Genomic DNA, 53,392 nt, shown 5'->3' with positions numbered 1-53,392 from the left:
TCGGACGCGTCAGGTGTGTAAAAGAGACAGAGCGGGAAGCGTTGCACCGGCAACTGGCGGCGGCGGTGGACGAGGGCGCCCGCCAGGAGGCGGGCGGCACCCTGCCGGAGGGCGACGGCTGGTACTATCCGGCCTCGTTGCTGGACGGGGTGAGCCCGGACATGGCGGTGTTCCGCCGCCCCTTGCCCGGTCCCCTGGCCGCCGTGGTGCGGGTACGGAACGAGGAAGACATCGTTTCCCTGTGCCGGGGGCTGGGCCCGGACGGCACGGCCCGGATCTGGACCCGGGAGCTGGCCCGGGGCGAACAACTGGCGCGCCGGCTGCCCTTCGATCGCTGCCTGGTGAACCCGGATCCGGGGCGAACCTATCCTCCGGGAATGGCGGCGGAGGAGCATTTCAACATCAAGGCGTTCTGCCGGATGAGGTCGCTCAGGATCTCGGTGTAGCCCCTGGTTCCAGCCGGCGGCCGGATCTGGCCCTGTCCGGTGGTGGCGGCCGCTGGCTATACTGCGCTCACGCATTGCCTGGTTTGCCCGGAGTGGTAGCTCGACGGTCAGGGAGCCGACGCCCAAGTGCAATCGCCGGTCCCCTGGGCCGGCCCCGGTTACCGCAGCATGAGAGTTTTGGGCGAACACAGATGACAGCACAGTACCCCACCCTGGAACAGATGGGCATTACCTCCTTCGACAACATCAGCAAGTACCGCCTGCGCCGTGAGGCCCGGGCCGACGTGCTCAAGGTCTACTACCACCGGCCGGCGGGTTCCCTGCTGTCGCGCAGCAAGAAATTCACCTTCGCCCGTCCCCAGTCCGGGGTACCGGTCGAGTTCCAGAAAACCGCCCAGTGGCACCAGCTGGAAGACACCAGCCCGGTGCTGCGCCAGGCGCTGGTGGAACTGCACCAGTTGCTCAAACCCGACGCGCCGGCCGAGGACGAGTCCACCCGGGACAGCAAGCAGCAACTGCTTGAGGATCTGGAGCATATGGAACGGGTGATGAAGGCCAAGCTGGAAGAGCTGCGCCGGCAGATAGCGGCGCTGAAATAGCGACAGGGGCGGTGATCACCGCCCCTGTCTGCAGGTGACCGAATGGGGCGCGGGCGGCTCACCCGCATCGGTGTCGTGCCCAGGGTTGAGGCGTGGCTTTCCAGGCCTGTGGTTCCCGCTACGCGGGAAAGCAGGCGGGCCGCCTGCGCTCCATCGGCGTGGTTTTTGGCCAGTTCAGGATCTGGCCGCCTGCTGCCGGAGCAGTGACTCCGCCATCTTCTTGCCGAACAGCTCCATCACCGCCTGCTCATCCTCCCCCGCCTCGCGCAGGGCGCCGACCATGGCTTCCAGGGTGGGCAGGGTCTTTTCCAGCAACTGCTGCAGATAGTGCTCGGGGCTGACCCGGGTATAGGCCTGGTATTCGGCAAAGAGCGCGCTGGTGGCCTCATCCAGCCTGATGGTCACTTCCTGTTGCTTCGGCATAGCCGCATCCCTCTGTAAATGGCGTCGTGGTGGTTCCCAATCTAGGAGCCCCGGCCGCCGCTGGCTAGCGCCAGCAGCGGGGCGGGGATGGGGCCAGCTGGACTCAGTCAGGGTGCCCGACTGGCTCTAATGCATCGACGGCGGTGGGATTAACCTTCATGTTAACGATATGTAAATCGCATTTTGCCGCCGGGGCGGCCCCACCACCCGGCCCTAAAGAGGTAACCGTCATGCCAGCCTTTACCACCCTGACCGCCATGGGCATCGAGGATCTCGACCAGATCAGCCGTTTCCAGGTGATGGAGCGGGACGATCACGATGAACTCAAGGTGTGTTTCCAGCGCCCCGCCGGCTCCTGCCTGCCCGCCAGCCTCAAGTTCCGCTTTCCCCACGGCAACAATCCCGAGGTACAGGCCACCCTGCACAGGGCCATGGATGAACTCGAACAGATCCTGGGGCAGAGAAACGCCGATCCCCGGGCGGCCATACTGCACAACCTGGAGCAGTTCGAGCGGGTGATGGAGGCCAAGATGGCGGAGATCAAGCACCGGCTGGCGACGCTGCCGGCCTGATCCGGGTTTCAACGATCATAAAAAAACCACCGGTGCGAGCCGGTGGTTTTTTGTTGTGCGGGTGGCAGAGCCTTACATAAACACGAACTTGGCGATAAAGATGGCGCTCAGGATATAGACGCTGATGGACACGTCGCGCGGGTGGCCGGTGGCCATCTTCAGCACCGTGTAGGTGACGAAGCCCATGGCGATGCCGTTGGCGATGGAGAAGGTCAGCGGCATCATCAGCGCGGTTACCGCGGCCGGGGCCATTTCGGTGAAGTCGTCCCACTCGATCTTGGCCAGGCTGCTCATCATGGCGAAGGCCACGAAGATCAGGGCGCCGGCGGTGGCGTAGGGCGGTATCATGCCGGCCAGGGGCGCCAGGAACATGGACAGCAGGAACAGCGCGGCGATGGTCACGGCGGTCAGGCCGGTACGGCCCCCGGCGGCCACGCCGGCGGCGCTTTCCACATAGCTGGTTACCGGCGGACAGCCGACGAAGGTGCCGATCACGGAAGAGGCGCTGTCGGCCTTCAGAGATTTCTTCAGCCCTTCGATGCTGCCGTCGGGGCGGCGCAGGTTGGCACGCTCGGCCACGCCCATCAGGGTGCCGGCGGTGTCGAACATGTTGACGAACAGGAAGGCCAGGATCACGGTGATCATGCCGATGTCCAGCGCGCCCATGATGTCCAGCTTCATAAAGGTGGGCTCGATGCTGGGCGGCATGGCGAAGATGCCGTTGTATTCGACGATGCCCATGAACAGGCCGATCAGGGTCACGCTCAGCACCCCGATCAGCACGGCGCCGAACACCTTGCGATGGACCAGGATGGAGATGATCAGGAAGCAGACGGCGGCCAGCAGGGCGCTGGGCTTGGTGAAGTCGCCCAGGGTCACCAGGGTGGCCGGACTTTCCACCACTATGCCGGCGGTTTTCAGGCCGATCAGGCCGAGGAACAGGCCCACGCCCGCGGTCATGGCGTAGCGCAGGGATTCGGGAATGGAGTCGAGCACCCACTCACGGATTTTCCAGAAACTCATGGCGGTGAAGATCACGCCGGACCAGAACACGGCGCCCAGCGCCACTTCCCAGCTGTAGCCCATTTCACCGACCACGGTGAAGGCGAAGAAGGCGTTCAGGCCCATGCCCGGTGCCAGGCCGACCGGCCAGTTGGCGTACAGCCCCATAAAGAGGGTGGCAACGGCGGCCCCGATGCAGGTGGCCACGAACACGGCGCCCGCATCCATACCCGAGGCGGACATGATGTTGGGGTTGACAAAAATAATGTATGCCATGGTGATGAAGGTGGTCAGGCCGGCGATCAGCTCGGTTTTGACCGTGGTGCCGTGGGCACTTAACTTGAACCACCTGTCCAGCAATCCCCCGGAAGCCGGGAGGGTTTGAGGGGTTGGCTCATTCTTGATGTGTTCCATGACCAGAAGTCCTCGAGTAGGTTGAGTTGCAGACTGCCAATGCCGCACGATTTTCCTTCGTCCACGGCATTGGCAGGAGCCGTCTGCGACCCGTTAGCTGCCTCTGTAGGTAGAGTAGCTGTAGGGTGCGATCAGCAGGGGTACGTGGTAATGCTCTTCGCCGGCGGCGATCCCGAAACGGATGACAACGTCGTCCAGGAAGGCCGGCTCGAGCAGCTCAATACCTTGTTTCTTAAAGTAACTGGAGGTGTGGAATACCAGCTGGTATTTGCCGGCTACATAGTCGTCACCTGCCAGGATGGGCGCATCGGTACGGCCGTCGTGGTTGGTGTAGACGGTGTTGATCAGCGTGGTCTTCTCGCCTTCAACCCGGTACAGTTCAACTTTGATTTCGGAGCCAGGCAGGCCCTTGGCGGTATCCAATACGTGTGTGGTCAGTTTTCCCATTTTAGTTACCTTGCGCGTCATACGCGTCTCTGTTGGTCCAAGGTACTATCGACACAGTGCGTCGATAGAATTAACTTTACATCAAGATATTTTCTCTCGTCTACATTTAATTAACACAAATGTGTACAATGAGGCCGAGTGCCTGTGTTATCAGGCGCCGATCTATCCCGATCGAGTAGGATTGTCTTTACTTTGGTGCTGTAAAGCAAGAATTCCTGGCAAGATCCGATACAAAAACTAAACCTGTTATTTACATATATTGATTTTATTGTATACAATAAGGTCGTCACAATGACCGGCAAGCCCTCTTCACGCTTGTCCCGACCGGTTTTCAAACCTGCGTTTTCAAGGAGTTTTCCGATGAGCCAGAACAAAGACTATCCCCGTGACCTCATCGGGTATGGAGCCAATCCTCCTCACCCACAATGGCCCGGTGATGCGCGTGTCGCCATTTCCTTCGTGCTGAACTACGAAGAGGGTGGTGAGCGCAACGTACTGCACGGGGACGGCGAGTCCGAGGCCTTCCTGTCCGAGCTGCCCGGTGCCATGCCCTGGGAGGGCGTGCGTCACATGAGCATGGAGTCGGTCTATGAGTATGGCAGCCGGGCCGGTGTCTGGCGCCTGCTGCGCCTGTTCAAGAAGTACGACATTCCGCTCACCGTCTTCGCCGTGGCCACCGCCCTGGAACGCTATCCGGAGCTGGCCAGGGTATTCGTGGAAGAGGGGCACGAGATCTGCTCCCACGCCTACAAGTGGATCACCTACCAGTGGATGGACGAGAACGAAGAGCGCGAGCAGCTGTACAAGGCCATCGAGATCATCGAGCGCATCTGTGGCCAGCGCCCGCTGGGCTGGTATACCGGTCGCGACAGCCCCAACACCCGCAAGCTGGTGATGGAAGAAGGCGGCTTCCTGTATGACTCCGACTCCTATGCCGACGATCTGCCCTACTGGGTGGACAACAACGGCAAGGGCCATCTGGTGATCCCCTATACCCTGGACACCAACGACATGCGCTTCGCCACCCAGCAAGGCTTCAACAGCGGCGAGCAGTTCTACCAGTACCTGAAGGACGCCTTCGACGTGCTGTACGAAGAAGGGGCCGAGGCGCCCAAGATGCTGTCCATCGGCATGCACTGCCGCCTGCTGGGCCGCCCCGCCCGCATGGCCGCGCTGGAGCGTTTCATCAAGTATGCCCGTAGCCACGATCGGGTGTGGTTCACCCGCCGTATCGACATCGCCAAGCACTGGCACGAGCACCACCCCTACAAAGGAAACAAATAATGAGCCGGTTCAAGACCTGTACCCCCAGCGCCATGAGCCGCGACGAGTTCGTCGCCGCCTTCGCCGACATCTACGAGCATTCCGCCTGGGTGGCGGAAACCGCCTTCGACCAGGGCCTGAGCGCCGAGGACGACGAGATCGAGCGCCTGCATGCGCGCATGGCCGGCGTGCTGCTGGCCGCCGACAAGGACGCCCAGCTGGCGCTGATCAACGCTCACCCGGATCTGGCCGGCAAGGCCGCCCAGCGGGGCGAACTGACCGAGGCCTCCACCAACGAGCAGGCCGGCGCCGGCATCAACCAGTGCACCGCGGAGGAATTCGCCCGCTTCACCGAGCTGAACAACGCCTATAAGGAAAAGTTCGCCTTTCCCTTTATCATGGCGGTGAAGGGCTCCAACCGGCATCAGATCCTGGCCGCCTTCGAAGAGCGCATCCATAACGACTACGACACCGAGTTCGATCGTGCCGTCAAGGAAATCAACAAGATAGCCCTGTTCCGCTTGAACGAGATGTAACGAGGCGAGGGGGCCCAGGCCCCCGTTTTTTTATCCGTTTTCGGAGGCAGAGATGATCAAGACCCTCAAGATAGAGCCGCTGACCAGGGAAGCCTTCGCGCCCTTCGGCGACGTGATCGAGTCCGAAGGCCGCGATTACTTCATGATCAACAACGGCTCCACCCGCCGTTACCACAAGCTGGGCGAGGTGCAGCTGGACGAGCAGGGCCAGGGCATCATCAGCATCTTCCGGGCCAAGACCCTGGAGTATCCGCTGGCGATCAAGATGCTGGAGCGCCACCCCTTCGGCTCCCAGTCTTTCATTCCCCTGTTCGGCCACGACTTTCTGCTGGTGGTCGCCCCGGTGGGCGACGGCTGCATGAACATAGACCCGTCCACCGTGCGCGCCTTCCGTGCCAGCGGCCGCCAGGGCGTGAACTACCACAGGGGCGTGTGGCACCACCCGATACTGGCGCTGCGCGACGACGACGAGTTCCTGGTGGTGGATCGCAGCGGCCCCGGCAACAACTGCGACGAATTCTTCTTCGACGAGTCCGTCCAGCTGAGCCTGGAACTGGGCTGAGTTTCCCTTTGCCTGTTATGTAAAGAAGAGGCGGCTCCGGGCCGCCTCTGGCGTCTTCAACGCAGCTCATCAAATTCCGCGATGCGCGGATGTCCCCGCCGCTCCAGAAAGCTCAGCAACTTGTCCGGATCCGTCGCCAGTATCCGCTCCCGGGGAAAGTCCAGCTCGGTCACCAGCCGGTGGCAGTGCTCGAACTGGCCCAGGGTAAAGGCCACGTGGGAGTCGGAGCCGAAGGCGAGCCAGGCGCCGCTGTCCCGCGCCGCCGCCACTATGGCCCGGCAGTTGGCCTCGCTGCCCTGGCGCGAGTGGTTGAAGGAGGAGTTGTTGATCTCCAGCGCCACCCGGTGTTCGGCCGCGGCCGCGGCCACCGCCGCTATATCGATGGGATAGGCCGGGTTGCCCGGATGGCTGATGATGTCCACCTTGCCGCTCTTGATGGCGTTGATCATGGCGGTGGTATGGCGGGCCCGGTCCGCCGGCGGGAACACCGGCTCGTGGAAGCCGGCCACCACCAGGTCCAGGCAGTCGAAGTAGCGCTCGGGAAAGTCGATTTCCCCCGCCTCGTTCCTGATGTTGGCCTCGATGCCGCGCAGTATGCCCACCCCGTCCACCACCCGGGGCAGCACCCGCATGTTGACGAAATGCCAGTAGTGGGGAGCGTCGGCCATGTCCGGGCCGTGATCGGTGAGGGCAAACAGCTTGATGCCGCGGGCGCGGGCGATGGGCAGGTAGTCGTGCACCGTGCTGTAGGCGTGGGTGCTGGCCACCGTATGATTGTGGGTATCGACGAGATAGGTCATGGGGCTTCTCCCTGAGCGGACTGTGGCCAGCATAACAAACATCGGCCGCCTGCCGCGACGATTCGGTCACCGGTTGAGCCTTGTTCCAGACTGCACTCCATGTTATTTCTATATGAAAATATTTAACATGAAGGTGACTGCATGGACGCACTCAAGATAGGCTGGCGCGATCGCCTGCTGATGAACATTTCCCTCCGCCAGAAACTGATGCTCACCTGCTACCTGGCCACCCTCGGCCTGCTGGGGTTGCTCTACGGCTACTGGCAGCTGTGGCGCGAGCTGGCGGCGCTGGGCGGGACGTCCGGCCCTGGCCCGAATGGGGTAGTGGCCCTGGTGGCGGGGCTGGTCGTCCTGCTCTGGCTGCTGGCCCGGGCGGTGAGCGACAACCTGCTGCCGCTGCTCGGTCATATCGAGGGGGTCATGGCCCGGGTGGCGGCGGGCCGGCTCGAGCAGCGGGTCGGTTTTTCCGGCGAGGACGAATTCGGCAAGATAGGCTCGGCCATCGACGCCACCCTGCAGCACCTGTCGGCCACCTTCGAGCTGGTGGAGCGTTCCGCCGGGGTGCTGCACGGCGCCGTGGGCAATATCGGCGAGGCGGTGAGCCAGGCCGGGCAGGAGGTGGGCACCCAGCACCGGCAGGTGGCCCAATGCCGGCAGACGGTGGCCGAGCTCAACCAGGCGGTGCAACAGGTGGCCGCCCATTCCCGCCTGGCGGACGAACTCACCGCCCGGACCCAGGATGCCGCCCAGGCGGCGGGCAGCCACATGGCCGACGCCATGCAGGGCATGGAGCGGCTGGTGGCCGACACCGAGGGGGCCAGATCCGACTCCCGCGTGCTGGGCGATACCCTGGAGCGGGTAGGCACGGTGGTGGAAACCATCAAGGCCATCTCCGAGCAGACCAACCTGCTGGCGCTCAACGCCGCCATCGAGGCGGCCCGGGCCGGCGAGCAGGGTCGCGGCTTCGCGGTGGTGGCGGACGAGGTGCGCACCCTGGCGGGGCGCACCCAGCACGCCACCCGGGACATCCAGCAGATGATAGAAACCCTCGACGAGCGGGTCAGCCGCAGCATAGAGATGATGTCGCGCAATGCCGAGGCCAGCGCCGATGCCGCCGGCGGGGTGCGGGCCGGCATGCAAAGCCTGGAGAACATACTGGCGCAGGTGGCCGAACTCAGCCGGATGAACCGGGACATCGCCGGCGCCGTGTCGGAGCAGGAGCAGGCCATGGCCGAGCTGGATCTGAGCCTGGAACAGCTGCTGGGCCAGGCGGAGTGCTCGCGCCGCCGGCTCGACACCCTGAGCCGGGACCGGGGCCATGTGCACGAGATTGCCGAGCAACTGGCGGCCAACATGGCCCGGGTGCGGGCCTGAGCCCCCCCCCTTGCGTCCGCCGGGGCGGGCGGCCATAATCGGCTTTCACAATGCATGTTTTGGAGGCGGGTCATGGTGACCGAGCAGCAAGTACGGGAGGCCCTTTGCCGGGTGCTGGATCCGGAAGTGGGCGAGAACATCATCGAGCTGGGGCTGGTATACGGCATCGAGATCGACCAACGACGGCTGGCGGTGACCATGACCATGACCTCGCCTTCCTGCCCCATGGGCGACTGGATCCGCCAGCAGGTGGCAACGGAACTCGAGGCCCTGTGCCGGGACGGCCAGCGGGCCGAGGTCGAGCTGGTCTGGCAGCCGGCCTGGGGGCCGGAGCGGATGAGCCCGGCCCTGCGGGCCCGGCTGGGGTGGGAATGAGGCGGCTCAGTGCGGGTGGTCGTTGAACTCCCGCATGAAGATGTCCCAGAACACCAGGAACAGGGCCGCCACCAGGGGGCCTATCACGAAACCGTTGATGCCCATCAGGCTGATGCCGCCCAGGGTGGAGAACAGCACCACATAGTCGGGCAGCTTGGTATCCCGGCCCACCAGCAGCGGGCGCAGCACGTTGTCCGCCAGGCCGATCACCAGGGCGCCGAAGGCCACCAGCACGGTGCCGGCCACCCAGGCGCCGGTGGCGTAGAGGTAGATGGCCACCGGCAGCCAGACCAGGCCGGCGCCCACCGCCGGGATCAGCGACAGGAAGGCCATCACCACCCCCCACAGCAGCGGGCCGGAAATATCCAGCGCCCAGAAGATAAAGCCGCCCAGGGCGCCCTGCACCATGGCCACCAGGATATTGCCCTTCACCGTGGCCCGGGTCACCTCCGAAAACTTGGCGAACAGCTTGCGCTCGCGCTCGTCCCCCAGGGGCAGGGCCTTGATCAGCAGTTCGGTCAACTGGTGGCCGTCGCGCAGCAGGAAGAAGGCGAGGTAGAGCATCAGCGCCACGTTGACGATAAAGACGAAGGTGTTCTGGCCCGCCACCAGGGCCTTCTCCGCCAGCAGCCGGCTGCCGGCCACCGCCGCCTCCGACAGCCGCTGGCGCAGGTTGTCCATGTCGATGCCGACTCGCTCCAGCAGCTCGGGCAGCAGCGGAAAGGCGTTGCGGATCTGCTCCAGCACCCGGGCCGGACTGATCTCGCCCCGGTCGATGCGCTGGTAGAGGCTCAGCCCTTCCTGTACGAAGGAGGTGGCGATCAGCAGCACCGGCAGCACCACGATGACGATGCAGATCAGCAGGGTGAGCAGGGCGGCCCGGTTGGGTTTGGGGCCGATCCGGGACAGGATGCGCTGCTGCAGCGGATAGAAGATGACGCCGATGGCGCAGGCCCAGAAGATGGCGCCCCAGAAGGGCTTGAGCACCAGCCCGAACAGCAGGCTGACCAGCAGCAGCATAAACAGAAAGGAGCGTTGTTCCAGTTTTTCGCGCATGGCGAGGTGGTTCCTGATGAGACAGTGCCATCATAGTAAAGAAGCCCGGGCGGCGGCGCCAGCGCTTCCCGGCGGCGGATTTATTGCGCCGGCGCAAGGCGGGCCCGGTCGCCGGCTGGCATCATGGCCGCTCACCGAGGAGGAGGACGCATGCCGATCTTGTTGCTGCCGATGATGGCGTTGTTGCTGCTGGGGGTGGCCGGCGGCGCCTGGCGCCTGGGGGCCGACTGGCTGCCGCTGACCCACACCGGCCTGGTCTACCACGGCACCCTTATGGTCAACGGTTTCTTCGCCACCCTGATAAGCTGTGAGCGCTGCGTGGCCCATGGCCGGGGCTGGGCCTGGCTGGTGCCCGCCAGCGGCCTTCTGGCCAGTGCCAGCCTGTGGTGGCGGCCGGAGCTGGCCCCGGCCCTGTACGGCCTGCTGGCGGCGGGGATGACGGCGCTGTCCTGGCAGCTGTGGCGGCGCCAGCCCCAGGATTTCACCCTGCTGCTGGTGCTGGCCTGCGGCGCCCTGCTGCTGGCCAACCTGGACTGGTGGCGGCAGGGCGCCGTCGGCGCGGCCACCGAACGGGGCTGGCTGGTGTTCCTGGTGCTCACCATCGCCGCCGAGCGGCTGGAGCTGTCCCGGCTGCTGCCCAAGCCGCGCTGGGCCAAACGGGTCTTTATGGGGCTGGCATTGGGCCTGCTGGCCGCGCCCTGGCTGCCGCTCGGCCATCTCTGGCTGGGGGCGGCCCTGGTGGGGCTGGCGCTCTGGCTGCTGCGCTTCGACATCGCCCGCAAGACCATCAAGGGCCGCGGCCTGCCGCGCTATGTGGCCGCCTGCCTGCTGGCCGGCTACGGCTGGCTGGGCCTGAGCGGCCTGCTGTGGCTGGGGGGAGGGGGCGACATGGCGCTGCACGGGGTCATGCTGGGCTTTGTGATGGCCATGGTGTTCGGCCATGCGCCGGTGATAGCGCCGGCGCTGCTGAAGATAGGGTGCCATTACCACTGGCTGCTGTACCTGCCCCTGGCGCTGCTGCAACTGGGGCTGCTGGCCCGCCACGACTGGCCCAGGATCAGCGCCCAGCTGACCAGCCTGGCCATACTGGGCTTCGTGCTGACCTTCGTCGGGGTGCAGCTGGCCGGTTACCTGCGGCGCCGTCAGGAAGTACGGTAGCGCCCCACCAGCTGTTGCAACCGGGCGGCCAGCTCGCCCACTTCCCGGCTGGTCTGGCTGGCCGCCTTTGAACCGGCGTTGGTCTGCTCGGCGATGGCCACTATCTGGTGCACGTTGCCGTTGATGCTCTCCGACACCTGGGTCTGCTCTTCGGCGGCGCTGGCGATCTGGGCGTTCATGGTGTTGATGGTGTTCACCGCCGTGCCGATGTCGAGCAGGGCGCTGTCGATGCGCCTGGCCTCGGTCACCGTATGGCTGCTGCGGTCGCGGATGCTCTCGATGGCCTGCACCGCCTCCCGGGCGCCCTGCTGCAGCCGGGTGATCATGGCGTGGATCTCTTCGGTGCTGCTCTGGGTGCGGCCGGCCAGGGTGCGGACCTCGTCCGCCACCACTGCGAAGCCGCGGCCCTGCTCGCCGGCCCGGGCCGCCTCTATGGCCGCGTTGAGCGCCAGCAGGTTGGTCTGCTCGGCGATGTCGCGGATCACCTCCAGCACCGAGCCTATCTGCTCCGATTCCTGCCCCAACCGCTGGATGATGTCCACCCCGCCGGCCACCTGGTGCTCCCGGCCGTCGATCACCGTGATGGCCCCCTGCAGCAGCCGCTGCGCGTCCGTGACCTGGGTTTCCGCCTGCTGGGCCGCGTCGGCGGCGCGGGCGGCGCTGGCCGCCACTTCCTGGGCGGTGGCCGACATCTGGTTCATGGCGGTGGCGAGCTGGTCGCTTTCGTGGTGCTGGCGGCCGATGCCGGTTTCGGTCTCGTCCATAAAGCGTTGCAGCTCGGCGCTGGCCTGCTGCAGGGTATCCGCCGACTGGCGGGTGCTGTGCACCAGTTCGCTGATCTGGCCGGCAAACTGGTTGAAGGAGCGGGCCAGGGTGCCCAGCTCGTGGCCATGGTCGGCATCGAGCCGGCGGGTCAGGTCGCCTTCCCCCTGGGCGATGTCCTGCATGGTGGATACCGCCTGGCGGATGGGGGCGTGAATGCTGCGGGCCAGCACCAGGCCGACGGCGGCGATCAGCGCCAGCAGCAGGGTGGCGGACAGGGCGGAGTTGATCAGGCCCTGGCGCACCGAGCGGGACAGCTCCTGCTCCAGCCCGGCGACGGTGGCCTGCAGATCGTCGATGTAAAAACCGGTGCCCAGCAGCCAGTCGGTGCCCGGCACCGGCGCGATATAGGCCAGCTTGGGCGCGCCCTGCTGGGTATCGGGCCTGGGCCAGCTGTATTCCACATAGCCGCCGCCCTGGCGGCCCAGGGCCACGTATTCCCGCACCAGGTGGCGGCCGTCGGGGCTGGTGGCGTCGAGGTAGTTGTTGCCTTCCCGGGCCGGGTTGTCGGCGCTGACCACCTGGACGCCCTGGTGGTCGTACACGAAGAAATAGCCGCTGCCGTCATCGAAGCGCAGCCGGCGCAGCTGATCCTTGGCAATCTCGACCTCGCCCCGCTGCAGCAGGGGGGTCATGCCGCTGATGGCCAGCTCCATGTAGTTGGCCAATTGATCCTTGCGTGCCTCGAACAGGGAGCGGTGCAGGCTGTCGCCACTCAGGTTTTTAAGACGTAGAGATTGCTCCACATTGACCCAGGTGCTGACGGCGGCCAGCAGGGCCAGGGGCAGCAGGGCCAGCAACAGTATTTTTTGCCTGATGGAAAGTCGGTTCATCCTTGGTCTCTCTGTATTATTATTTGTTTACATATTTTTATCATCTTGTGTTTTGGTTGTCATTTTAGTTGATACATAAATGCCCAATAAAAATACCCGAGCCGGTCCTCCCGGTGGCCGCCGGCCCATGCCGGCTTTTCAACGGCTTGCCGGTGCCGCTATGATGCGGCCATGACCTTATCAACAGAACATGACATGGCTTCGACCATCCTTGCCGGGCCGCTGTTGCGCCGGATCAGCGCCGAGCGGCTGGTATTCTGGCTGGCCAGCCGCGAACCGGTGCGGTTCCGGCTGTTGCTGGACGGGCGTGCCCCCCTGACCCTGGACGGCGAGCGGCAACAACAACTGCGGGTGGGAGAGCACTGCTTTATCCAGTTGCTGGACCTGGCCCTGGAACAGCCGCTGCCGGCGGATACCCTGATCCCCTATGATCTGCAGTGGCGGCGGGAAGGAGAAAACGACTGGCACGGCCTGGCCGACTGGGCGCCGGATCTCGGCTACGGCGAGGGCGAACTGCCCAGCCTGGTGGTGCGCGGCCGGCTGGACGGCATCCTGCACGGTTCCTGCCGCAAGCCGCACCATGCGGCGCCCGACGGCCTGGTGGCGGCCGACGCCTGGCTGCGCCAATGCCGGGAGCGGCCGCAGGAGCGGCCGGCGGTGCTGATGCTGAGCGGGGATCAGGTGTATGCGGACGACGTGGCCGGCCCCATGCTCACCGCCATCCACCAGCTGATAGAGGAACTCGGGCTCTACCCGGAAACCCTGGAAGGGGCCCTGGTGGCCGACAGCGCCGAACTGTTCGCCAGCCCGCAAAACTACTACCGGCGCCATGAACTGCTGCCCGACAGCAGGGCCAACCTGCCGCTGCGTGAGCGCTTCTTCGAGGGCGCGCGCAAGCCGATCTTCACCACCAGCAGCGCCGACAACCACCTGATCACCCTGGCCGAGGTGCTGGCCATGTACCTGCTGGTCTGGTCGCCCGAGCCCTGGCGCCTGTTGCCCGAGACCCGGCCCGAACTGGCAGGGGAGCTGGCGCAGCGCTACCAGGGGGAGCGGGAGCGGCTGGTGGCCTTTGTCGAGGGCCTGCCGGCGGTGCGCCGGTTGCTGGCGCACCTGCCGACCCTGATGATCTTCGACGATCACGACGTCACCGACGACTGGAACCTGACCGCCGCCTGGGAAGAGAGCGCCTATGGCCATCCCTTTTCCCGGCGCATCATCGGCAACGCCCTGGTGGGCTACTTTATCTGCCAGGGCTGGGGCAACGATCCGGACGCCTTTGCGGGCGAGCCCATGGCCCTGCTCAAAGCCTGGTGCGAGCAGCCGGAGGCCGGGCGGCAGAACGCCCTTATCGATCATCTGCTGCGCTTCGAGCGCTGGCACTACCGCCTGGACACCAGTCCCAGGCTGCTGGTGCTGGACACCCGCACCCGCCGCTGGCGGGCCGAGTCCAACTTCGGCAGCCCGTCGGGGCTGATGGACTGGGAGGCGCTGACCGAGCTGCAGGGGGAACTGCTGCACCAGGACGCCGTGGTGATCGTCTCGCCCACGCCGGTGTTCGGGGTCAAGCTGATCGAGGTGATCCAGAAGGTCTTCACCTGGTTCGGCAAGCCGCTGCTGGTGGACGCGGAAAACTGGATGGCGCACCGGGGCACCGCCAACGTCATCCTCAATATCTTCCGCCATGTCCGCACCCCGGCCAACTACGTGATCCTGTCCGGCGACGTGCACTACTCCTTTATGTACGACATCCGGCTGCGCCACCGGCGCGGCGATCCCCATATCTGGCAGATCACCAGCAGCGGCATCAAGAACGAGTTCCCGCCCCGGTTGCTGGACGTGCTGGACCGGCTCAACCGCTGGCTGTATTCGCCCCGTTCGCCGCTCAACTGGTTCACCCGCCGGCGGCGGCTGGAAATAAGCCCCCACCCGCCGGTCGGCGCCGCCCGTGGCGAACGGCTGCTGAACCGGGCCGGCATCGGCCATGTACGCTTCAACGAGCAGGGCGAGCCGGTGCTGGTACAGCAGATCACCGCCGAGGGGGTGGTGGATTTCCTGAGCGAGCCGCCGCCTGCCCCGGCGGACGAGTCCCTGCCCGGGCGGCCCGTGCAGCGCTGAGCCGAGCCAGTAAGCCTGCCCGGCGTAGGGGATGGTCAGCCCGGCCCCAGGGGCTGGCCGTGGCTGAACTCCACATAGTTGCCGTTGGGATCCCTGACGCCGCAGTAGTAGCCCACCGGATAGGGCTCGTCCCGGGGCGGCCAGACCAGGCAGCCCGCGGCCCTGGCTCGGGCGGCGAGGGCGTCCACCGCCTCGCGGCTGGGCAGGGCGAAGCCGAAGTGGCGATAGTCGTGGGGCGACAGCTGCAGATCTTCGCCGCCGTTCATCAGCACGAAGATGAAGTCCTGCTCCCGCTCCGGCTCGGCCAGCCAGACGATGGTCTGGTGGCCGCTCTCGCGCCTGTGGGTTTCCACCATGCCGCAGAAGCCGCAATAAAAGCGGATGCAGGCCTCGATATCCCGCACATGCAGGGCGATATGGGTCAGACGGGGGTAATGGGGGGCGACGTTCATCTCGGGTTCCTCCTGCCGGGTGCCTACCCTGCTGAGTATGGCCGCCGGTTCGCGCTCCCGCCAAAGGGCCGGGGGCGGGTGCGCTCGCCGGCGGCGGCTGTTAAAGTAGCCGGGTAACCCACAACCGATAACGAAAGAAGCATGAGCAAGATCACCGGAACCCTGGTCAAGATGCCGGCCAGCCTGGCCGAGCCCGTGGCCTACCAGCTGGCCCTGGGCGAGCACAGGGTGGAACTGAATGCCCTGCTCGGCCAGCCGCTCACCCTCGGCTACACCGGCAACATCTACTGCGACGCCTGCGGCCGCAAGACCAGCAAGAGCTTTGCCCAGGGGCACTGCTTTCCCTGCATGAAGAAGCTGGCCCGCTGCGACATGTGCGTGATGAAGCCGGAGACCTGCCACTATTTCGAAGGCACCTGCCGCGAGCCCGAGTGGGGCGAGCGCCACTGCATGGTGCCCCATATCGTCTACCTGGCGAATACCTCCGGCCTCAAGGTGGGCATCACCCGGGCCAGCCAGGTGCCCACCCGCTGGATCGATCAGGGCGCCACCCAGGCGCTGCCCATCCTGCGGGTGGCCACCCGCCAGATCTCCGGCCTGGTGGAAGTGGCCCTGGCCGAGCTGGTGGCCGACAAGACCAACTGGCGGGCCATGCTCAAGGGTGACGAAACCCCGCTCGACCTCAAGGCCGAGGCCGCCCGCCTGCTGCCGGAAATTAACGAAAAACTGGCCGAACTGGTGCTGCGCTATGGCGAAGAGGCCATCACCCCGCTCGACGAGCCGGTGGTCGGGCTCAGCTACCCGGTGCTGGAGTACCCGAAGAAGATAGCCAACCACAACTTCGACAAGAACCCGGTGGTGTCCGGCACCCTGCTCGGCATCAAGGGCCAGTACCTGATCTTCGACAGCGGGGTGATCAACCTGCGCAAGTTCACCGGCTATGAAGTGAGCCTGGGCTGAGACGCCGGCCGCGGCCGGCGGAGCGGTCAGGCGGTTGGGCAGGCCGGGTCGGGACGGGGGCCGGCCCGGTATAGCCAGAGTCCCAGCAAGGCCAGCACCACCGAAGCCGAGGCGAGCACCAGGTAGACGCTGTCCAGCGTGCCGGTGGCCTCGCGCAGATAGCCGGCCAGCAGGTTGCCCAGGGTGCCGCCCAGGCCGAAGGTGACCATGCAGATGCCGCTGATCTGCATGGTGGCGGTCGACGAATAGCGCTGGCCGACCCAGCCGGCCAGTATCCCCCACATGGGGAAATACATCAGGCCGTAGCCGAAGCCGGCCACCAGCGCGAAGCGCGCGGGATCCTGGACGAAGGCCAGCAAGCCCAGGGCAAAGCCGCCGAAGATCACCAGCAGTGCCAGCTCCGGCCCCTTGCGGTCGGCCAGCTTGCCGGTGAGCAGGCCGGCGACCATGCCGGTCAGCCCGACCGTGGTCCAGGTATAGCCACCGAGGGTGGAGGGCAGGCCCAGCTGATCCAGGTAGGTATTGAGCCAGTTGGAAAACGGCATGGTGGTAAAGCCGACCAGAAAGCAGATCAGGCAGGCGCACAGGGCGGTGCGTTCACCACAGATGGTCGCCAGCAGCCGGGTCACCGGTATGGCGGCAACCGGCCCCCCGCCTTGCGTCGCCGGCTGGCGCTTTAAGGTCCGCAGCATATGCCAGGTGAGCCCCATGACCAGCAGGCCCATCAATCCGGCCAGCTGCCAGCCCCGTTGCCAGCCCAGGGCCGGGACCACCAGCAGGATCAGCAGGCCGTTGAGGCCGTATCCCCAGGCGGTGCCGCTGGAGATGGTCGACAGGCAGCCCGAGCGCTGTTCGGCCCCGGCATGGCGGCTGACGATCTCCACTATGCTGCCCCAGCTGATGGCGGCACTGGCCGCCAGGCAGGTGAGGGCCAGGATGATCAGCAGCGGCTCCTGCAACTGCGACAGGGTAAACAGCAACAGGCTGGTGATGCCGCCGGAGGCCAGCGTCAGACGGGCGGTGCCCAGGCGGTGGCCAACCAGGCCCAGCAACAGGGCGCCCCCGAGGTAGGCCAGCTGGGTCAAGGCCCCGATGGTGGCGAGATGCCAGTGGCTCAGCGCAATGCTGTCCCGCATCATGGGCACGAGGGCGGCAAACAGAAACATGCCGAAACCGTGGCTGACAATCTGGTTCATTCCGAAAATAGCGGCCATGCGCATCTGGTGATCTCCCTGATCCGGTAACGGCGCTCATTGGCCGCGAGCCATCTTCTCTTCTTGCCAGTATTCGGTAAATCGATAAATATTGAGGTCTGTCTTCAATAAGGATGAAGTCTGCCAATGCGCGATTTACCCATTACCCTGCTGCGCACCTTTGCGGTGGTGGCGGAAACCCTCAACCTGACCGCGGCGGCAGGGCGGCTGCACCGGGCGCCGTCCACCATCAGCATGCAGTTGAGCCGGCTGGAGGGACTGGTGGCGGCCGAGTTGCTGGAGCGGGGGCAGTATGGGGTCAGGCTGACCCCGGCGGGGGAGCAGCTCAGGACGCACGCCCATCAGCTGCTGAACCTGCACGACCGGATCCTGGGGGCTTTCCAGAATGCGGAGGTGGTGGGCAAGGTCCGCTTCGGTACCCATGACCAATACGCCACCCGCAGCCTGACTCCCCTGCTGGAAGCCTTTGTGCTCAATTATCCGGAGGCCCGGCTGGAAGTGCTCTGCGATCACCGGCCCCATTACCTGGCGGCCCTGGTCCAGGAGGGCAAGCTGGACATCGCCCTGGTGGAGATGCCGGCCCTGTCCGACGGGGGACTGCGGCTATGCCGGGACGAACTGGTCTGGGTATGCTCTGAGGCCCATGCGACCCACCGGCGGGAACCCTTGCCACTGGCGGTGTTCGTCGAAGGCTGCTATCACCGGGAGTCGGCCTGCCAGGCGCTGGAGCACACCGACACCGCCTACCGTATCGCCTTTACCAGCCAGAGCCGGGCGGGCGTATTGGCGGCGGTGCGGGCCGGGATCGGCGTCGGGGTGATCCCGCGCCAGACCCTGGAGCCGGGCCTGGTGGTGGTGGAAGAAGGGCTGCCTCCGCTGCCCAGGGCGGACACCACCCTGTTCGTGGCCGAACGGGCAAACGAGGCCACGGCCCGCCTGGCCAAGACCATCGAGGAGAGCCCGCAGTTCCAGCGATATCGGGGCGAGCCATAACTGGCTGTAATGGATAAGAAAATAAGGTGAAACAGGGCGAGGCGAGAAATCTGTTCACCGGCCATAAAGTGAACCTGGAGCAAGGAGAAAGGGAGTGAAGCGGTTTCTGATTATCGGTGCCGGCGGTATCGGCGGCTATTACGGCGCCCGGCTGCAGCAGGCGGGGCATAAGGTGGTACTGGTGGCCCGGGGGGAACACCTGGCCGCCATGCAACGGCAGGGGCTTAGGGTGGAGCACCAGGAATTCCGTTTCGCGCAGCCGGTGCGGGCGCTGGATCTGACCACCCTGCGCGAGACCTGCGCCAGCGGCGACTTCGACCTGGTCGTGCTGGCGATGAAGTCCCAGGCCACCGGCCCCCTGATGGCGGAGCTGGCGGACTGGTTGGCCACCAGCGCGGTGCCGGTGCTGTCGCTGCAGAACGGGGTGGACAACGAACCTCTTATCAGCGAGGTGGTGGGGGAGGCGCGGACCCTGGGCGGACTGGCGGTGCGCATCGGCGGCCATATAGTGGCGCCGGGCCTGGTGCAGGCGGACGGCCCGGCCCAGGTGATCATGGGCGCCTGGCCCCGTCAACGGCCGGCCCAGGCCGGCTGGCTGGAGCAATTGAGGCAGTGTTTCGAGCTGGCCGGCATTCCGACCCAGGTGGCGGTGGATATCCGCCGTGAGCTGTGGCGCAAGCTGATTATCAACAACGGCGTCAACCCGCTCTCGGCCCTCTCCGGGCTGGACACCCGCCGTCTCAGCCACCATCCGCAACTGGGCCGCAGCGTCTACCAGATGATGGCGGAAACCGCCGCTGTGGCGGTGGCCGACGGCGTCAGCCTGGGCAAGACCGACGTGGACGAGATGTATGCCCTGATCCGCAACTTCGACGCCATCAAGACCTCCATGCTGGTGGACAAGGAGAAGGGGCGGGAGCTGGAGCTGGACGCCATCAGCGGCGCCGTGCTGCGCCGGGCGGAACAACTGGGGCTGGAGGTGCCGGCCACCCGCCTGGCCTACGGCTTGCTGCAACTGCGGGACTGAACAGGCAGGGCGGCGGCATGGCCGGCAAGCAGAACCGGTGGAACTGTCCGGGCTGATGCCCGGGGAATATTCCCCCGGGCTTCCCGGCCGGACATCTCCCCTAGGTATCCAAAGAAAAAGGGTTAGCGGCCGTCAAGCTGCTAACCCTTGGTGTTTGGTGGCCCCTGCTGGACTTGAACCAGCGACCGATCGATTATGAGTCGAGCGCTCTAACCAACTGAGCTAAGGGGCCAAAAGTGGTGCTGATTATAGGGAAAGCGGCTTAGGCTGTCCAGTCGCGGCGGGTTTATATCAGCTTGATTTTTAAGCGGTTGGCGTGCCGGTCGGCGGCCATGGAAAAGGGCGCCGAAGCGCCCTTTTCGTGGCTGTGGCTTACTCGTCGAGGAAGCTGCGCAGCACCTCGGAGCGGCTGGGATGGCGCAGTTTGCGCAAGGCCTTGGCTTCGATCTGGCGGATACGCTCGCGGGTCACGTCGAACTGCTTGCCCACCTCTTCCAGGGTGTGGTCGGTGTTCATGTCGATACCGAAGCGCATGCGCAGCACCTTGGCCTCCCGCGCGGTCAGCCCGGCCAGCACGTCGCGGGTGGCGGCGCGCAGGCTTTCGCTGGTGGCGGAGTCGGCCGGCAGGGACAGGGTGGTGTCCTCGATAAAGTCGCCCAGATGCGAATCTTCGTCATCGCCGATGGGGGTTTCCATCGAGATGGGCTCCTTGGCGATCTTCAGCACCTTGCGGATCTTGTCTTCCGGCATGGCCATGCGGTGGGCCAGCTCTTCCGGGGTGGGCTCGCGGCCCATTTCCTGCAGCATCTGGCGGGAAATCCGGTTGAGCTTGTTGATGGTCTCGATCATGTGCACCGGGATGCGGATGGTCCTGGCCTGATCCGCGATGGAGCGGGTGATGGCCTGGCGGATCCACCAGGTGGCGTAGGTCGAGAACTTGTAGCCGCGACGGTATTCGAACTTGTCCACCGCCTTCATCAGGCCGATGTTGCCCTCCTGGATCAGGTCCAGGAACTGCAGGCCGCGGTTGGTGTACTTCTTGGCGATGGAGATCACCAGACGCAGGTTGGCTTCCACCATCTCTTTCTTGGCACGGCGGGCCTTGGCCTCACCGATGCTCATGCGGCGGTTGATGTCCTTGATCTGGGAGATGGTCAGGCCGGTTTCTTCTTCCACCTGCTTGAGCTTGCCGATGGCGCGCAGCACGTCTTCCGCCACGTCTTCCAGCTTGGGCGACCAGGCCTTGCCGGCGGCCACTTGCTGGTTGAACCAGGCCTGTTCGCTTTCGTGGTGGGCAAAGGCCTGCACGAAGGTCTTCTTCGGCATCTTGCTCTGTTCCACGCACAGCTTCATGATGATGCGCTCCTGCACCCGCACCCGCTCCATCATGTCGCGCATGCTGTTGACCAGGCGGTCGAACTGCTTGGGCACCAGGCGGAACTGACGGAACACGTCGGCCAGGATGGTAATCTGTTCGGCGGCGGCGTCGGAGGTGCGGCCATGGGCCTGGATGGTGGTCCGGGTCTTTTCGTACTGGGTACGCAGCTCGCCGAACTTCTCGCGGGCTACTTCCGGATCGGGGCCGGTATCGCCGTCGGAGTCGTCCTCGTCTTCATCCTCGTCCTCATCGTCGTCCTCGTCATCCAGCTCTTCTTCGCTCAGCTCGGAGCCGATGTGGGTGGCGGTGGGGGCGAGTTCATCGGCCTCGTCCAGATCGACAAAGCCGGAGATGATGTCGCTCAGCTTGATGTCGCCCGCCTCGAAGCGGTCGAACTGGTCGAGCAGGGAGGTGATGGCCTCGGGGTATTCGGCCACCGAGCTCTGTACCTGGTTGATGCCGTCTTCGATACGTTTGGCGATGTCGATCTCGCCTTCGCGGGTCAGCAGCTCTACCGTGCCCATTTCACGCATGTACATGCGCACCGGATCCGTGGTGCGGCCGATTTCCGATTCGACGGAAGCCAGCGCCTGGGCGGCGGCCTCGGCGGCATCCTCGTCGGCGGTGGTTTCCGACATCATGAGATCATCGGCATCGGGGGCGCTTTCCACCACCTGGATGCCCATGTCGTTGATCATCTGGATGATGTCTTCGATCTGATCGGAGTCGACAATATCCTGGGGTAGATGATCGTTCACCTCGGCGTAAGTCAGGTAACCCTGTTCTTTACCTTTGGCAACGAGAAGCTTAAGCTGTGACTGCGGGGTTTGCTCCATAGAACTCGTCCGGTTAGATGTTGCAAGAGGGTGTAGGCATCAGGCACTCTTTTACGACGCGCAAGTAGCCGATTATAACAAAATTTGACCAGGGTCGCTATGCTGGTCTGTGCTTGCCAACACGCCTCGCCTTCTTAACGGTGAGAGTGCTGCAACGCGCAATGGTTTCATCATCTTTGCCCGTGTTCCGGGTCTGTCTGTCGATCTTGGGGCGGTGCGCCCGTTTTTCAATGCCGGCCTCAGCCGTGGTTGCCCTTGCTTTCGGTCAGCAGCAGCAGCAGTTCCTGCTTTTCCGCCGGGGTCAGCCCCTGGGGGCTGCGACTCTTGCGCTGCAGGGTTTCGATACGCCCGGCCAGAAACTCGTTGATCAGCACCACGAAGATGTCCTGCAGCTCCTGCTCGATATGCTCGCCGGCGAACAGCTCTTCCGCCATGGCCAGCCGCGCCAGGGCGGGCTCGGAGGAATGTCCGCGCCAGTGTTCCAGCAGTTGGGCCGTGGTCATGTCGGGATGGTGTTGCACCTGAGCCAGCAGCGCCAGCAACAGTTCCATGCCCGGCAGCGGCAGTTCCCGCAGTTCGGGCATGGCCGGCAGCCTGGCCGCGGCAGCCGGATATTGTAGCACAAGGGCGATGGCCCGGCGAAGGGGGGTCAGCTTTATCTTTTTCGACTCCCGTTTCGGCGCCGGCTCGGGCGGGGCGTCGGTCCGGTTCAGCCGGGTGAACAGCTCGCGCACCCGCCGTTCGTTCTCGCCCCAGTTGAGCTGGCGGGAGAGGCGGGTGATCAGGCCCTCGCGGGTAAAGCCTTCCGGCACCCGCATGATGGCCTCGGCGGCCTTGTGGGCCAGTTCGTGCTGGCCGGCATCCCCGGCCATGGTGTCCTGGCCCAGGCGCTCGAACAGGAAGTCGCCGAAGTCCTGGGCCTGGTCCAGCATCCGTTCGAAGGTGGCGGCACCAAGCTTGCGCACCAGGGTGTCCGGGTCTTCGCCATCGGGCAGGAACACGAACTTCAGGCTGCGGCCGTCCTGCATCAGCGGCAGGGCGTTTTCCAGCGCCCGCCAGGCAGCCTCGCGCCCGGCCCTGTCCCCGTCGTAGCAGCAGATCACCTCGCGGGTGGTGCGAAACAGCAGTTGCAACTGATCGGTGGTGGTGGAGGTGCCCAGGCTCGCCACCGCGTAGTCGATGCCGAACTGGGCCAGGGCCACCACGTCCATGTAGCCTTCCACCACCAGGATGCGATCCGGGTTGCGATGGGCCTGGCGGACCTCGAACAGGCCGTACAGCTCCCGTCCCTTGTGGAACACCGGGGTTTCCGGCGAGTTCAGGTACTTGGGGGTGCCTTCACCCAGCACCCGACCGCCGAAGCCGATGGTGCGGCCCCGGCGATCGCGGATCGGGAACATGATGCGATCGCGAAAGCGGTCGTAGACCCGGCCCTTGTCGTTCTGCAGCAGCATGCCGCCTTCGATCAGCTGCTGCTCCGCCTCCCGGCCGCGGGCGAACTGGCGTTTGACGCTGTCCCACTGATCCGGCACATAGCCGATGGCGAACTGCTTGACCACCTCGCCGCTCAGGCCGCGCCCTTTCAGGTAGGCGATGGCGGCCTGGGATTGCTTGAGCTGGGCCTGGTAGAAACGGCTGATCTCGTTCAGCTGGCCGTAGAGATCCTGGCGCACCACCTTGGCGGCCGCCTGCCGTTCGGGGGAGCCGCTCTGCTCCCGGGGTACCGTCACCCCGTGCATGGACGCCAGTTCGTCGATGGCGTCGAGAAACTCGAGGCCGTCGTACTCCATCAAAAAGCCCAGGGCGGTGCCATGGGCGCCGCAGCCGAAGCAGTGGTAGAACTGTTTGTCGGGGCTGACGGTGAAGGAGGGGCTTTTTTCGTTGTGAAAGGGGCAGCAGGCCTGGTAGTTCTTGCCGGCTTTCTTGAGTTTTACCCGCTGATCGATCAGGTCGACAATGTCGGTGCGGGCCAACAGGTCGTCGATGAAGGATTGGGGAATTCTGCCTGCCATGGTTCACCGGGTATGGGAAAAAACAAAGCCGTGCATCGGATGAGGCACGGCCCGTTGGCAGGTAAGCAACCGGATTAAGCCAGTCTGGCTTTGATGATGGCGCTGACCTTGCCCATATCTGCACGCCCCTGGATCTGCGGCTTGAGCACCGCCATCACCTTGCCCATGTCCTGCATGCCGGCAGCGCCGGTATCGGCGATGGCTTGCGTCAGCAAGGCGTCCAGTTCGGCTTCGGTCAGGGGTTGCGGCAGGAACTCCTGCAGCACCACTATTTCCTGGCGCTCGTTGTCGGCCAGATCCTGGCGACCAGCCTGCTCGAACTGGCCGGCGGCGTCTTTGCGCTGTTTCACCATCTTGGTGATCACCGCTATGATGCCGTCGTCGTCCAGGGTTTCGCGGCTGTCTATCTCTTTTTGCTTGATCTCGGCCATCAGCATGCGCAGGGTACCCAGGCGAGCCTTGTCTTTGGCGCGCATGGCATTCTTCTGCTGTTCCGACAGCTGGTCTTTCAAAGACATGAGATCAATAACGACTTAGTACAGACGAGTGCGACGTGCGTTTTCGCGAGCCAGCTTCTTGGCGTGACGCTTAACAGCGGCAGCCTTGGCGCGCTTGCGCTCGGTAGTCGGCTTCTCGTAGTGCTCGCGGCGACGCACTTCGGACAGGATACCGGCCTTTTCGCAGGAACGCTTGAAGCGACGCAGGGCTACGTCGAAGGGCTCGTTTTCACGTACTTTAATTACTGGCATGTGCCTCTCACCTCGGTTAACTGGCCTGTCACCGACCAGCATGACTATAAAAATGGTGCGAAATTCTACTCTGAAGCGCCCACGGCTGTAAAGTCCGGTGGCCCTTCACTGGTTAAAAAATCGCGGGCAGGGTAACATAGCCGCCATCTTTTCGACAGTGTTATTCATTCCATGCGCGTACTAGGTATCGAGACTTCCTGCGATGAAACCGGCATCGCCATCTATGACGACCAACTCGGCATCCTGGCCCATCAGCTCTACAGTCAGGTCAAGCTGCACGCCGATTACGGCGGCGTGGTGCCGGAGCTGGCCAGCCGGGATCATATCCGCAAGACCATCCCGTTGATCGAGGCGGCGCTGCGCGAGGCCGGCTGCGGCAAGGACGAGATCGACGGCGTGGCCTACACCGCCGGCCCGGGCCTGATGGGCGCCCTGCTGGTGGGCGCCACCATCGGCCGCAGCCTGGCCTTCGCCTGGGGCAAGCCGGCGGTGGCGGTGCACCATATGGAAGGCCACCTGCTGGCCCCCATGCTGGAGGAACGGATACCGGCCTTTCCCTTCGTGGCGCTGCTGGTGTCCGGCGGCCACACCCTGCTGGTGCGGGTGGACGGCATCGGCCGCTATGAGATCCTCGGCGAGTCCATCGACGACGCCGCCGGCGAGGCCTTCGACAAGACCGCCAAGCTGATGGGGCTGGAGTATCCCGGCGGCCCGCGCCTGGCCCGGCTGGCCGGGCAGGGGGTGGCCGGCCGCTTCCATTTTCCCCGGCCGATGACCGACAGGCCCGGCCTGGACTTCAGCTTTTCCGGGCTCAAGACCTTTGCCGCCAACACCATCGCCGCCGAGGGCAACGACGAGCAGACCCGGGCCGACATCGCCCACGCCTTCCAGCAGGCGGTGGTGGATACCCTGGCCATCAAATGCAAGCGGGCGCTGCAGCAGACCGGGCTCAACCGCCTGGTGGTGGCCGGCGGGGTCAGCGCCAACCTGTCGCTGCGCAGCCAGCTGGCGGAATTGATGGCGGATCTCGGGGGAGATGTGTTCTACCCGCGCAACGAATACTGCACCGACAACGGCGCCATGATCGCCTTCGCCGGGCTGCAGCGGCTGAAGGCGGGGGAATTCGAGCCGCTGTCGGTCCGGGCGCGGCCGCGCTGGCCGCTGGATGAGCTGGCACCGGTCGACGGTGAGGGGTGAGGAGACTGGAGTGAGGATAATGCCGGGGTTTACCCCTCTCCCCTCACCCCTCTCGAACTTCACCTGCGCTTGAAGCGGTTGAGGATGGGCGTTTCCTCATGGTGGTAGAGCCGGCTGATATTGCGGTGGTGGCGCAGTATGATGAGGCAGGACAACAGGGCCACCGCCAGGGTGTATTCCGGCTTGATGAAATACACGTAGAGCGGGGCCGCCAGGGCGGTGATAAGGGAGGCCAGCGAGGAATAGCCGAACAGCCCCAGGCTCACCAGCCAGGTCAGCAGTAGCAGCCCGGCCATGTCCATGCCGAGCGGCAGCAGGGTACCCAGGGCGGTGGCCACGCCCTTGCCGCCGCGAAAGTGGAAGAACAGGGGGAACATGTGCCCCAGGCAGGCGGCCATGCCGATCAGCGCCAGGTACAGCGGAGTGATGCCGAGGAACCAGCCCAGGTAGACGGGCAGGGTGCCCTTGAGGATATCGATCAGCAGCACCCACACCGCCGCGCTGCGGTGGCCGGTGCGCAGCACATTGGTGGCGCCGGGGTTGCCCGAGCCGTGGGCGCGGGGATCCGGCAACCGGTAGAGCCGGGAGATCAGCACGGCGCTGGACACCGAACCGCCCAGATAGGCCAGGATGATCATGAATAAGGTGAGCGCCGTCATAATCGCGGTTTATACCCCGGGTTCAATCCGTTATCATTGCGCGCCTGAAACCGGACCAACGCGGCCCGGTCGCCGAAGATAGCCACAGCTTAACAGAAGACAGAGACGATGGATAAAGTGTTTGTACAGGGCCTCGAAGTGCTGACCACCATAGGCGTTTATGAGTGGGAAAAGGGCATTCGGCAGAAGATCCGCTTCGATCTGGAAATGGGCTGCGATACCAGGGCCGCGGCGCTGGGCGACGACATCTCCAAGGCGATGGACTATGCCAGCCTGTCGAAAAAAGTCAGCGCCTATGCCGAACAAAACCATGTGGAGCTGGTCGAAACCATGGCCGAGCGTATCGCCCAACTGATCCTGGCCGAGTTCCCGGTCCAGTCGGTGCGGGTGCGGCTGACCAAGCCGGGCGCCGTGCCCAACGCCGCCGGCGTGGGCGTGGAAATCGAGCGTTTTGCCAGGGACCAGGCGGTAAGCTGAGCCGTCATCAAAGCGTCATCGACGCCTGATAGCCTGCCTACCCATCCACCAACAGGAAGTGCATCATGGAAGTGCAGGCCGTACTGCTCGCCCTGATCCAGGGGTTCACCGAGTTTCTTCCCATTTCCAGCTCCGCCCATCTGATCCTGCCGTCCGTGCTGCTGGGCTGGCGGGATCAGGGCATGGCCTTCGACGTGGCCGTGCACCTGGGCAGCCTGCTGGCGGTGCTCTGGTATTTCCGGCGCGAGGTCGGCACCATGGCCGCGGCCTGGTGGCACTCCCTCCGTGGCGGCGGCCACAGCGCCGAGTCGTGCCTGGCCTGGGGCATCATACTGGCCACCGTCCCCGCCTGCGTGGTGGGCCTGCTGTTCGGCGACTGGATCGGGGATCACCTGCGCTCCGGCTGGGTGATAGCGGTGGCCACCATCGTCTTCGGGCTGCTGCTGTGGTGGGCCGATCGCATGGCCCGGCTGCAGAAAACCGAATACCAGGCGGGCTGGCGCGGTGCCCTCTGGCTGGGCTGTGCCCAGGCCCTGGCGTTGATCCCGGGGACCTCCCGCAGCGGCATCACCCTCACCGCCGGCCTGATGCTGGGCCTCACCCGGGAGGCGGCGGCCCGCTTTTCCTTCCTGATGTCCATCCCCATCATCTTCCTGGCCGGCAGCCACCAGGCCACCGATCTGATCGGCAGCCAGGCGGTGATGTCCTGGCCGGCGGTGGGCGTGGGCGTGCTGGTGTCCTTCGCCAGCGCCCTGGCCTGCATCCACCTGTTTCTGACCCTGCTCAACCGCATCGGCGTGCTGCCCTTCGTGCTCTACCGGCTGGGGCTGGGCGCCGTGCTGCTGTGGCTGATGACGGCTCAGGCCTGAGCCAGCAGGGCTTCCAGCTTTTGTCGGCGGGCGGCGGCGATGGCCTCGCCGATGGCCGGCCCCTTCAACCCCTGGGCGACGAAGGGCCCGGCGGTGATCTGCCGGAGCTCATCCAGCCATTGCCACAGCCGTTCCCGCTGGGGGTAGGGCCGGTGCTCGAACCCCTCGCGGCCCTGCAGATCCGCCTGGGCGCAGATCAGTAGCTGGGCGAAACGCTCCGGCTTGCGCCAGGCGTCGGTATGCTGGTACAGCTCGAGGATACGCCCGGCCTGCTCCGGGGACGGCTCCGCCAGCCGATGGAACAGGATGTGCCAGCGGCTCATCAGTATGGCCAGCTCCCGGTGCTCGGTCGGCACCCTGAAGCGGGCGCACAGGGCTTCTATCGGCGCCACACCCAGCTCACCATGATGGTGGTGGCTGGGCCATTTCTCCTGGGGCGTCAGCGCCTTGCCGAAGTCGTGGCAGAGGGCGGCGAAGCGGCAGGGCAGGTCGCCGCCCAGCTCCGCCGCCCGTTTGAGCACCATCAGGGTGTGCACGCCGGTATCGATCTCCGGATGCCATTGCTCCGGGCCCGGTATCCCGAATAGGGCGTCCAGTTCGGGGAAGAGCACGGCCAGGGCGCCGGCCTGGCGCAGCACCGTGAAATAGACCTGGGGATTGACGGTGGCCAGGGCCTTCTCCGTTTCCTTCCAGACCCGTTCCGGGGTCAGGGCCTTGAGCTCGCCGCCGGCGGCCATCCGCCGCATCAGGGCCAGCGTCTCGTCGGCCAGGGCAAAGCCCAGGTGGTGGAAGCGGGCGGCGAAGCGGGCCACCCGCAGCACCCGCAGCGGGTCTTCGGCGAAAGCGTCGGATACATGGCGCAGCACCCGGTTGTCGAGATCCGCCCGACCGCCGTAGGGGTCATGCAGGCGGCCCTCCTGGTCCTGGGCGATGGCGTTGATGGTCAGATCCCGGCGGCGCAGATCCTCCTCCAGGGTCACCTCGGGGCCGAAGTCACAGATAAAGCCGGTGTAGCCACGGCCGGATTTGCGCTCGGTGCGGGCCAGGGCATATTCCTCCCTGGTGTCGGGGTGGAGGAACACCGGAAAGTCCTTGCCTACCTGGGTATAGCCGAGCGCGAGCAACTGCTCCGGGGTGGCCCCCACCACCATATAGTCCCGCTCGCCGACCTCCAGGCCCAGCAAGGCGTCCCTGACCGCGCCCCCCACCAGATATGTTTGCACTTTTCCCCCCTCGCCTTAATATGAGTCAGCCCGTCCCCAAAGGGATTCAAAAGAACTTTTCCAGGATATTCGAGGCTATTGTCCCCAGTGCTGAAAAGGATGTCACTTCCTATCTTGCCGCTGTTGCTGCTGAGCCTGCTGGCAGGCGCCTTGCTGCCGGCCTTCGGCGGCACCGCCTGGCGCGGGGCGGGCGCCGACGACCGGGTGCCCATCTGCAGCGGCGGCACCCTGAAGTGGGTGTCCCTGGCCGAGTGGCAGGGCGAGCCGGCCACGGACGAAGACCCACCGCACCCCATGGCGGAGCACTGCGATCAGTGCCCCTGCTGGACCCAGATCCTCGATGCGGGCGATCCCGAACCTGGCCTGCTCTTGCCCGCCAGGCAGGCCTTCTTTGGCGGGCTGCCCGGCGGCTACACTCCTCCTGCCCGGGCGCCGCCGCGCTGGCCCGGTCTCGCTGCCCGCGCCCCTCCCGCCTTCCTCGCCTCCGTCTGATGTGAGCGCGCTCACCGCGCGTGCCTGTCTACCATTCATATTGATATCGAGGAAAGCGCATGACCATTATCACCAGAAACACCGCCCTGGCGGCGGCCCTGTCCTGCCTGTGGCTGCCGGCCGCGTCAGCCCATGTGACCCTGGAGCAGCCGACGGCCCAGCCGGGAGCCAGCTACAAGGCGGTGCTGCGGATACCCCACGGTTGCGAGGGGGAAGCCACCCATACCCTGAGGGTCAGGATCCCGGAGGGGTTTTACGACGTCAAGCCCATGCCCAAGGCGGGCTGGATGCTGGAAACCCTCACAGGTGACTATGCCCGGGCCTATGACAATCACGGCACGGCCGTGACCCGGGGGGTGAATGAAATCATCTGGTCCGGTGGCAAGCTGCCCGATGACTTCTACGACGAGTTCGTGTTCCGCGGGCGCTTCGCCGACAGCCTGCCGGCCGACAGCCGCTTCTATTTCCCCACGGTGCAGGAATGCGCCAACGGGGTGGCCCGCTGGATCGATACCTCGGGCGGCGAGGAGAGCGACGAGCCGGCGCCCGGCCTGACCCTGAAAGCGGGCCACCATCATTAACCGGAGCGGGCTCCTGGCCTGAACTCCCGGGGGCGGCGTGGCCGCCCCCGCTGTTATCCGCTGGCGGAGATGCTCATGTTGATGAAATCGCGCGCCCTGCTGCCCTGGCTGGGGCTGCTGCTCCTGCTGGGCTGCGGTGGCGCCCGTGCCCACGCCGTGCTGTTGCACGGCATACCGGCGGAGGGCAGTGTAGTTGGCGAATCGCCAGCCTGGCTGGCACTGCACTTTAGTGAAAGGGTCAGCCCCCTGGTGCTGACGCTGATCGGGCCGGATGGCGAGCCGCAGCAACTGGAGGGCGTGGCGCCTGCGCAGCAACTGCGGGTCGCGTTGCCGGCCACCCTGGCCCCGGGCAACTGGCTGCTCAGTTGGCGGGTGGTGTCCGCCGACGGCCATCCCATAGCGGGGGCGCTGGCGTTTGCCGTCGGTGTGCAAACCGAAGCGGCGGTGATGCCGACGACGGATGGTAGCCATTATCTCGCCATCTGGAGCGCCCGGGTGGCGGTCTATCTGGGGATGATGCTGGGTGTCGGTGGTGCCTGCGCCTGCCTCTGGCTCGGCACCGGGCCATCGCGCCCGGTCGTTGCCGCGCTCTGGCTGGGCGCGGGGGCCTTGCTGCTGTCGCTCGGCCTGCAGGGGGTGGATGCCCTGGGCCTGCCCCTGAGCGGCCTGCTGGCCTCGCCCGGCTGGCAGGCCGCCATGGCCACCAGCTATGGTCACAGCGTCGGACTGGCCCTGCCGGCCCTGGCCGGTGCCGGCGGCACCCTGTGGCTGCGGCGTCATTCAACAGCCATTGCCTGGCTGCTGTCGGCCACGGTCGTGCTCCTGTTCGGGCTGGCGTTTACGGTCAGCGGCCATGCCGCCTCGGCCGAGCCCCGCTGGCTGAGCCGCCCGGCGCTGGGGCTGCATGTGCTGATGGCGATGCTGTGGCTGGGCGCCCTGCCGCCGCTTTTGGTGGCCCTGGCCAGGCCGGGCGCGGACGCCCGGCGGGTGTTGGGACTGTTCTCCCGCTGGGCTCCCGGGATGCTGGCGGCGTTGGTGTTGTCCGGCGGTGTCCTGGTGGTGATACAGCTGGGACACTGGCGCGCCCTGGCCTGGCCCGGCTACAGCCGCATCCTGCTGCTGAAGCTGGCGCTGGTGGCCCTGGTGCTGGTGCTGGCCGCCTGGAACCGCTGGCGCCTGACCGCCCGGGTGCAGCGGGGAGAGGCTGCCGCTCGGCTGGCCCTGCGACGGCTGATCCGGCTTGAACTGGTGCTGCTGGTGGTGGTGCTGGGGCTGGTGGCGGCCTGGCGTTTTACCCCGCCGCCCAGGGCGCTGTTGCCGACGGGGCAGGTGCAGGTGGTCGTGGCCGACGCCGGGCTGCGGGCGGTGCTGACCCTGTCCCCGGGCAGGGCCGGCCCGGTGCGGGCCGACATCCAGCTGCGGGATGACCAGGGGCGGATGGCGGAGGCCCGGGAGCTCGGCCTGCTGTTGTCCCATGACCAGGCGGGCATAGCGCCGTTCCGCCGTCGGGCGCTGCCACAGGCTCCGGGGCACTGGTTGTTGGAGGAACTGCCGTTGCCGGTGCCCGGCGACTGGTCGGTGACGGTGGAGGTGCTGGTCGGCGACTTCGACCGAATTCGACTGACCGGCACCCTGCGGCTGGCGCCCTGATACCCTAAACCAAAGGCGCCGAGGCGCCTTTCGGCCTGGAGTCAACGCCGTTGTCATGACCATATAAGTCGTTCCCTTTGCCCGCCGGTTTTGGCATGGGTGCTGCCCGTATAGGTAAATCCGAAGGTTTGCCAGCAGTCTGCTTTTGTTATTATCTCCGGCTTCCGGCCTGGCCTCAGCCTTCCCCCAGGGACAGCAGGGTGGCGTTGCCGCCGATGGCGGTGGTGTTGTTGGTAACGGTCTTCTCGGTGATAAAGCGGCTCAGGTAGTGGGGGCCGCCGGCCTTGGGGCCGGTGCCGGACAGGCCCTGGCCGCCGAAGGGCTGCACGCCCACCATGGCGCCGATCTGATCCCGGTTGATATAGACGTTGCCCGCATCCACGGATCTGGCCACCTGGTCGGCAAAGGACTCGTTGCGGCTGTGGATGCCCAGGGTCAGGCCGTAGCCGGTGCCGTTGATGTCATCGACCACCTGGCCGATGTCCTTCGCCTTGAATCGCACCACATGCAGTATGGGGCCAAACTGCTCCTTTTCCAGCTCCTTGATGCTGCCGATTTCCAACGCTGTGGGCCGCACATAGAAGCCCTTGTCGCAGCCCTTGGCCATGGGGGCCTCGGCGATGATCCGCTTGCCTTCGGCCTTCATCCGCGCCAGGTGCGCCTCCAGCCCGGCCCTGGCGCCCTGGTCGATCACCGGGCCCACGTCGGTGGACCAGAGCGCGGGATCGTCCACGCTCAGCTCCTTCATGGCGCCCTTGAGGATCTCCAGCACCCGCTCGGCGATGTCTTCCTGCAGGTAGAGCACCCGCAGGGCGGAGCAGCGCTGGCCGGCGCTTTGGAAGGCGGCGCGCAGCACGTCGCGCACCACCTGCTCGGGCAGGGCGGTGGAGTCCACTATCATGGCGTTCTGGCCGCCGGTTTCGGCGATGAGCGGCACTATGGCGCCCTGGCGTTTGGCCAGGGTCAGGTTGATCAACTGGGCGGTGTCGGTGGAGCCGGTGAAGCAGACCCCGGCGATGCGCGGATCCTGGGTGAGGGCCGCGCCCACGGTGGCGCCGTCGCCGGGCAGCAACTGCAGTACCTCGGCGGGAATGCCGGCCTGGTGCGCCAGCTTCACCGCCAGGTGGGCCACCAGCGAGGTCTGCTCCGCCGGCTTGGCCAGCACCGTATTGCCGGTGACCAGGGCGGCGGCCACCTGGCCGAGGAAGATGGCCAGTGGGAAGTTCCAGGGGCTGATGCACACGAAGGGTCCCCGGCCCTGGGCATGGAGCAGGTTCAGCTCGCCGGTGTAGCCGGGCAGGCGGGTGGGCTCGGCCATCAGGCGGCGGGCTTCAACGGCGTAGTAGCGGCAGAAGTCCACCGCCTCGCGCACCTCGTCGATGCCGTCCTGCAACAGCTTGCCCGCCTCCCGGGTACAGAGCGAGACGAACTCGGCGCTGTGTGCCTCCAGCAGTTCGGCCAGCTTTTCCAGGGCCCGGGCGCGTTGCTCCACCGGGGTGTCGCGCCAGCCCTTGAAGGCGGCCTGGGCCCGGCCCACCGCCTGCGCTACCGTCGCCTGGTCGGCAAACCACACCTGGCCTACCTGCCGGCCCTGATCCTGGGGGCTCAGCACGGCGCTGGCGGTGCCGCTGGTCAGGGTCTTGCCGCCGATCACCGGGCCAGCCTGCCACTGCTTGTCGGCCAGCCTGGCCAGTTCATTGAAGAAGGGGGTGCGGATGCCTTCGATATTCAGGTTCAGGCCCCGGGAGTTGACCCTGTCCGGGAAGATGGCCAGCGGCAGCGGGATTTTGTCGTTGGCCAGGCTGGGGCCATCCCGCAGGCAGGACTGCGGATGGGTGATCAGGCTGTCGATGGGGGTGTTGGGATCCACCAGCTTGTGCACGAAGGAGGTGTTGGCGCCGTTTTCCAGCAGCCGGCGCACCAGGTAGGGCAGCAGATCCTTGTGGGCCCCCACCGGGGCGTAGATGCGGCATACCAGGCCGGGGTTTTCCTTCAGCACGGTGTTGTACAGCTCCTCGCCCATGCCGTGCAGGCGCTGGAACTCGAAGCGGCGTTCCCCCGCCATGGCCATTACCGACACCACGGTGTGGGCGTTGTGGGTGGCGAACTGGGGATAGATGGCGCCCCGGGTCGCCTCGCTCAGCAGGTAGCGGGCACAGGCGAGGTAAGACACATCGGTGCCGGCCTTGCGGGTATAGACCGGGTAGCCGTCGATGCCGGCCTGCTGGCAGTGCTTGATTTCGCTGTCCCAGTAGGCGCCCTTCACCAGCCGCACCGGGATCTCGTCGCCCTGCTCCCGGGCCAGGGCGGTCAGCCAGCACAGTACCGGCAGGGCGCGCTTGGAATAGGCCTGCACCACCAGGCCGAGCCCGCCCCAGCCCCGGTTGACCTCGGCACGGTACAGGGCCTCGAACAGATCGAGGGACAGCTCCAGCCGGCCCATCTCCTCCGCGTCGATGGTGATAAAGACGTCCAGTTTGCGCGCCTCTGCCAGCAACCCCAGCACGGTGGCATGCAGCTCGCTCAGCACCCGCGCCCGGCTGGCTTCCTCGTAGCGGGGGTGCAGGGCGGACAGCTTGATGGAGACGGAGGGGCGCGGCACCGCCGGGTTGTTGAGCTGCTCGGCGCCCACGGTGGCGATGGCCTTGGCGTAGTCGGCACGGTATTTCTCGGCGTCGGCGGCGGTCATGGCCGCCTCGCCCAGCATGTCGTAGGAATGGGTGTAGCCGAGTTCGCGGGACTTGCGGCTGGCCTTGAGCGCCTCCTTGATGTCCCGCCCCAGCACGAACTGCTTGCCCATGATCTTCATGGCCGCGTACATGGCGGAGCGTACCACCGGCTCGCCCAGGCGGTTGATCATGCGGTTGAGCACATTGGCCGGGTTGCCGTCGAGCTTTTTGTCCATGCGTACTATCTTGCCGGTCAGCATCAGGCCCCAGGTGGAGGCGTTGACCAGGGTGGAATCGCTCTGGCGGAAGTGTCTGGCCCAGTCGGCGCCGGACAGCTTGTCCTTGATCAGTTCGTCGGCGGTATGGCTGTCGGGGATGCGCAGCAGCGCCTCGGCCAGGCACATCAGGATAATGCCCTCCTGGGTGTCCAGGCTGTACTGCTGCAGGAAGGCGTCGATGCCGTCGCCGCCATCGCTTTCCGCCCGCACCCGGGTCACCAGGCGGCGGGCCTGGTCGGTGATGCGGGCCAGGGTCTGGGCGTCGTCCGGCACCTGCTCCAGCAGGCTGGCCAGGTAGCTGTTTTCATCGACCACGTAGTTTCGGGTAATGTCCTGGCGCAGGGCCGGCAAATCACGGGGGGCGTAACCGGAAGCGAAGACGGTGGCGGCATTGAACATGGCGGCATTTCCTGACGTTGCTTGAGGAAGGCGGCAGTTCGGACGCCGCCTGGCTGGCCGTGGAAGCATGGAAACCCGATTGCCAGGGCGGTGCCGGATCGTCCGCGCTGCACCGGCATGGCCGGCAACAAGCCGTTCAATCGGGGGGTGGCGAGGGTATCCGATGCTACCTTTCCGGCTGTTTGTTCAAGGATAGTCCGCCTGGCGGGCAAGGCGTCGTGAGAGAGGGCATAGATACAAAAAATGGCGAAGCCGTTGCTTCGCCATTTCAAAACAGGGGGCGGGGTCAGTTCATCCAGCGATCCTGCCGGCGCTTGCGGCGCAGGGGGATCAGCGGCAGCAGAAAACCGACCAGGGCGCCGACGCCGGCCACCAGGCCGCCGCGCAGCAGCCAGTCCAGCCGCATCTGGTGTTCCCTGTCGTCCATCAGGCTGCTCAGGCGGCGATTGTCCGCCGCCAGCCGGTCGCTGGTCTGGCGCAGTTCGGCCAACTGCTCATGCAGTTCGTCCAGTTCCTGCTCCTGCCGCTGCAGCCGCTCGGTCTTGTCCTGCACATCCTGGCGGTGGCGCTCGTCGGCGCTGGCCAGTTGCTGCCTGGCATCCGCCAGTTGCTGCTCCAGGGCCGGCAGCCGGGAGCGGAAGCTCTCCTCGGTCTGCACGAACTGGCCGTCCACCCAGCCGGTGCGGCCGTCCTTGTCGCGGATCTGCACGTATTTGCTGTCGGCGTTGCGGCTCAGGTATTCCACCGGCTCGCCGGCGTTGATGGAGCCGAGGATGCGATACTGGTTGCCGGGGCCGGCATGCAGAAAGGCGTAGACGTTGTCGGAGATATAACGGGTGGCGGCCTCGGCATGGCCGAGCCAGGGCAGGCTGCACAGCAGCGCCAGTAGTACTTTTGATTTCACCAGGGTGTCCTTCACTGTCGTCGATGAAATCATGGTAATGGGGGGCGGAGGGAAGGACAAGAACAAGGGGGCCTGCCGGCCCCCTCGATCAGACGAACATCCACTGGATGACGTAGAAGAACACGATGGCCAGTATGGCCCCCGCGGGCAGGGTCACTATCCAGGACACCACTATGTTGCGCAATACGTTAAGGTTGAGGGCGGCGATACCCCGGGCCAGGCCGACCCCCATCACCGCGCCCACCAGGGTCTGGGTGGTGGAGATGGGCAGGCCGGTACCGGATGCGATCACCACTGTCGCAGCGGTGGCGAGCTGGGCGGCGAAGCCGCGGCTCGGCGTCAGGTGAGTGATGCCGGTACCCACGGTGGCCATCACCTTGTGGCCCAGCGACGCCAGGCCGATAACGATGCCGATGCCGCCGAGCGGCAGTATCCACCAGGCGATGGTCGACTTGGCGGCGATCTGGCCGGCGCTTTCCACCACGCTCACCACCGCCGACAGCGGACCTATGGCGTTGGCCACGTCGTTGGAGCCGTGGGCGAAGGCCATGGCGCAGGCGGTGACCACCATCAGGATGCCGAATACCTTCTCCACGTTGGAGAAGTGCATGTCCTTGTCATCCTGGGGGTTGTAGCGCTGGCGCTTGATATAGAAGGCACAGATGACGGCGCTGATCAGGGACACCACCACCGACAGGCCCCAGCTCTGCAGGTTGGTCATGTCCAGGCCCACGTGGCTCAGGCCCTTCTTCAGGGTCACCAGGCAGATCACCATGACGGTGAAGAAGATATAGACGGGCACGTACTTCTTGGCCGCCGCCAGCGGGCTGTCGGCGTTGAAGATCAGGCGCTGCACGCTGATAAAGGTGAAATAGGCGAGCAGGCCGGACAGGGCCGGGGTGACGATCCAGGAGCCGAATACCCCCATCACCTTGTTCCAGTGCACCGCCTCGGCCCCCAGGGACACCAGGGCGAAGCCGATGATGGCGCCGATGATGGAGTGGGTGGTGGACACCGGCCAGCCGAAGTAGGAGGCCAGCAGCAGCCAGGTACCGGCGGCCAGCAGCGAGGCTATCATGCCGAACACCAGCTGGTCGGGGGTGTCGACGAAGGCGTCTGAGTCGATGATGCCGCTGCGGATGGTGGAGGTGACCTCCCCGCCCGCCAGGTAGGCGCCGGCGAATTCGAAGATCATGGCGATGATGATCGCCTGCTTGATGGTCAGCGAGCGGGTTCCCACCGAGGTGCCCATGGCGTTGGCCACGTCGTTGGCGCCGATGCCCCAGGCCATAAAGAAGCCGAAGACGGCCGCCACCAGGATCAGCGTGGTGCCGTAGTTAGCGATGATATCCATTTATATACCTTGTTGATTCGCTCAGGAACGGGACAGCATCAGCTCCAGACGGGCACCTACCCGTTCGGCCTGATCCGCCAGATCTCCGACCCATTCAAGGATCTTGTACAGGAAGATGATGTCGATGGGGTTGTAGCCGTCCTCGATGGCCTGCAACTGCTTGCGCAATCTGGCCTGCATGACGTCGGTATCGTCCTCGATCAAGTCCAGCTGGTGGATCATGTCGGTGACCAGATCCATCTCCCGGCCCTTGAAGCCGGTTTCCAGCAGTTCGTCGAGCTCGTCGATGGCCTTGGCGGCCTGGGCGGTGGCGTCGATGCAGCGGTTGAGGTAATCCATGAAAGAGGATTTGAGCTGCAGCGGGATTTCCATCTGGCGGCCCACGATGCGGCCGGAGATGTCCTTCGCCTTGTTGGCGATCTTGTCCTGCTGGGTGAGCAGCTCCAGCATGTCGGTGCGGGCGACCGGCATAAAGAGACCGCGGGGGAGTTTGAGGCGGATTTCCCGCTTGAGGGCGTCGGCCTCCCGTTCCAACTGGGAGATGCGGCCCTGGATCTGTTCGGCCTTTTCCCAGTCCTGCTCCCACATGGCGTCGAAGAAGGGAACCAATTGCTGTGCAGCCTCATGGACTTTCATCACATGCTTCTGCAGGGGCTTGATCGGGGACTTGGCAAAGAGTCCCAAAATAGTATTTACTGGCATAGCCAATCCTGTGTCGGTGAAAAAACACTCGATACATCAATGTGGCGCGCATGGTAACTTAACTACAAAGGCAAGAAAACAGCATTTTTCATAAAACCGTCATGTCTCTCTGCTAGCGGTTTCTGCTTTTACTTTTAAATCAGAAGGTTGGTTTTCCGGACACCCTTATGGATACAGAAATAGAGATCAAGTTCCTGGTCTCGCGCGATGTCACCGACGCCCTGCCCGAGCTGTTGCAATCTTACCAAATCCTCAAGCACGACCGGCGGCATCTGGCCAATACCTACTACGACACCCCCGACCTGGCGCTGCGCCGGATGGACGCCGGCCTGCGCATCCGCAGCCAGGACGGCGCCCTGGAGCAGACCGTCAAGCTGGCGGGCAGCCAGGTCGGCGGCCTGCATCAGCGGCCGGAATACAATGTGGCGCTGGCGGCGCCCGATCCCGACCTGGCCTTGTTCCCCGCCCATATCTGGCCCGCCGGGGTCGACGCCGCCGCCCTGCAACAGGCGCTGCAGCCCCTGTTCTGCACCGACTTCGTGCGCCGGCGCTGGTTGCTGGCCGATGACGGCACCGAGATCGAACTGGCCCTGGACGAGGGCGAGGTGCAGGCGGGCGAGCGGCGCGAGCCCATCCGCGAGCTGGAGCTGGAACTGGTGCGGGGGGATGCTTCCCGCCTGTTCGAGCTGGCCGACACCCTGGTTCGGCAGGGCGGCCTGCGCCTGGGGGCGGTATCCAAGGCCCAGCGCGGCTACCGCCTGGCGGGCCTCAGCCCCATGCCCCGGCTGCGGGCCCTGGCGCCGGCCGACTTGAGGGCGGAAGACGGCTGCGAGCAGGCCATGGTGACCCTGCTCCATCAGGGGCTGCGCCACTGGCAGTATCATGAGGATGGCTGGATGGCAGCGCCCGGCACCGACTGGCTGGTACAGCTGCGCGAGGGGGCCGCCCTGGTGCACCAGATCCTGCTGATGTTCGGCGAGCTGGTATCGCACCGCATCAACAGCGGCTGGATCGACGATCTGCTGTGGTTGCAGCAGCAGCTGTCCTGGCTGGACCGGGCCCAGATGCTGGCCCACCTCACCGCCGACAGGGGCCATTATCTGCGCCGGCTGGACTGCCAGAAGGCATTGCTGGCGGAGCTGGCGGAACAACAGGCGCAACTGCCCGACGAGCAGCAGCTGCGCGAGCTGTTTTACGGGCCCCGTTATGGCCGGCTGCTGCTCCGGCTTACCCACTGGCTCTATCGCCAGGACTGGCGGGCCGGGCTGGCGCCGCAGCAGAGCGCGCAACTGGCCGCGCCCATCAACGGCCTGGCCCGGGAACTGCTGGAAGACAGCTGGCAGACCCTGCGCCAGAGCGCCCTGGGCGGGCCGGTACTCGACGGCGAGCAGTATATCCAGCAGAAGGGCAAGCTCAGGCGCACCCTGATGGTGGGGCTCTGCTTCAGCGGTCTCTACCCGGAGGAGGAACGGCTGGCCTTTCGCATGCCCTGGCTCGACATACTGCGCGGTATCGAGGATCTGGACATGCTTTCGCCCCTGGAGGACGTGCGCGAACGGCTGGCGGCGGAAGATCGCGAGGAGCTGGACGACTGGCTGGCGCGCAAGCGGCGCTTCCTGCTGGAAGCCCTGGAGCAGTCCCGGGCCCAGGCCCTGCAACTGGAGCCCTACTGGCGCTGAGGCCTAGCCTTCATCGAGCTGCTGGCGGCTGTAGGCCAGCAGCTCGTCCATCACCCTGTGCTTGATTTCCAGCTGCTGCTCGGGACGCAGGCCGTAGCGCTCGGCCAGGTAGGCGTAATCCTCGGGGCTGAGCGACACCGTCAGCCGGGGGCGTTTGGGCTTGGCGGCGGTGGGCAGGGTCAGGATGTGGCGGATCTGATCCGAGGGGCTCAGGCCGTTGTCCAGCGCCTCGCGCCGGATCTGGTATTGCAGCTTCTCGTCCATGTCGAAGGCTACCTGCACCGCCTTGGCGGCGCGCACCGAACTCTGCCATTTTTCCGGTATCTTGCGCTGGCTCAAGGGCGGCCTCCCAGTTGCTGTTGCAGCCGGGCCAATACCTGCTCGGCGCTGTGGGGGCAAAGGGCCCTTGGCGCCTCGTCGGGCTCCGTGTCCTGATGCTGGCGTTGCTCCCGGGCGCGGATATCGGCCAGGGCTTGCTTGGCGTTGACCAGGGTCACCGCCGGATGGCGGCGGATGGCGGCCATGGTCTTGCGCACGCAGGCGGTGGTTTTGGCCATGGCCAGCTGGCGGCACAGATCATGGTAGTGGCGCTCGGCCTCCAGCCAGCGGCGCTGGTAATAGCCCAGCCGTTTTTCCAGCCGGGCGAGGTCGGCGGCCAGCTCGTCCTGGCGGTCTTCCAGCCGGGCCACCTCGGTGGCCTGGGCGTGAGCATCGTGGCCGGCGGCCAGGGTCGCCAGCACGCCTTGTTCCTGCCGGTGCAGTTCGTGCCGCAACGCCCGCTCGCGGCGGTCGGCCAGCTGCCGCTCGGCCTTCAGTTGCCGGCACTGGCGCGCCAGCCCCTGCATGTGCTGTTCGGCGTGGCGGCAGGCGCGCACCAGCTGAACGCAGACCCTGTCCGGATCCAGGCTGCCGTCTTGCGGATCCTGCAGGCTGCGCAGGACCTGACCCAATACGCTCATAGCCCCGTCCTCATAACAGAAACTCCGCCATGTCCTCGATCACCTCGAGGCAGTTGTCGCTCAGCACCGCCAGCTCGTGCTCGATGTCGGCCAGATCGGCGTTGAGCGACAGGGCGCCGAACACCACGTACCAGTCGTCGAGCCGGGCAAAGGCCGACAGCGGCATGGGAATGTTCATGTCGAGCATGGCTTCCAGCATGGCCTGGCGCCGGGCCGGATCGACCTGGCTTTCGTCCCACAGGTAGCTGATGCACAAAATCTGATCGTCGGAAACGGAGATGAACAGGGGCAGCTCTTCGCGCCCTTCCACCGTCACCTTGAGCACCTCCACCTCGCCGGGGATGGGGAAGCACTGAAAACCGAAGCCGGTGCTCGACTGGTCGCCGAGCCCTTCGAGATGCCGGCCGATAACTGAGAGTTCCATCAACAGGTCCTGACATAATAAGTCCGCTACAGACTAATCAGCCGCCGCCTTCAGTGCAAGCCCGCGCTCCGTCGTCGCCGGCCGGCGCGACAATCTGCGCCGGCTCTCTGTTCAAGGCCGGCAACAATGGTAGTCTGGTGCCAGAATCCGCCAACAAGGAAACCTAGATGGGAGAGATGCCCGCCCTGCTCGGGGCCCAGGCCGACAGACACTGGGCCCGCTTCGAAGAACGCGCCGGCGACATCCGTGCCGGCCTGAGCGAACCGCGCTGCGAACAGCTCAGGGCGCTGTTCGCCTGCAGCGATTTCGCCGCCGACAGCCTGTGCCAGCAGCCTGAGCTGGCCCTGGAACTGGACGACGAAAAGGACTTGCACAACGGCGACCGGGCCGGCGGCTACCGGCCGGCGCTGGCCGCCCAACTGGCGGCCGTGCACGACGAGGCCGGCCTGCTGCGCGCCCTGCGCCGCTTTCGCCGGCGCGAGCTGCTGCTGATCGCCTGGCGGGAGATGCTGCTGGGGGCCGAGGTGGAGGAAAGCTTCGAGCATATCTCGGCCCTGGCCGATGCGCTGATCGTGGAAGCCTATCGCTGGCTCTACCGGCGCCAGTGCGCCGAGCTGGGCACCCCCTCCGACGCCGAGGGCAAGCCGGTGCCCATGCTGATCCTGGGCATGGGCAAGCTGGGCGGGCGGGAGCTCAACTTCTCCTCCGACATCGACCTTATCTTCACCTTTCCCCACAACGGGGTGACCCAGGGCGGGCGGCGGGAGCTGGCCAACCAGCAGTTCTTTATCCGCCTGGGGCAAAAGCTGGTCAACGCCCTGCACCAGACCACGGTGGACGGCCAGGTCTACCGGGTGGACATGCGGCTGCGGCCCTTCGGCGAGTCCGGCCCCCTGGCGGTGAGCTTTGCCGCCATGGAAGACTACTACCAGCACCACGGCCGCACCTGGGAGCGCTACGCCATGGTCAAGGCGCGCATCCTCAATGACGAGGGCGAATACAGCGCCGAGCTCAAGGCCATGCTCAAGCCCTTCGTGTTCCGCCGCTACATCGACTTCGGGGTGATCGATTCCCTGCGCCAGATGAAGGCGATGATCGCCGCCGAGGTGCGGCGCAAGGGACTCAAGGACAACATCAAGCTGGGCGCCGGCGGCATCCGCGAGGTGGAGTTCATCGCCCAGGTGTTCCAGCTGATCCGCGGCGGCCGGGAGCCGGCGCTGCAGGTGCGCCATCTGCCCCAGGCCCTGGCGGCGGCGCGAGAGGCGGGAGCGCTCAGTCCCGAGGTGGCCGAAGAGCTGCACCAGAGCTACCGCTTTTTGCGCAAGGTCGAAAACTTCCTGCAGGCCTTTGCCGATCAGCAGACCCAGACCCTGCCCCAGGACGAACTCAACTGCACCCGCCTGGCCTGGCTGACGGGCTACCCGGACTGGGATGCCTTCTACCGGGCGCTGCACGATGCCATGGCCCTGGTGCACCGCCAGTTCGAGCAATTGATCGGCGACAGCACCGAGGCGGAAGAGGAGGGCGCGGCCCAGATCTGGTTCGACATCTGGCAGACCGACTGGGAAGAGGAAGAACTGGTCCGGCTGCTGCAGGAACAGGGCATGGCCGAGGACAAGGCCGGGCGCCTGGCCCGGGCGCTCAATACCTTCAAGGAAGAGTGTCCGCGCCGGGCCATGGGCCCCCAGGGACGCCAGGCGCTGGAGAAGCTGATGCCGGTGCTGCTCGACAAGGTCAGCCAGTCCGACACCCCCGGCATCCTGTTTGCCCGGCTGCAAAAATTGCTGCTGCAGATCGCCACCCGCACCGCCTACCTGCAGTTGCTGGTGGAAAACGCCGGCGCCCTGACCCAGCTGATCCGCCTGTGCGAGGCCAGCTCCCTGGTGGCCGAGCAGCTGGCGCGCTATCCCATTCTGCTGGACGAGCTGCTGGTGCCCCAGCTGCTGTACAACCCCATCCCCCTCGATGCCTACCGGGGCGAGCTGCGCCAGTTCCTGCTGCGGGTGCCGGAGGAGGACGTGGAGCAGCAGATGGAGGCCCTGCGCCAGTTCAAGCAGATCCATCTGCTGCGCATCGCCGCCGCCGACATCGCCGGCGCCCTGCCGCTGATGAAAGTGAGCGATCACCTCACCTGGTTGGCGGAGGCCATGGTGGAAGAGGTGGTCAACCAGGCCTGGGCCCAGATGAGCGCCCGCCACGGCGTGCCCGAACAGCTGGCGGACAGCGGCCGCAAGGGCTTCGGGGTGGTGGCCTACGGCAAGCTGGGCGGCATCGAGCTGGCCTACAGCTCGGATCTGGACCTGGTGTTTGTACAGGAGGCCGGGCTCAAGGGCCAGACCAACGGCGACAAGCCCCTGGACTGCCGCCAGTTCTACCTGCGCCTGGCCCAGCGCATCATCCACCTGTTCAGCACCCGCACCCCCAGCGGCGTGCTCTACGAGGTGGACATGCGGCTGCGCCCGAGCGGCGCCTCCGGCCTGATGGTGAGCCCGCTCGACGCCTACCAGGCCTACCTGCACAACGAGGCCTGGACCTGGGAACACCAGGCCCTGGTGCGCAGCCGCATGATAGTGGGCGATCCGCCGCTGTTCGAGGCCTTCAACGACATCCGCCGGGAGGTGCTGGGCAAGGAGCGGGAGCGTGGCGAGCTGGCGCTGGAGGTGGTGCAGATGCGCGAGAAGATGCGTGCTCATCTGATCAAGGCCGGGCCCGGCGAGTTCCACCTCAAGCAGTCGGTGGGTGGTCTGGCCGATATCGAGTTCCTCACCCAGTACCTGGTGCTGGCCCATGCCCATGAGCATCCTGCCCTGACCCGCTGGTCCGACAATATCCGCATCCTGGAGGCGGCGGTGGAAGTGGGGCTGCTGGAAGAGGAGGAGGCCGGCCGGCTGAAAACCGCCTACTGCGCCATCCGCGACCGGGGCCACCGGCTGAGCCTGTCCGACCAGCCCGGCCGGGTGCCGGACAGCGAACTCGTCCGGGAGCGGGACTGGGTGGTGGCAAGCTGGAACAAATGGCTTAAAGATAGCTAGAAGCTAGAAGCTAGAAGCTAGAAGCTAGAAGCTAGAAGCTGGAAGCTGGAAGCTGGAAGCTGGAAGTCGGAAGCGTAAACCACTCGGGCTGCTTCCAGCTTCCGGCCTATCGCTTCCCGCTTCAGTACCGGTAAGGCACCCCTTCCGGGGTGGTCTTGAAGCGCCGGTGCAGCCACATGTACTGCTCCGGCGCTTGGCGGATGGCGGCCTCGAGCACCCGGTTGCCGGTGATGGCGTCCGCTTCGTCGTCGCCGGTGGGGAAGCCGGCCAGGGGCGGCTGGACGACCAGCCGGTAGCCGTCTCTCTCGCGCAGGGTGAAGCAGGGCAGGGTGACGGTATTCTTCACCCGCGCCAGGGTGGCGGTGCCGGTGATGGTGGCGGCCTTGTCCACCGCGAAAAAGGGCACGAACACGCTGGCGTGGCTGCCGTAGTCGTGGTCCGGCGCATACCAGAGCGCATCGCCGGCCCGCAGCGCCTTGAGCATGCCCTTGATGTCGAGCCGATCCACCAGGTACTTGTTGGAGCGGCAGCGGCCGTGCACCTGGGCATATTCCAGCACCGGGTTGGTGTTGGGCCGGTAGACGCCCACGCCCGGCCGGTACAGGCCGAACTGGCGGGCGTTGAGCTCGAGCGTAAGGAAGTGGGCCGACAGCAGCAGCATGCCCTGGCTTTTGGCCGCGGCGGCATCCACCTGCTCGGTGCCCTCCATGCGGGTGAGGGCCCGCATGCGCCAGTCCGGCCAGAACCAGGCCATGCCGGTTTCGAACAGGGCGCAGCCCACGCTCTCGAAGTTGCCCCTGAGCAGGTGCTCGCGCTCGGCCAGGGTCAGCTCCGGCAGGGCCAGCTCCAGGTTGCGCCGGGCCACCTTGACCCGGGACTTCAATACTTTCATCGACAGCCGGCCCAGCCCGCGGCCCAGGGCCATCTGGGCGCGCCAGGGCAGCAGGGTGACCAGCAGCCACAGCAGGCAAAGGCCGAGCCAGTTCAGGGCATAGCGCGGGTGCAGCAGCGCCGCGTGAAAGGGAGGAAGCCGGGAGTCTTGCATCAGGGAGTCGCCATCGTCGTCGAATGGCCGAATTCTAAATAACAATGGCGGTAATGGCCACCCAAGGCCGGCCGACGGGTGCGATCGGCCGTGGCTGTGATAAGATTTCGCCTTTCCATATCGACAGGGGTCGGAACCTATGAAGATCAAGTTGCCGGAATTCGATAACGCCAGGGTGCTGGTGGTCGGGGATGTGATGCTGGACCGCTATTGGTCCGGCCCCACCGGGCGCATCTCCCCCGAGGCTCCGGTGCCTGTGGTCAAGGTCGAGCACATTGAAGAACGCCCCGGCGGCGCCGCCAACGTGGCCCTGAACGCCGCCGCCCTGGGCGCCGGCGCCCGGCTGCTGGGCCTGACCGGCGACGACGAGGCGGCCAGCTCCCTGCAGGACAAGATGAAGGGGGTGGGGGTGGAGTGCGACTTCGTTCGTCTCGATAGCCACCCCACCATCACCAAACTCAGGGTGATGAGCCGCAACCAGCAACTGCTGCGGCTGGACTTCGAGGAAGGCTTCGCGGCCGGGGACGCCGCTCCCCTCACCGACAAGACCCGGGCCGCCCTGGCCGAGGCCGGGGTGCTGGTGCTGTCCGACTACGCCAAGGGTGCCCTGGCCCAGGTGCAGCAGCTTATCCACGCCGCCAACCAGGCCGGGGTGCCGGTGCTGGTGGATCCCAAGGGCTCGGATTTCGAGAAGTACCGGGGCGCTACCCTGCTCACCCCCAACATGAGCGAGTTCGAGGCGGTGGTGGGCAAGGTGAAGGACGAGCAGGAGCTGGTGGCCCGCGGCCTGGAGCTGGTGGCACGGTTCGAGTTCAAGGCCCTGCTGGTGACCCGCTCCGAGCACGGCATGACCCTGATCCGCCCGGGCGAGGACGAACTGCACCTGCCGGCCCAGGCCCACGAGGTGTACGACGTGACCGGTGCCGGCGACACCGTCATCGCCACCCTGGCCTCGGCCCTGGCCGCCGGCCTGCCGCTGGACGAAGCCTGCGCCCTGGCCAACGTGGCCGCCGGCATAGTGGTCGGCAAGCTGGGGACCTCCACCGTTTCCGCCATCGAGCTGGCCAACGTGCTCTACGGCGGGCCCGAATCGGGCATGGGGGTGGTGACCGAGCAGCAGCTCAAGTACGTGGTGGACGCCGCCCGCCGCCGGGGCGAAAAAGTGGTGATGACCAACGGCTGCTTCGACATCCTCCACGCCGGCCATGTGTCCTACCTCAACAACGCCCGCAAGCTGGGCGATCGGCTGATCGTGGCGGTGAACACCGATGCCTCGGTGCGCACCCTCAAGGGCGAGGGCCGGCCGGTGAACTCGGTGGACAGGCGCATGGCGGTGCTGGCCGGCCTGGGCGCGGTGGACTGGGTGGTGCCCTTCAGTGAGGACACCCCGCGCCGGCTGATCGCCGAGGTGCTGCCCGACGTGCTGGTCAAGGGCGGCGACTATAAACCCGAGGACATCGCCGGCTTCGAGGAAGTGACCGCCAACGGCGGCGAGGTGAAGGTGCTCAACTTCGAGGACGGCTGCTCCACCACCGCCATCATCCAGGCCATCCGCACCCGCTGAGTGGTTGCGCATAAGAGCCGGTTTGACATTTTTTGTACTTGGCCAAAGCGCACTACTCCACCGACTCGCCGTGGGGCCAGATACTCACCATTTCGGCCTGCTGCGAACATTCACTGGATGTTCGGTCAGGCCGAAATGGTTCGTCACGGTGAGCAAGCTCGCCCCCTGGGGACTCCGCCGCGCCTTCCCTGGCGCGGAGGGTCGGCGGAGCAGCACCCTTTGCCCTCTCCCAAGCTCACTGTCGCCTGTTGGCGCGACGACAACGGCGAAGCCTGGAAGAGGCAATCCCTGTTGACTCTGTGTTTGAGTCGTCACCGACGAGTTTCGTAAGGATCGTAAACAGCTGCCAGTAAAAACGGGGCCATTCGGCCCCGTTTGATTATAAAGGTGGAAGCGGGGCGGGTTGCGGCTCCCCTAATTCCCGGTGGCCCAACCCCGCGTCCTTATCCCGTCAGGGATTACTGCTCAAGCCACAGCTGATCGTCCTTGGCGACCAGGGGCCAGACCTTGACCTTGACGTCCTCCTGCTCCAGGCAGCGGCCGTCTTTCAGTGAATAATGGTGCTTGTACAGGGGCGAGGCCACGCAGGGCTCGCCCTTGATATCGCCGACGATGCCCCGGGCCAGCACCTGGGCGCGGCCCATGGGATCCCAGTTGTCGAGGGCGAAGAAGCCGAGCCCGGGCAGGTTGAACAGGGCCAGTTGCCGGCCCTCCACCAATGCGGCCATGCCGCTGTGCTCGGGGATGTCGTTGACGTGGCAAAGGCGAACAAGACTCATGATACCTCCTTGATTTCAATCAGTTCTACCGGGCGGATCTGGCCGCGCTTGCGCTCGAAGACGATGCTGTCATCGGCCTCGTCGGTGTTGACGAAGCTCTTGAAGCGCTTGAGTTTTTCCGGATCCTGCAGGGTGGCTTTCCACTCGCACTCGTAGGTGGCGATCACGTGGGCCATGCGCCCTTCCAGCTCCTCGGCCAAGCCTAAGGAGTCGTCGATGATGACTTCGCGCAGGTAGTCCAGGCCGCCTTCCAGGTTTTCCATCCACACCGAGGTGCGCTGCAGCTTGTCGGCGGTGGCCACGTAGAACATCAGCAAGCGGTCGATGTAGCGGATCAGGGTGTCGGTATCCAGATCGGTGGCGAACAGGTCGGCGTGGCGCGGGCGCATGCCGCCGTTGCCGGCGAAGTACAGGTTCCAGCCCTTTTCGGTGGCGATCACGCCCACGTCCTTGCCCTGGGCCTCGGCGCACTCACGGGTGCAGCCGGACACCGCGAACTTCAGTTTGTGGGGCGAGCGCAGACCCTTGTAGCGGTGCTCCAGGGCCACCGCCAGATCCAGGGAGTCCTGCACCCCGTAGCGGCACCAGGTGGAGCCGACACAGGACTTGACGGTGCGCAGCGACTTGCCGTAGGCGTGGCCGGTCTCGAAGCCGGCGTCGATCAGTTCCTTCCAGATCTGCGGCAGCTGCTCGAGGCGGGCGCCGAACAGGTCGATGCGCTGGCCGCCGGTGACCTTGGTGTAGAGATCGTAGCGCTTGGCCACCTGGCCCAGCACGATCAGCTGCTCCGGAGTGATCTCGCCGCCCGGTACCCGGGGCACCACCGAGTAGGTGCCGTTCTTCTGCATGTTGGCGAGAAAGGTGTCGTTGGTGTCCTGCAGCGGCTGGTGCTTGGGCGCCAGTACGTGCTCGTTCCACAGGGAGGCGAAGATGGAGGCCGCCGCCGGCTTGCAGCTGTCGCAGCCCAGGCCGGTGCCGTGCTTGGCCAGCAGTTCGTCGAAGCTCTTGATCTGGCCCACCTTGACCAGGTGGAACAGCTCCTGGCGGCTGTAGGCAAAGTGCTCGCACAGGCTCTTGTCGGCGGTGATACCCTGATCTTCCAGCGCCTGGTTGACCACCTGGGTGAGCAGGCCGGCGCAGCCGCCGCAGCCGGTACCGGCCTTGGTGCAGGCCTTGACCGCCGATACATCGCAGGCGCCGCCCTGCACCGCCTCGATGATGGCGCCCTTGCTCACGTTGTGGCAGGAGCAGACGGTGGCGGTGGCCGGCAGGGCCGCCTTGGGCGCGCCGCCGGCGGCATCTTCCGGCACCAGCAGGGCCAGGGGGTGATCCGGCAGCGGCATGTCGTTGAGGTAGGTCTGCAGCAGGGTGTCGTAGTCGCCGGTGTCGCCCACCAGCACGGCGCCCAGCAGGCGATCGCCGGCTTCGTTCAGCACCAGCTTCTTGTACAGATCCTTGCTGCGATCCAGCAGCAGCACTTCCTGGCTGCCCGGGGTCTGGCCGTGGGCGTCGCCGATGGCGCCCACGTCCACGCCCAGCAGCTTGAGCTTGGTGCTCATGTCGGCGCCCTTGAAGGCGCCGTCCTTGCCCAGCAGTTGGGCGGCCACGGTGCGGGCCATCTGGTAGCCGGGGGCCACCAGGCCGAACAGCTTGCCTTCCCACAGGGCGCATTCGCCGATGGCGTAGATGTCCGGGTCCGAGGTCTGGCACAGATCGTTGATGCAGATGCCGCCGCGCTCGCCCAGGGTGAGGCCGGCTTCGCGGCCCAGGGCGTCCTGGGGACGGATACCGGCGCTGAACACCAGCACGTCGGCTTCGAGCATGCCGCCATCGGTGAATTCGAGGCGGTGGGTGGCGCTTTCGCCGTCGATGATGTGCTGGGTGGCCTTCTCGGTGTGCACTTTCAGCCCCAGGCGCTCTATCTTGTCCTTCAGCAGGGTGCCGCCCTGGGCATCCAGCTGTACCGGCATCAGCCGGGGGGCGAATTCCACCACATGGGTTTCCAGGCCGAGCAGGCGCAGGGCGTTGGCGGCTTCCAGGCCGAGCAGGCCGCCGCCGATCACCACGCCGGTCTTGGCATTGCGGCAGGCGGCCTTGATGTCGGCCAGATCTTCCAGGGTACGGTAGACAAAACACTTGTCCCGCTCCCGGCCGGGGATGGGCGGCACGAAGGGGGTGGAGCCGGTGGCCAGCACCAGGCGGTCGTAGGAGAGCACGGCGCCGGCGGCGGTGGTCAGGGTCTTGGCGTCCCGGTCGATGGCGGTTACCGCCTCGTTAAGGCGCAGCTCGAGGCCGCTTTCGCCGTACCAGTCGGGGCTGGCCATCAGCAGGGCTTCCGGCTCCTTGCCGTCGAACACTTCGGAGAGGTGCACCCGGTCGTAGGCGGCATGCTTCTCGGCGCCGAACACCGTGATGTCGTACTGCTCCACGCCGTTCTGGTCCACCAGCTGTTGCAGCAGGTGGTGTCCGACCATGCCGTTGCCGATGACAATCAGTTTCTGTTTCATCATTGCTATCCTTAAGCCACCCAGGACTTGCTTGCGGGTTGATGGTTTTTGGTGGCCTTGGTGCGGCCCCGTTTAGTTGTGCGACTTGCGCTTAAACAGGGGATATCAAGATGCGTGCCAAATTTTATTTGTTTGATAAGTAAGGTTTTTTATACGAGGCACGAAAAAGCCCTGCCCGTTTAGGGAGCAGTGCTTTCACCATGATGATGCAGATAAAACAGGGAATAACTCGCTAGAGGTATCACTTTAGGGTTATGTAAAACAGAGTGCAAGCGTTTTTTCTTCGCCGATAAGCGGGGTGAACAAGAGACGGATAGCCGGCCGGGTGGTGCCATTGAGGGGGCGGTGCAGCCTGCCTGGGGCAACGAGAACGGGACTGAGCCTGGTGCCAAGGCTGATGGATTCCTGCCTGCGGGAACTGCGGCAGGAGCACGGCAAAGTGATCGGAGTACGGCAAGGCGTATGGGGAGTGAGTGCAGAGTGATCCGAAGCCTGGTCAGTGGGCCTGGCCGGGCGCGGGGCCCGGCCAGGATGGGTCAGGCGACGGCGAGGGAGTCCAGGGTGGCGGTGAGTTCGGCGCGCAGTGCCACCACCTCGCCGAGGATCATCAGCACCGGGCCGCTCGGCTTCAGGGTGGCGGCGGTGGCGGTCAGCCGGCCCAGTTCGGTGGTGGTGATCTGCTGGGCGGCGGTGGTGCCGGATTCGATCAGCGCCACCGGCAGTGACGCCGGACAGCCTTCGGCCAGCAGCCGGGGCTGGATCACGGCGGCCTGCTCCAGCCCCATGTAGAACACCAGGGTCTGGCCGGCCTGGGCCAGGGCGGACCAGCCCCGGAATTCACCGCCCTGCTGCAGGTGGCCGGTGACCAGGGTGACGGCGCGGGACAGGCCCCGGTGGGTGAGGGGGATCAGGCTGGAGGCGGCGCAGCCCAGGGCGGCGGTGATGCCCGGCACCACGCCGAAGGGGATGCCGTGCTGCCGGAGGTAGAGCGCCTCTTCGCCGCCGCGGCCGAAGATAAAGGGGTCGCCGCCTTTCAGCCTGACCACCCGCTTGCCGGTCCTGGCCAGGCGCACCAGCACGGCACAGATGTCTTCCTGGCGGGCGCTGGTCTTGCCGCAGCGCTTGCCCATTTCGATGCGTTTCACGCCGGCCGGGATCAGCGCCAGTATGTCGGGGCTGACCAGGCTGTCGTACACCACCACTTCGGCCTGCTCGATGGCGCGCAGGGCCTTGAGGGTGAGCAGTTCGGGATCGCCGGGGCCGGCGCCGACCAGGGTGACATTCATGCTTTGGCTCATCGCTTCTCTCCTTAATACCGCGAGGCGGCGCCACGGGGCTGTGATCCTGTTCCCGCCCCGACGGGGCGGTGCTGTACAGAACTAAGCAAAAGCGGTGCCATTTTTCATTGTTTGATAAATCAGCGGCTTGTGCCCGGCCGGGGGACGGTTTTGCACCATGACAAGGCGTTGGCCTCAGGCTGGTGCAACTGCTGCACTAAGGGCGGGGGGCCGGCTGCCCCAGGCCGAGCAGCAGGCGATCCAGCAGCACCGCGGCCAGGAGGGCGCAGCCCAGGCCCAGCAGGGCCCGGGCACTCTGGCCGTCCTGACCCAGCTCGGACAGGATGAAATGGCCCAGCCCCTGGGGCTGGAGCGCCATTTCGGCCAGGAGCAGCACCAGCCAGGCCAGGGCCAGGGGCAGGCGCAAACCCTGGAGCAGGGCCTGGGCCAAGTTGCCGGCGTCGGCCTGCCGCCCGGCCCTGGCCACGCCATGCAGGGCCGGAACCAGGCAGCCCAGCAGCATGCAGCCCAGCAGCGTGCTGGTGCCGCCGGGCTGGGGGCTCAGCAGCAGGGCGGCCAGTACCAGGGGGGCCGGCAGCAGCCTGGCCATCGACATTCCAGGCCCGGCTGCGATCCGGCGACGGCCCCGCGTCAGCAGCAGGCCGGCAGGCACCGCCAGCAGGGCCGTCAGGGCGAATCCGGCCAACACCCGTTGCAGGCTGAGCAGGAGTTGATCGAAGAAGGTAGGCGTGCGTTCGAAGGCGGGGATCCGGGGCAGGGCAGCGGCAGTTTCATCCTGCGCCAGCCGTTGCCGGAGCTCGGCCTGGTAGAAGGCGCGCTCCCTGTCCTGCTCGGCCTTGTGCTCCTGCAGCAGTTGCACCAGCTGACCGCCCAGTTGCAGGGGCCCGGGGGGATGGGGCGGCAGGCCGGCCAGCCCTTGCCACAGCACCAGGGCGAGCAGGACAGCGGGCAGGCGCCAGCGGGGGCCCAAGCGGGCGGATAACCGGGGTGATGGCGTTGTCTTCATGCGTGTCTTTCCCTGAGAGGCCGAACCAGGCTGTCAGGGATTCAAAAAGCGCGCCAAATATTAATCTATTGATAATAAATGGTTTTATTTTTCCGCTTGATGCAGGCTGATTCCTTTTGAGGCGGGCCTTCACCAGTTTGGGGCAGGGCGCCAAGGATAAAAAAAGAGCTCCCCTGCGAACAGGGGAGCCAGCCAAATGGCACAGTCTGGAGGAAACGGCTCGGGGCGGACCCGAGATTACGGAAATCGGGGTAGGCCGGGCGCGGCCCGGTCAGATGTGTTCTCCCTGCAGTTGGGGCTGGCATACCGCTATCAGCTGTTTCAGCTCCGGCACGCAGGAGCCGCAGCGGGTGCCGCACTTGAGCAACTGCTGCAACTGGGGCAGCTCGGTGATCTCGTTTTGTGCTATGGCACGGCGGATCTGCTCCTCGCTCACGCTCCAGCAGCTGCACACCAGCCGGCTGTTGCCGGCCAGGGCCTGGCTCAGCTGGCCGAGCAGCAGGCTGGGCTGCAGGGCGGTGCCGAGCAGGGTCGCCAGCGGCTCCGGGTTGATATGCCAGGGTGACAGTCCCAGCAGCAGCAGGCCGGCGATCTTGCCCTGCTCCAGGTTGACCAGCAGCCGGCCCTGGGGCAGGGGCCAGTCCAGCCAGCTGCCTTCGGCGGTCAGGGCGGCCCGGGCCTCGGCGGCGGAGGTATCGAGGTCGGCCAGGCTCCAGCACTCGCCCTGGGCCAGGGGGCGGCGGCTCCACCATGCCGGCAGCCGGGCCGGCGCCTCGGTGGCTATCCAACTGGCCTGCCACTGGAGTTCGACGGGGGTCGCCTGCACCCGGTTTTGCTTGAAGGCGGGCTGGCCGGACAGGGCGCATCCCCGGGCCTCGACCAGATCGTTGATGCGGCCGCCGGCGCTGAATTCCTCGCTCCAGTGCATGGGCACGAACACCTGGCCGGGCGCCATGCCCGGGTCGGCCACCGGCCGGACCAGGGTGCGGCCGTGTTCGTTGTGCAGGGCGATGAGCTCGGCCCGCTCCAGGCCGAGCGCGGCCAGGGTATCCGGGTGGAGCTGGGCCTGGGGCTCGGTGGCCGCGGCCATCAGCCGGGCCACGTGGCCGGTGCGGCTCATGGTGTGCCATTGATCCCGCAGCCGGCCGGTGTTGAGCAGCAGCCCGGCCGGCTGGGGGGGCAAGGGCCCCCCGCCCTTGCCGCCTTTGCCTTTCCCGGCAGTTT

At 65.8% G+C, this 53,392-nt stretch carries 48 protein-coding genes, 1 tRNA gene and 1 pseudogene; 22 read left to right on the top strand and 28 right to left on the bottom strand.

Annotation, left to right across the window (positions count from 1 at the left end):
* Window positions 1–446, top strand: a 446-nt coding sequence (locus tag CGX12_RS05735) for an aldehyde dehydrogenase family protein (RefSeq protein WP_142995579.1), incomplete at its 5' end; no start/stop codon positions are given.
* Between the two features lie 191 nt (window positions 447–637).
* Entirely contained in the window at window positions 638–1,045 is a 408-nt protein-coding gene (locus tag CGX12_RS05730; RefSeq protein ID WP_094038931.1) for a DUF3461 family protein, read from the top strand.
* A gap of 174 nt (window positions 1,046–1,219) precedes the next feature.
* On the opposite strand, the gene CGX12_RS05725 is transcribed toward CGX12_RS05730, so the two are convergent.
* The gene (locus CGX12_RS05725; protein ID WP_094038930.1) at window positions 1,220–1,468 is read right to left on the bottom strand and encodes a hypothetical protein; all 249 of its coding nucleotides are present in this window, start codon (window positions 1,466–1,468) and stop codon (window positions 1,220–1,222) included.
* 230 nt (window positions 1,469–1,698) lie between these two features.
* Here CGX12_RS05725 and CGX12_RS05720 point away from each other — a divergent pair, with 230 nt between their 5' ends.
* Window positions 1,699–2,040 (top strand): DUF3461 family protein, encoded by a 342-nt coding sequence (locus tag CGX12_RS05720; protein ID WP_254918220.1) that lies wholly within the window; start codon window positions 1,699–1,701, stop codon window positions 2,038–2,040.
* Between the two features lie 72 nt (window positions 2,041–2,112).
* On the opposite strand, the gene CGX12_RS05715 is transcribed toward CGX12_RS05720, so the two are convergent.
* The gene (locus tag CGX12_RS05715; RefSeq protein ID WP_094038928.1) at window positions 2,113–3,456 is read right to left on the bottom strand and encodes an NCS2 family permease; all 1,344 of its coding nucleotides are present in this window, start codon (window positions 3,454–3,456) and stop codon (window positions 2,113–2,115) included.
* Between the two features lie 93 nt (window positions 3,457–3,549).
* The gene (gene uraH, locus CGX12_RS05710; protein ID WP_094038927.1) at window positions 3,550–3,903 is read right to left on the bottom strand and encodes a hydroxyisourate hydrolase; all 354 of its coding nucleotides are present in this window, start codon (window positions 3,901–3,903) and stop codon (window positions 3,550–3,552) included.
* A gap of 360 nt (window positions 3,904–4,263) precedes the next feature.
* On the opposite strand from uraH, the gene puuE reads away from it, so the two are divergent.
* The 3 genes from puuE to CGX12_RS05695 are packed head-to-tail and all read left to right on the top strand — an operon-like array spanning window position 4,264 to window position 6,264.
* Window positions 4,264–5,187 carry an allantoinase PuuE gene (puuE, locus tag CGX12_RS05705; RefSeq protein ID WP_094038926.1) on the top strand — a complete coding sequence of 308 codons (924 nt, stop codon included), beginning with the start codon at window positions 4,264–4,266 and terminating at the stop codon, window positions 5,185–5,187.
* On the top strand, window positions 5,187–5,702 hold the full coding sequence (uraD, locus tag CGX12_RS05700; protein ID WP_094038925.1) for a 2-oxo-4-hydroxy-4-carboxy-5-ureidoimidazoline decarboxylase: 516 nt from the start codon (window positions 5,187–5,189) through the stop codon (window positions 5,700–5,702). Before puuE ends, uraD begins: the two co-directional genes overlap by 1 nt.
* A gap of 52 nt (window positions 5,703–5,754) precedes the next feature.
* The gene (locus tag CGX12_RS05695; protein ID WP_094038924.1) at window positions 5,755–6,264 is read left to right on the top strand and encodes an ureidoglycolate lyase; all 510 of its coding nucleotides are present in this window, start codon (window positions 5,755–5,757) and stop codon (window positions 6,262–6,264) included.
* Window positions 6,265–6,320: 56 nt separating this feature from the next.
* On the opposite strand, the gene CGX12_RS05690 is transcribed toward CGX12_RS05695, so the two are convergent.
* Window positions 6,321–7,064: a phosphatase gene (locus CGX12_RS05690; protein ID WP_094038923.1), complete on the bottom strand. Its 744-nt coding sequence runs from the start codon at window positions 7,062–7,064 to the stop codon at window positions 6,321–6,323.
* Between the two features lie 141 nt (window positions 7,065–7,205).
* Between CGX12_RS05690 and CGX12_RS05685 the strand changes: the two genes are divergently transcribed.
* Both CGX12_RS05685 and CGX12_RS05680 read left to right on the top strand, forming a co-directional pair.
* Window positions 7,206–8,438 (top strand): methyl-accepting chemotaxis protein, encoded by a 1,233-nt coding sequence (locus CGX12_RS05685; RefSeq protein ID WP_094038922.1) that lies wholly within the window; start codon window positions 7,206–7,208, stop codon window positions 8,436–8,438.
* Between the two features lie 72 nt (window positions 8,439–8,510).
* Window positions 8,511–8,813 carry a metal-sulfur cluster assembly factor gene (locus tag CGX12_RS05680; protein WP_094038921.1) on the top strand — a complete coding sequence of 101 codons (303 nt, stop codon included), beginning with the start codon at window positions 8,511–8,513 and terminating at the stop codon, window positions 8,811–8,813.
* Window positions 8,814–8,819: 6 nt separating this feature from the next.
* On the opposite strand, the gene CGX12_RS05675 is transcribed toward CGX12_RS05680, so the two are convergent.
* Complete coding sequence (locus CGX12_RS05675; protein WP_094038920.1) at window positions 8,820–9,869, bottom strand: AI-2E family transporter; 1,050 nt, start codon at window positions 9,867–9,869, stop codon at window positions 8,820–8,822.
* A gap of 150 nt (window positions 9,870–10,019) precedes the next feature.
* Between CGX12_RS05675 and CGX12_RS05670 the strand changes: the two genes are divergently transcribed.
* Complete coding sequence (locus tag CGX12_RS05670) at window positions 10,020–11,027, top strand: DUF8744 domain-containing protein (protein ID WP_094038919.1); 1,008 nt, start codon at window positions 10,020–10,022, stop codon at window positions 11,025–11,027.
* On the opposite strand, the gene CGX12_RS05665 is transcribed toward CGX12_RS05670, so the two are convergent.
* Complete coding sequence (locus CGX12_RS05665) at window positions 11,012–12,682, bottom strand: methyl-accepting chemotaxis protein (RefSeq protein ID WP_094038918.1); 1,671 nt, start codon at window positions 12,680–12,682, stop codon at window positions 11,012–11,014. The two genes, CGX12_RS05670 and CGX12_RS05665, sit on opposite strands and share 16 nt — an antisense overlap.
* Before the next feature lie 195 nt (window positions 12,683–12,877).
* On the opposite strand from CGX12_RS05665, the gene CGX12_RS05660 reads away from it, so the two are divergent.
* A complete protein-coding gene (locus tag CGX12_RS05660) occupies window positions 12,878–14,800 on the top strand; it encodes an alkaline phosphatase D family protein (protein ID WP_094038917.1) in 1,923 nt (640 codons plus the stop codon).
* 35 nt (window positions 14,801–14,835) lie between these two features.
* On the opposite strand, the gene CGX12_RS05655 is transcribed toward CGX12_RS05660, so the two are convergent.
* Complete coding sequence (locus tag CGX12_RS05655) at window positions 14,836–15,252, bottom strand: VOC family protein (protein ID WP_094038916.1); 417 nt, start codon at window positions 15,250–15,252, stop codon at window positions 14,836–14,838.
* Between the two features lie 141 nt (window positions 15,253–15,393).
* Between CGX12_RS05655 and CGX12_RS05650 the strand changes: the two genes are divergently transcribed.
* Window positions 15,394–16,212, top strand: coding sequence for a DUF2797 domain-containing protein (locus CGX12_RS05650; protein ID WP_094038915.1), 819 nt, complete (start codon window positions 15,394–15,396; stop codon window positions 16,210–16,212).
* A gap of 26 nt (window positions 16,213–16,238) precedes the next feature.
* Here the strand turns inward: CGX12_RS05650 and CGX12_RS05645 are convergent, their stop codons facing one another.
* Window positions 16,239–17,408: an MFS transporter gene (locus CGX12_RS05645; RefSeq protein WP_217898129.1), complete on the bottom strand. Its 1,170-nt coding sequence runs from the start codon at window positions 17,406–17,408 to the stop codon at window positions 16,239–16,241.
* A gap of 144 nt (window positions 17,409–17,552) precedes the next feature.
* Here CGX12_RS05645 and CGX12_RS05640 point away from each other — a divergent pair, with 144 nt between their 5' ends.
* Window positions 17,553–18,419, top strand: a complete 867-nt coding sequence (locus tag CGX12_RS05640) for a LysR family transcriptional regulator (RefSeq protein ID WP_094038913.1) — start codon at window positions 17,553–17,555, stop codon at window positions 18,417–18,419.
* Window positions 18,420–18,513: 94 nt separating this feature from the next.
* Window positions 18,514–19,446: a ketopantoate reductase family protein gene (locus tag CGX12_RS05635; protein WP_217898128.1), complete on the top strand. Its 933-nt coding sequence runs from the start codon at window positions 18,514–18,516 to the stop codon at window positions 19,444–19,446.
* 155 nt (window positions 19,447–19,601) lie between these two features.
* Here CGX12_RS05635 and CGX12_RS05630 read toward each other — a convergent pair.
* The 5 genes and pseudogenes from CGX12_RS05630 to rpsU form a co-directional block, all read right to left on the bottom strand.
* A tRNA-Ile gene (locus tag CGX12_RS05630) sits at window positions 19,602–19,678 on the bottom strand.
* Between the two features lie 140 nt (window positions 19,679–19,818).
* A pseudogene (gene rpoD, locus CGX12_RS05625) lies at window positions 19,819–21,666 on the bottom strand (RNA polymerase sigma factor RpoD); the annotation flags it as partial.
* Between the two features lie 233 nt (window positions 21,667–21,899).
* Window positions 21,900–23,672, bottom strand: a complete 1,773-nt coding sequence (gene dnaG, locus CGX12_RS05620) for a DNA primase (protein ID WP_094038911.1) — start codon at window positions 23,670–23,672, stop codon at window positions 21,900–21,902.
* A 74-nt stretch (window positions 23,673–23,746) separates the two neighbouring features.
* Window positions 23,747–24,190, bottom strand: a complete 444-nt coding sequence (locus CGX12_RS05615; RefSeq protein ID WP_094038910.1) for a GatB/YqeY domain-containing protein — start codon at window positions 24,188–24,190, stop codon at window positions 23,747–23,749.
* Between the two features lie 15 nt (window positions 24,191–24,205).
* A complete protein-coding gene (gene rpsU / locus CGX12_RS05610) occupies window positions 24,206–24,421 on the bottom strand; it encodes a 30S ribosomal protein S21 (protein ID WP_014293599.1) in 216 nt (71 codons plus the stop codon).
* A gap of 171 nt (window positions 24,422–24,592) precedes the next feature.
* On the opposite strand from rpsU, the gene tsaD reads away from it, so the two are divergent.
* Window positions 24,593–25,618, top strand: coding sequence for a tRNA (adenosine(37)-N6)-threonylcarbamoyltransferase complex transferase subunit TsaD (tsaD, locus tag CGX12_RS05605; protein ID WP_094038909.1), 1,026 nt, complete (start codon window positions 24,593–24,595; stop codon window positions 25,616–25,618).
* Between the two features lie 59 nt (window positions 25,619–25,677).
* Here the strand turns inward: tsaD and plsY are convergent, their stop codons facing one another.
* Window positions 25,678–26,277, bottom strand: coding sequence for a glycerol-3-phosphate 1-O-acyltransferase PlsY (gene plsY, locus CGX12_RS05600; RefSeq protein WP_094038908.1), 600 nt, complete (start codon window positions 26,275–26,277; stop codon window positions 25,678–25,680).
* 108 nt (window positions 26,278–26,385) lie between these two features.
* Between plsY and folB the strand changes: the two genes are divergently transcribed.
* Window positions 26,386–26,754, top strand: coding sequence for a dihydroneopterin aldolase (gene folB / locus CGX12_RS05595; RefSeq protein ID WP_094038907.1), 369 nt, complete (start codon window positions 26,386–26,388; stop codon window positions 26,752–26,754).
* Between the two features lie 65 nt (window positions 26,755–26,819).
* Window positions 26,820–27,623, top strand: coding sequence for an undecaprenyl-diphosphate phosphatase (locus CGX12_RS05590; RefSeq protein ID WP_094038906.1), 804 nt, complete (start codon window positions 26,820–26,822; stop codon window positions 27,621–27,623).
* On the opposite strand, the gene CGX12_RS05585 is transcribed toward CGX12_RS05590, so the two are convergent.
* A complete protein-coding gene (locus CGX12_RS05585) occupies window positions 27,614–28,846 on the bottom strand; it encodes a multifunctional CCA addition/repair protein (protein ID WP_094038905.1) in 1,233 nt (410 codons plus the stop codon). The two genes, CGX12_RS05590 and CGX12_RS05585, sit on opposite strands and share 10 nt — an antisense overlap.
* 99 nt (window positions 28,847–28,945) lie before the next feature.
* On the opposite strand from CGX12_RS05585, the gene CGX12_RS05580 reads away from it, so the two are divergent.
* The 3 genes from CGX12_RS05580 (at window position 28,946) to CGX12_RS05570 (ending at window position 31,569) form a co-directional block, all read left to right on the top strand.
* On the top strand, window positions 28,946–29,338 hold the full coding sequence (locus CGX12_RS05580) for a hypothetical protein (RefSeq protein WP_142995578.1): 393 nt from the start codon (window positions 28,946–28,948) through the stop codon (window positions 29,336–29,338).
* Window positions 29,339–29,397: 59 nt separating this feature from the next.
* Window positions 29,398–29,919, top strand: a complete 522-nt coding sequence (locus CGX12_RS05575) for a YcnI family copper-binding membrane protein (RefSeq protein WP_094038903.1) — start codon at window positions 29,398–29,400, stop codon at window positions 29,917–29,919.
* Between the two features lie 75 nt (window positions 29,920–29,994).
* On the top strand, window positions 29,995–31,569 hold the full coding sequence (locus CGX12_RS05570; protein WP_176442007.1) for a copper resistance CopC/CopD family protein: 1,575 nt from the start codon (window positions 29,995–29,997) through the stop codon (window positions 31,567–31,569).
* A 175-nt stretch (window positions 31,570–31,744) separates the two neighbouring features.
* Here the strand turns inward: CGX12_RS05570 and putA are convergent, their stop codons facing one another.
* The 4 genes from putA to CGX12_RS05550 form a co-directional block, all read right to left on the bottom strand.
* Window positions 31,745–34,915, bottom strand: coding sequence for a bifunctional proline dehydrogenase/L-glutamate gamma-semialdehyde dehydrogenase PutA (putA, locus tag CGX12_RS05565; protein WP_094038901.1), 3,171 nt, complete (start codon window positions 34,913–34,915; stop codon window positions 31,745–31,747).
* Between the two features lie 286 nt (window positions 34,916–35,201).
* On the bottom strand, window positions 35,202–35,819 hold the full coding sequence (locus tag CGX12_RS05560; protein ID WP_094038933.1) for a TIGR04211 family SH3 domain-containing protein: 618 nt from the start codon (window positions 35,817–35,819) through the stop codon (window positions 35,202–35,204).
* An 88-nt stretch (window positions 35,820–35,907) separates the two neighbouring features.
* Entirely contained in the window at window positions 35,908–37,173 is a 1,266-nt protein-coding gene (locus tag CGX12_RS05555) for an inorganic phosphate transporter (protein ID WP_094038900.1), read from the bottom strand.
* 21 nt (window positions 37,174–37,194) lie between these two features.
* Entirely contained in the window at window positions 37,195–37,875 is a 681-nt protein-coding gene (locus CGX12_RS05550) for a TIGR00153 family protein (protein WP_094038899.1), read from the bottom strand.
* A gap of 167 nt (window positions 37,876–38,042) precedes the next feature.
* On the opposite strand from CGX12_RS05550, the gene CGX12_RS05545 reads away from it, so the two are divergent.
* On the top strand, window positions 38,043–39,554 hold the full coding sequence (locus tag CGX12_RS05545) for a CYTH and CHAD domain-containing protein (RefSeq protein WP_094038898.1): 1,512 nt from the start codon (window positions 38,043–38,045) through the stop codon (window positions 39,552–39,554).
* 3 nt (window positions 39,555–39,557) lie between these two features.
* On the opposite strand, the gene CGX12_RS05540 is transcribed toward CGX12_RS05545, so the two are convergent.
* The 3 genes from CGX12_RS05540 to CGX12_RS05530 are packed head-to-tail and all read right to left on the bottom strand — an operon-like array spanning window position 39,558 to window position 40,937.
* The gene (locus tag CGX12_RS05540) at window positions 39,558–39,893 is read right to left on the bottom strand and encodes a hypothetical protein (RefSeq protein ID WP_094038897.1); all 336 of its coding nucleotides are present in this window, start codon (window positions 39,891–39,893) and stop codon (window positions 39,558–39,560) included.
* Window positions 39,890–40,513: a hypothetical protein gene (locus CGX12_RS05535; protein ID WP_094038896.1), complete on the bottom strand. Its 624-nt coding sequence runs from the start codon at window positions 40,511–40,513 to the stop codon at window positions 39,890–39,892. Before CGX12_RS05535 ends, CGX12_RS05540 begins: the two co-directional genes overlap by 4 nt.
* A 10-nt stretch (window positions 40,514–40,523) precedes the next feature.
* A complete protein-coding gene (locus tag CGX12_RS05530; RefSeq protein ID WP_094038895.1) occupies window positions 40,524–40,937 on the bottom strand; it encodes a YjfI family protein in 414 nt (137 codons plus the stop codon).
* 167 nt (window positions 40,938–41,104) lie between these two features.
* Between CGX12_RS05530 and glnE the strand changes: the two genes are divergently transcribed.
* Window positions 41,105–43,969, top strand: a complete 2,865-nt coding sequence (gene glnE, locus CGX12_RS05525) for a bifunctional [glutamate--ammonia ligase]-adenylyl-L-tyrosine phosphorylase/[glutamate--ammonia-ligase] adenylyltransferase (protein ID WP_094038894.1) — start codon at window positions 41,105–41,107, stop codon at window positions 43,967–43,969.
* A 121-nt stretch (window positions 43,970–44,090) separates the two neighbouring features.
* Here the strand turns inward: glnE and lpxL are convergent, their stop codons facing one another.
* Entirely contained in the window at window positions 44,091–45,014 is a 924-nt protein-coding gene (lpxL, locus tag CGX12_RS05520; protein ID WP_094038893.1) for an LpxL/LpxP family Kdo(2)-lipid IV(A) lauroyl/palmitoleoyl acyltransferase, read from the bottom strand.
* 139 nt (window positions 45,015–45,153) lie between these two features.
* Between lpxL and hldE the strand changes: the two genes are divergently transcribed.
* Window positions 45,154–46,578, top strand: coding sequence for a bifunctional D-glycero-beta-D-manno-heptose-7-phosphate kinase/D-glycero-beta-D-manno-heptose 1-phosphate adenylyltransferase HldE (gene hldE / locus CGX12_RS05515; RefSeq protein WP_094038892.1), 1,425 nt, complete (start codon window positions 45,154–45,156; stop codon window positions 46,576–46,578).
* 458 nt (window positions 46,579–47,036) lie between these two features.
* Here hldE and nirD read toward each other — a convergent pair whose 3' ends face one another.
* The 5 genes from nirD to CGX12_RS05490 all read right to left on the bottom strand — a co-directional run.
* The gene (nirD, locus tag CGX12_RS05510; protein ID WP_094038891.1) at window positions 47,037–47,357 is read right to left on the bottom strand and encodes a nitrite reductase small subunit NirD; all 321 of its coding nucleotides are present in this window, start codon (window positions 47,355–47,357) and stop codon (window positions 47,037–47,039) included.
* A complete protein-coding gene (nirB, locus tag CGX12_RS05505; protein ID WP_094038890.1) occupies window positions 47,354–49,867 on the bottom strand; it encodes a nitrite reductase large subunit NirB in 2,514 nt (837 codons plus the stop codon). Before nirB ends, nirD begins: the two co-directional genes overlap by 4 nt.
* 533 nt (window positions 49,868–50,400) lie before the next feature.
* On the bottom strand, window positions 50,401–51,162 hold the full coding sequence (gene cobA, locus CGX12_RS05500; protein WP_094038889.1) for a uroporphyrinogen-III C-methyltransferase: 762 nt from the start codon (window positions 51,160–51,162) through the stop codon (window positions 50,401–50,403).
* A 196-nt stretch (window positions 51,163–51,358) separates the two neighbouring features.
* A complete protein-coding gene (locus CGX12_RS05495) occupies window positions 51,359–52,168 on the bottom strand; it encodes a hypothetical protein (protein ID WP_142995577.1) in 810 nt (269 codons plus the stop codon).
* A gap of 271 nt (window positions 52,169–52,439) precedes the next feature.
* Window positions 52,440–53,392: molybdopterin dinucleotide binding domain-containing protein (locus CGX12_RS05490; protein ID WP_217898127.1), on the bottom strand; the 953-nt coding region annotated here is incomplete at its 5' end.

The organism is Zobellella denitrificans, from assembly GCF_002237365.1.
GTDB lineage: Bacteria > Pseudomonadota > Gammaproteobacteria > Enterobacterales > Aeromonadaceae > Oceanimonas > Oceanimonas denitrificans.
Note: the sequence above shows the minus strand (reverse complement) of the source record. Positions and strands in the feature narration are given on the sequence as shown.

Bases quoted from the DNA above. Each gene is read 5' to 3' on its own strand.
- CGX12_RS05730 (WP_094038931.1), top strand. From the start codon at position 638: ATGACAGCACAGTACCCCACCCTGGAACAGATGGGCATTACCTCCTTC.
- CGX12_RS05725 (WP_094038930.1), bottom strand. From the start codon at position 1,468: ATGCCGAAGCAACAGGAAGTGACCATCAGGCTGGATGAGGCCACCAGC.
- CGX12_RS05720 (WP_254918220.1), top strand. From the start codon at position 1,699: ATGCCAGCCTTTACCACCCTGACCGCCATGGGCATCGAGGATCTCGAC.
- CGX12_RS05715 (WP_094038928.1), bottom strand. From the start codon at position 3,456: ATGGAACACATCAAGAATGAGCCAACCCCTCAAACCCTCCCGGCTTCC.
- uraH (WP_094038927.1), bottom strand. From the start codon at position 3,903: ATGGGAAAACTGACCACACACGTATTGGATACCGCCAAGGGCCTGCCT.
- puuE (WP_094038926.1), top strand. From the start codon at position 4,264: ATGAGCCAGAACAAAGACTATCCCCGTGACCTCATCGGGTATGGAGCC.
- uraD (WP_094038925.1), top strand. From the start codon at position 5,187: ATGAGCCGGTTCAAGACCTGTACCCCCAGCGCCATGAGCCGCGACGAG.
- CGX12_RS05695 (WP_094038924.1), top strand. From the start codon at position 5,755: ATGATCAAGACCCTCAAGATAGAGCCGCTGACCAGGGAAGCCTTCGCG.
- CGX12_RS05690 (WP_094038923.1), bottom strand. From the start codon at position 7,064: ATGACCTATCTCGTCGATACCCACAATCATACGGTGGCCAGCACCCAC.
- CGX12_RS05685 (WP_094038922.1), top strand. From the start codon at position 7,206: ATGGACGCACTCAAGATAGGCTGGCGCGATCGCCTGCTGATGAACATT.
- CGX12_RS05680 (WP_094038921.1), top strand. From the start codon at position 8,511: ATGGTGACCGAGCAGCAAGTACGGGAGGCCCTTTGCCGGGTGCTGGAT.
- CGX12_RS05675 (WP_094038920.1), bottom strand. From the start codon at position 9,869: ATGCGCGAAAAACTGGAACAACGCTCCTTTCTGTTTATGCTGCTGCTG.
- CGX12_RS05670 (WP_094038919.1), top strand. From the start codon at position 10,020: ATGCCGATCTTGTTGCTGCCGATGATGGCGTTGTTGCTGCTGGGGGTG.
- CGX12_RS05665 (WP_094038918.1), bottom strand. From the start codon at position 12,682: ATGAACCGACTTTCCATCAGGCAAAAAATACTGTTGCTGGCCCTGCTG.
- CGX12_RS05660 (WP_094038917.1), top strand. From the start codon at position 12,878: ATGGCTTCGACCATCCTTGCCGGGCCGCTGTTGCGCCGGATCAGCGCC.
- CGX12_RS05655 (WP_094038916.1), bottom strand. From the start codon at position 15,252: ATGAACGTCGCCCCCCATTACCCCCGTCTGACCCATATCGCCCTGCAT.
- CGX12_RS05650 (WP_094038915.1), top strand. From the start codon at position 15,394: ATGAGCAAGATCACCGGAACCCTGGTCAAGATGCCGGCCAGCCTGGCC.
- CGX12_RS05645 (WP_217898129.1), bottom strand. From the start codon at position 17,408: ATGAACCAGATTGTCAGCCACGGTTTCGGCATGTTTCTGTTTGCCGCC.
- CGX12_RS05640 (WP_094038913.1), top strand. From the start codon at position 17,553: ATGCGCGATTTACCCATTACCCTGCTGCGCACCTTTGCGGTGGTGGCG.
- dnaG (WP_094038911.1), bottom strand. From the start codon at position 23,672: ATGGCAGGCAGAATTCCCCAATCCTTCATCGACGACCTGTTGGCCCGC.
- CGX12_RS05615 (WP_094038910.1), bottom strand. From the start codon at position 24,190: ATGTCTTTGAAAGACCAGCTGTCGGAACAGCAGAAGAATGCCATGCGC.
- rpsU (WP_014293599.1), bottom strand. From the start codon at position 24,421: ATGCCAGTAATTAAAGTACGTGAAAACGAGCCCTTCGACGTAGCCCTG.
- tsaD (WP_094038909.1), top strand. From the start codon at position 24,593: ATGCGCGTACTAGGTATCGAGACTTCCTGCGATGAAACCGGCATCGCC.
- plsY (WP_094038908.1), bottom strand. From the start codon at position 26,277: ATGACGGCGCTCACCTTATTCATGATCATCCTGGCCTATCTGGGCGGT.
- folB (WP_094038907.1), top strand. From the start codon at position 26,386: ATGGATAAAGTGTTTGTACAGGGCCTCGAAGTGCTGACCACCATAGGC.
- CGX12_RS05590 (WP_094038906.1), top strand. From the start codon at position 26,820: ATGGAAGTGCAGGCCGTACTGCTCGCCCTGATCCAGGGGTTCACCGAG.
- CGX12_RS05580 (WP_142995578.1), top strand. From the start codon at position 28,946: ATGTCACTTCCTATCTTGCCGCTGTTGCTGCTGAGCCTGCTGGCAGGC.
- CGX12_RS05575 (WP_094038903.1), top strand. From the start codon at position 29,398: ATGACCATTATCACCAGAAACACCGCCCTGGCGGCGGCCCTGTCCTGC.
- CGX12_RS05570 (WP_176442007.1), top strand. From the start codon at position 29,995: ATGTTGATGAAATCGCGCGCCCTGCTGCCCTGGCTGGGGCTGCTGCTC.
- putA (WP_094038901.1), bottom strand. From the start codon at position 34,915: ATGTTCAATGCCGCCACCGTCTTCGCTTCCGGTTACGCCCCCCGTGAT.
- CGX12_RS05555 (WP_094038900.1), bottom strand. From the start codon at position 37,173: ATGGATATCATCGCTAACTACGGCACCACGCTGATCCTGGTGGCGGCC.
- CGX12_RS05550 (WP_094038899.1), bottom strand. From the start codon at position 37,875: ATGCCAGTAAATACTATTTTGGGACTCTTTGCCAAGTCCCCGATCAAG.
- CGX12_RS05545 (WP_094038898.1), top strand. From the start codon at position 38,043: ATGGATACAGAAATAGAGATCAAGTTCCTGGTCTCGCGCGATGTCACC.
- CGX12_RS05535 (WP_094038896.1), bottom strand. From the start codon at position 40,513: ATGAGCGTATTGGGTCAGGTCCTGCGCAGCCTGCAGGATCCGCAAGAC.
- CGX12_RS05530 (WP_094038895.1), bottom strand. From the start codon at position 40,937: ATGGAACTCTCAGTTATCGGCCGGCATCTCGAAGGGCTCGGCGACCAG.
- glnE (WP_094038894.1), top strand. From the start codon at position 41,105: ATGGGAGAGATGCCCGCCCTGCTCGGGGCCCAGGCCGACAGACACTGG.
- lpxL (WP_094038893.1), bottom strand. From the start codon at position 45,014: ATGCAAGACTCCCGGCTTCCTCCCTTTCACGCGGCGCTGCTGCACCCG.
- hldE (WP_094038892.1), top strand. From the start codon at position 45,154: ATGAAGATCAAGTTGCCGGAATTCGATAACGCCAGGGTGCTGGTGGTC.
- nirD (WP_094038891.1), bottom strand. From the start codon at position 47,357: ATGAGTCTTGTTCGCCTTTGCCACGTCAACGACATCCCCGAGCACAGC.
- nirB (WP_094038890.1), bottom strand. From the start codon at position 49,867: ATGATGAAACAGAAACTGATTGTCATCGGCAACGGCATGGTCGGACAC.
- cobA (WP_094038889.1), bottom strand. From the start codon at position 51,162: ATGAGCCAAAGCATGAATGTCACCCTGGTCGGCGCCGGCCCCGGCGAT.
- CGX12_RS05495 (WP_142995577.1), bottom strand. From the start codon at position 52,168: ATGAAGACAACGCCATCACCCCGGTTATCCGCCCGCTTGGGCCCCCGC.